This is a genomic window from Undibacterium sp. Di24W (genome assembly GCF_049340325.1).
GTDB lineage: Bacteria > Pseudomonadota > Gammaproteobacteria > Burkholderiales > Burkholderiaceae_D > Undibacterium.
This window is the reverse complement of the sequence record NZ_JBMPOP010000009.1, coordinates 1-57,671: the sequence shown is the minus strand read 5'-3', so window position 1 is coordinate 57,671 and position 57,671 is coordinate 1. Positions and strand designations below refer to the sequence as shown.

Below are 57,671 nucleotides of genomic sequence, written 5' to 3'. Positions count from 1 at the left end.
TGTATTCACCTTTACTCCAAGTCCAGCGGCTAGCTGCCCAGTTGGCACCCATCCAATAATTGCCCATGATAGGACCCCATTGGTAGGCTGCGATACCTTCAAAATATTCCCCCCCTGTACCGCCGTGATCATGGTTCATTCCCATTTGATGACCGACTTCATGGGCGGCCGTCATCCCGATGCCGTAGCCATAATCAAAACCACTGGAAGGGTTTCTGTATAAAGTGCCCGCAGAAGTTGTGCCGAAAGAACTCAAGGGTGCGTTGGAGCGCCCATCTTGATTGACGAAGTTAATCACACCCGTACGTAAAATATTCGCAGATTTGGCTGCGTTGTAGACCGCAGGATTGGTGGTGATATTGATGTTATACATGGAGTATTGATCCGCCACGATTTGCCATGCGCGGTACATATTCTCTTTAGTCACACCGTTCAAAGGCGTCGAGCCGCTCATGACTGCGGAGTGATTCAGGTAAAACACCCATGGGCTGCCGGGTTTGCTTTCTAGTTTAGTCACGTCCTCGTTATTATAGGGGCCGATATGTGGCGCCTGACGTAAAGCCATAGCGCTATACACAGGATGAATAGCGCCAGCCAGATTATTGACAGTTGTTGCTTTTAGCCACTGATCATCCAGATCGGGAATGATTTTGCTGATAGGGACTTCGACTACGCTGACTACACCTTTGGCATCGGTGCTGTATTCATAAGCTTTTTTGGTGTCATGTCTGACCAAATATCCTTTGATGCTTTGTGTATTTCCCTTAAGTATGAAACTTGAATTTGCAATGCCACGAGCTCTCCCAGACACAGACAGCTGACCATCTTTAAAGTGATAATCCGTGATGTCGGTGTCTAGTTCTTGACTAGTATCTTTAGCGCTAACCGTGGAACGCAGAAAGCTAGCATTCGGGTTGGCATGTTGTGCTGCCAGACCATTGATCACCGCGTTGACGCTACCTAATTCTTGTTTCGCTTTGACCAGTAAATTATCGGCTGCCAGCGCACTGCCGCCGCTAAAAAGAGCCGCCGCCAACAGCGCTGAATGCAGGCTTGAGCTGATGCGGGTGGGTGTCATAGTTATCTTTTTCATATTATCTCCCTGTTGTGTTTTGGGCCGTAGCCCCGTTTCGAATTGACGCTTCATAATAAAAAAAATGCTGCTTCAAATATTGGATTTGCATTACAAACAGCGGTGTGAAGATGAAGCGAAAGCAGAGTTAAACAGAAAAAACTGAGATTCAGTATGCCTGAGATATATTTAAAAATGCCTAATATGTATATACATATAGAAAGACTTTTGGATAAATTTAATGTGGCGGCTTAAAGAAGAAAGAATCGCCGTTGAGAATTGCTTTTCGGCGATGATTCAATGTTTTTACATCAATTATGTGCATTTAGTTTTTACTAAAAATTAATTATTGTTTTTATATGTATTTTGTTGCTTTTTTTTTGAATCTATTATGGTTGGCATAGGTACTTGGTATCCAAGCATGCTTCTATTCAGACAAAGTCGTTGGAATGGAATGATGTTTTAGTGGCTTTGGCACAGGCCTGCAATCAACGTTTTTTCAGAGGTCACATTAGCTAAAGAGAGTCAGGTTTGGCCAATGAAATTGTGCCGTTGGGGACGTGGAATCAAGCCGAGTCAGTTTGTAGAGGCGAATTTGAATTTCATCGCGCTGGTTCGGTGAAAGGAGGGCGGCAAGAAAAACTGGAAGCTGGCGTGAAATGGCGTTTTTAGTTTAAACCCCATTAGTTGGGCCGAATTCAAAGGTACAGTTGGTGAAGCTTAAATTTAGTTAAGCAGGCTAGGAGCTACCTTTATTGATTCGCTATTTAGATCGCTAATTTCGATCCCTCATTTCAAATTGTTAGTGGCGGCTATTTTGGCTAAGGACGCGTTGATTTTATTCATCACAATAGCAGGTACATCTTTACTGCAAATGATGTAGCGGTCTAAGCCAGGTGGCATATCTTGCATGTCTAGCTGAGTCAGCTAATTCAAATTGCTTTCTGTCGCCTGCAAATGATGCCAATCTTCACGGTCGATTAACATGAATGAGGCGCGATCAGCGTTGATCATACGCGCCATAATGGCGGGCGCGGCAGTGCTACGTATGACGCGATTTTTACTTTGTTTGAATAGATCATCAATCGTCTCTCCATAAGAGACGCCATCAACGATGGCCTAACTTAGTTGTGGATCTTGCAGCAAATTTATCAGGGTTTTGTGCGGCTGCACTTTACTTAATGCTTTCGCTCCGACAATAAGAGTATGAGGCGGGTCTTTGTGAAAACTTTGACTAAACTGAACTATGGCCTCACGTCCCGAAATTTTGTACCAACCAAAAGAACAGTAGCTGGTGGTGCCGTTAGAAAAATTATGCCAAATTCTTTTGGCTGGCGCCTCTACAAAGCGCGCATTAAGCTTGGCATCGGCAAACACTTGTTTAGCAAGATCGAGTAGTGCACCTTTTTCTTTGCCGTTTTCTATATATTGCTGAGGTGGTTTTTGGCGCCAAGCTACCGTTATGGTTTCTGCGTGAAGTCGCAATGTGGGTAGCGAAGTGAGGCAAATCAAGATAAGCAATGATCTATTTAGGGATAACATATAAATCCTAACACAGAGTGATCGGACAGCCTTCCATATTGTACTAGCGAAAGAAAAGCGCGCGCACTTTTCTTTCCTCTACTGCTTACCAGATTAGCTTACCTGATTGAGGCTTAAGTCAGATCACGTGCAGGCAACAAGCGACCTTCAACTTCACCAAATCCGATACGGGGGGCACCATCTTTTTGCGCCCAACCGCGCATGATGATACTGTCACCATCTTCGATAAAAATACGTTGTTCGCCGTTGCTCAAGATGATCGCTTTCTTCCCACCTTCTGTCAGCTCTAATAAGGAGCCCGCTTCTTCTGCTAAAGGACCAGACTGTGTACCTGAACCTAAGAAATCGCCTGCGCGCAAATTACAGCCGTTGACGGTGTGGTGCGTAACCATTTGCGATACCGTCCAATACGAATGGCTGAAATTCGACAGCGACAGGCGTTGAGCTGGTGTGCCGTCTTGGCGCATTTTTTCTGTCTGTACCAAGACTTCCAGTTGTATGTCAAACGCACCAGTGCTGCGCAGATCGGCATTATCCAGATACGGCAAGGGTTGCGGGTCGGCCGCATCGCGTGCCCAGCCTTTGCGATACGGTGCTAAGGCTTCTAATGTGACAACCCACGGTGAAATCGTTGAGGCAAAATTCTTTGCGAGGAAAGGTCCCAAAGGTTGGTATTCCCATGCTTGTAAATCACGTGCCGACCAATCATTTAGCAAGCACATACCGAACACATGTTCTTCTGCCTGGCTGATGTCAATCGCGTCACCTAAAGCATTGCCTTGACCGATGAAAACACCGACTTCGCATTCATAATCCATGCGCTTGGCTGCAGCGAAGATAGGTGTTGTTGCTGTCGGTGGCATAGTTTGCCCGATAGGGCGGTGGAACTGTTGGCCCGATACACCAATTGAAGAAGAACGACCGTGGTAGCCAATCGGCACCCATTTGTAGTTAGGTAATAATGGATTATCTGGACGGAACAATTTACCGACAGCAGTGGCGTGATGCACTGAGGTGTAAAAATCGGTGTAGTCACCAATTTGTGCAGGCAATGCATACTCAGCATCTGTTTGCGCCACCAAGGTTGCGTGTAAGCCAGCCTGAGCCGAGGCACCTTCGCGTAAGGCATGCGATAAGACAGCGCGCACCGCTGAGGAAACGCCATTGCCTAAATCCATCAGGGCATTTAAGGAGTTCGCTGATAGAGCATGCGCCAAACGTGCATCCATGATCGTGGAAAATACACCCGCCTGTTGTGCTAAAGTCAGATCCAGAATCTGGTCACCGATGGCGACACCAATGCGAAAGTGTTCGTTACTATCTGTGCGGCGAAACACGCCAAAGGGCAAATTCTGAATCGGAAAATCCGTGTTGCCATCATTGGCGGATGCGACCCAGCTACGTAATGCTGGATTGTGGGTATCGTTAAGTTGTACTGACATAGTGACTTTCTTAGCAAGATAAAATACTCAACCGCAGAGGCTCAGAATGTGCAGAGCTTTACCTATAGCTTACTCTGGATTTTCTGTGACGCTGCGGCTAAATTGTCATAAAAAATATTTTACTTTTGTGACGGATCAAAATTCTTTTTTATCCCTTGCCAGCATTGGAAATAATCTGCCTGTAGTAACGGCGATTCCATAGCGGCGCGAGTTGGTTTCAGAATGGTATTGGTTTCTATCATGAACGCCATCGTATTATCGACTTTTTGCGGCGTACTGGTGTCGATATTACTTGCCTTTTCAAAGGTCGGCGCGTCAGGTCCGTGTCCGGTCATACAATTGTGCAAGCTGGCACCACCCGGACGGAACCCACCTGATTTGGCATCGTATTGACCATGAATTAAACCCATAAATTCGCTGGCAATATTGCGATGAAACCAAGGTGGGCGGAAGGTGTTTTCCGCTGCTAACCAACGCGGCGGGAAAATCACGAAATCGATAGTATCAACACCCGGCGTATTGCTCGGTGATTGTAAGACCAAAAATATCGAGGGATCAGGATGGTCGTAACTGATAGAGCCTATCGTATTGAAATGACGCAGATCATATTTGTACGGCGCCATATTGCCATGCCAGGCGACGACATCGAGGGGAGAGTGGCCGATTTTCGCACTCCACAAATTGCCGCTAAACTTTGCGACTAATTCAAAGTCACCTTCGCGGTCTTCGTACCAAGCGGTAGGCGTCAAGAAATCACGTGGGTTTGCCAAGCCATTGGAACCGATCACACCTAAGTCGGGTAGCTTTAACATCACACCGAAATTTTCACATACATAGCCGCGTGCTTCGCCATCCGGCAGTGTGACCTGAAAGCGCACGCCACGTGGAATCACAGCGATTTCTTGCGGCTCGATATCAATTAAGCCGAGTTCCGTCTTAATGTGCAAACGACCTTGTTGCGGAATGATCAGTAATTCCGCGTCGGCGTTGTAAAAGAATCTGTCCGTCATGTCGCGGTTTGCCGCGTACAGATGGATGGCACAACCGGTTTGTGCATCGGCAGAGCCATTGCCCGCCATAGTCAACCAGCCTTGAATAAAATCGCTAGTCGTGGTTGGCATCGGCTGTGGATCCCAACGCAATTGGTTGGGTGTACTTGGAACCTGGGCGAAATCATTCGTCAATTTACCACTATCGATTTGTACGAAGGGCTGATGCATGGCCGCTGGGCGGATACGATAAGTCCAGGAGCGGCGATTAGCGTGGCGTGGCGCAGTGAATGCGGTACCCGAAATCTGTTCGGCATACAGGCCATAGGCGCATTTCTGAGGTGAATTTTGATTCAGCGGTAATGCGCCTGGTAGCGCTTCGGTAGCATATTCATTGGCGAAACCGCTCATATAATTAGTAGTCATGATCTTATCCAAAGTAAAGAAAACACGAGAATGCGCTAATGTAGTGCAATCTCTTCATTTTTACGATATAAATACTAAAATGTAGATCATTCACGAAATCAATTATGGGCGGTTGTTAGGAGCGACTATGATAGAAGCCAAAGACGTAGACTTAAACCTGCTCGTGGTTTTTCAAGAAGTGTTTCAAGAGCGACAGATCTCCAGTGTGGCGCGCAAGCTTAATTTGTCGCAACCAGCGGTGAGTAATGCCTTGGCGCGTTTGCGCAAAACCTTTAATGACGAGTTATTTGTGCGCACCTCGCAGGGCATGCAACCGACGCCATTCGCTCAGCAATTGGCCGATCCAGTTGCCGCAGCGCTTGCCAATATTACGAAAGCACTTAATCAGCAGGATGTCTTTAATCTATCAAACAGTCAGCGGCATTTCACGATAGCGATGACGGATGTTGGCGAAATGCATTTCATGCCGATACTGATCAAGCAATGTCGTATTCACGCACCGCAAATACAAATCTCGACCATACGTGCCAATAGCGTCGACTTAATGGCAGAAATGGAAACCGGCAGAATAGATCTGGCGATCGGTGCCTTTGAAGCTATGTCTGGCGCACTGTATCATCGACGACTGTTTCAGCAAGACTATGTGTGCCTGTATAGGCAACGGCATCCGATTTTGAAAGAAGATATCTCAGCAAAAGAATTCTTAAGTGCCGAACATTTGATCGTATCGACCAAAGAAAGTCCTTACGACAAAATTAATCAAAGCCTAGAAAAAGTTGGTATATCAGCCAGCGCCAATTTTACAGTGCCACATTTCGCTTCAGTACCCTATATCGTCAGCACCACTGATCTGGTGGCGACGGTGCCACAAAAACTAGCAGCCAGTGCCGCTGCGGCTTTCGACTTGGCGTACACGAAACCGCCGATCAAATTGCCAAGGCTACAAACGAATATATTTTGGCACCGACGTTTTGCACAGGACGATGGCAACCTCTGGTTACGCAAGCTTTTGGTCGAGCTTTTTTCAGATTGAGTTTTAGCTTAAGTTTCCGCATAAGCACTAATCTCTATTTGTCCACCTGCCTACCCGTATACTCAACTCAGGATTTTGTCGTTCTTTCTATAGGTTCCTCAAGGCTCTCAAACCAATTTTTGAAATCTAGTTTTAAGTCGGGCTGATTTCCGATTTCGAGGGCGACCTCAGCTTGTCTGTTTGCTTTCTTCTTGGGGGGAACGAGGGCGACGTTAGCTACCTCTAACTTTAAACTCAAAACAGTATATGAAAAAAAGCGTGACTGTTGCCAGCCACGCGAGGAGGGGAACCAAAAAAAGGAGTAATTAAGTGAGATTCACTCAGCGAGGAAGCTGAAAAATTATGCAGCCTGTAATTGATCAACAGGTGCGACAGAGCGTAAGGCTTCGCCATCAATCAAAATGCGGCGTGGCTTGTGCGCTTCCGGAATTTCGCGCTGCAACTCAATACTCAATAGACCATTGTCTAAACGTGCACCGATCACTTTGACATGATCCGCTAGCCGGAAATTATGTTCAAAATCGCGTGTCGCAATACCACGGTGTAAATAGGTGCCCTGAGTCTCAGGTTTGGCTTTGCGACCAACTACTTTCAATACATCACGCTCGGTTTCAATTTCAATCTCACTGCGGTCAAATCCAGCGACCGCCATGCTAATGCGGTATTGGTCTTCGGTGACCAATTCAATATTGTAGGGCGGGTAACTCGGTGTCGCTTCTGCGCGTTGCGCTTCATTAAATAAATGAGCTAAACGATCAAAACCAATGGCAGAACGATAGAGTGGAGAAAAGTCAAAATTACGCATGATATATATCCTTATAAAGTGAAGCGATATGTGGTTTAAGAAAATTCACAGACCTCACTTGAGCATCTGCTGATACCGATATGCAGATGGTAAAAGTGCTTTTCAAGAGAAAATAATTTAAATTTTTTAGGGGCTTGAAAGGTGTAGATACGTCCCCATTTCGGCGCGCTTCTCTTCCGTTTAGGTCTATCTAATAGTTCTAATCAAAGCGAAGAGAAGCGAAGTGTTAAATAGTTTTTTAACGTTTGTAGTTCTCGCTAATTGAGTGTGTATGTTGAATGTGTTTAAGTAACTCACCTTAAATCATATTTATCTTTTTGTTCAAATTGTGTTGGTACCGCATCTCAATTTGCGTTGCTAGCTTCCCAAAAAAATTTAGAAAATATTTGAAATTCGTGTCAACAGATAAAAGTTCGACCCCGTTATTGGAGTACGCAGCAAGCACTGCGAATCAGCAAGAAAAAATGTAGCACCGGATTAGTACTCACTCTTAAGTAGCTTAACTTTGCAGTTCAATATACAGGGAAATTATCATGAAAAAAATCGCTTTGACATTCGTTGCAACAGCAATCTCTTTTGGCGCAGCTTTGGCACACGCTAATCAAACACCAACAGCGCCAGCAAAACCAGCTGTAACTCCAGCAACGAGCGTAGCGCCAGCACCAGCGGCAGCGTCCGCCGCATCAAGTGCAGCGTCCACACATAAAGCTGCGGCGAAAGCTGAAGCAACAAAAGCGGCAAGTGCAGTAGCATCACCAGCGACCCCAGCAGCCGCGACAGTTGCTTCTTCCGCAGCGAGTGTTCCCGCTGCAGCAAAAGTTGCTGCTAGTGCCGATGTAAAAGCAATGACAGCGCCAGCAAAACATGCTGAAAAAGCGGTAAAAAAACACACTGAAAAAGCGGTAGAAAAAACTGTGGAAAAGGCAGCTGCATCAACACCTGCAGCACCAGCAAAGTAATCTAGTTACTTGCAAGATGAAACGGCGCGTTATGCGCCGTTTTTTTTTCGTTCTATTTTCGCTCGCGGGTAAGCGTTTTGCATTCTGAACCCATAAAATGACATTTCATCGCGTTTGTCACACAAAATACAAAAAGATAGGCAAACTAGTTACATTGCAGTTTTGTTGTGAATAAATTGTCCGATCAATTACTAACCCATTCGTCTTTGGAGCTCATCATGCGCAAAATTTGGATTTCATGTTTCACCCTAGGCCTCGCTCTCGCGAGTACCTTAGCCAGTGCCGCTGAACAAGTACGTAAGGTGACACCATTTAGTACGATACGTACCCAAGGGGCGCTATCGGTAGAAGTTGTGGTGGGTAGTGCACATTCAATTACGATTAAAGGTGATGACAAATACATGGAAAAAATTATCACCGATATTTCTGGCGATGAGCTTTTAATCAGCTACAAAGAAAAAAAGAATATTCGTATCTCCGATGATTTAAAAGTGATAGTGACTATGCCAGCATTAACGAAATTTAAAATGGAAGGTGCAGGCTTAACGACTGTGAGTAAGATTGCAGGTGAGCGGTTTGAGTTGAACTATGAAGGCGTTGGTTTGTTGAAAATGAGCGGTAAAGTGCGTGACTTTAAATTGCGCGCGCAAGGTGTGGGCTTTGTTGACGCCAAAGCTTTAGTCGCAGAAAACGTTGATGCGACGGTGGAAGGCATAGGTTCGGTGGAAGTGACCGCAACAGAAAAACTAAAAGCCAATGTTCAAGGTATTGGTTCTTTAAATTATTTTGGGAATCCAAAATCGATTAGTAAAACTGTCGATGGTATTGGTGGCGTTAGTGCTGGCAAGTAAGTATTTTTGTTGCGAATAAAAAAATGCCGACCTATATGAGTTGAAATAAGGTCGGCATTTTTTATAGAGTATCGGTGATCATCGCGGTATCTTGTTTGCTCTGATCCCGTCTCGCGCAGCCACTGTATTAACTCAATACACCATCAGCAGCGACATAGTCATAACCCAAATCACGTGCTACAGCTTCATAGGTCACTTTGCCTTCGCATACATTCAAACCATTGCGCAAATGAACATCGTCACGCAATGCTTGTTTCCATCCCTTAGTCGCCAATGCCACTGCATGGCCAACCGTTGCATTATTTAAGGCGAAAGTTGAAGTACGCGCCACTGCACCCGGCATGTTTGCTACGCAATAGTGAATTACGCCATCAACGACATAAGTCGGTTCGGCATGCGTGGTGGCATGAGAAGTCTCAAAACAACCGCCTTGGTCAATCGCGACGTCAACTACAACGGCACCTTTTTTCATGCGAGAGATCAGATCACGGCTAACCAATTTTGGTGCAGCCGCGCCTGGTACCAAGACGCCACCGATGACTAAATCGGCCGAGAGTACCGCTTCCTCGATCGCTTGTGCATTGGAATACAGCGTGGAAATGCGATTGCCATACACCAGATCTAGTTGGCGTAAACGATCCACATTCTTGTCTAAAACCGTGACACGTGCGCCAGTACCAACCGCCATTTGTAAGGCATTGGTACCTACCACACCAGCACCGATAATCACGATGTGCCCCGGCGCGACGCCCGGTACGCCGCCTAGTAACAAACCCATGCCGCCTTTGGATTTTTCCAGATGGGCTGCGCCCGCTTGGATAGCCATACGACCCGCAACTTCACTCATCGGTGCCAATAAGGGCAAGCCGCCATTTGCACCCGTGATGGTTTCGTAAGCGATACAAATCGCGCCGGATTTCACCAGGGCAGCAGTTTGTTCAGGATCGGGAGCGAGGTGCAGGTAGGTGTATAAAATTTGACCAGGACGCAACATCGCGCATTCAACTGGTTGTGGTTCTTTGACTTTAACAATCATCTCCGCACGTTCAAAGATTTCCTTGGCGGTTTCGACTATTTCTGCGCCTACAGCCTTGTATTGCTCATCGCTTAAACCGATCTCGGTACCTGCATTTTTCTGCACCAGTACTTGATGTCCGCGTAAAGTTAATTCACGCACAGAGGAGGGAGTCATACCCACGCGGTATTCGTGGTTTTTAATCTCTTTAGGTACGCCTACGATCATGATGTCTCTTTCTTAGTTTGGAAATTTTTTGGAGAGTAAATTCAAAAAATAAAGGCGTCGGGAAGACTATTCCCGACGCCACTTTTTTTGTTGTTATATTTGACTAGATGGGTAATCAGTCGGGTTTTATTATGACACTGAGAGAATCAGAGATTTCATTCACACGAATGAAATGTTGATTTTACTGACGCACGGCAATTGTGCACTTGCACAATGTACGGATTTCATTACAAAATCATGGTTTGAGTACGGAAAACTGTACGAACCTCGACTGCAGTTCTATCTGTTGCGGTAAATCGGTACGTGAGCCTATTTGTTGAAGTTGGTGAATTTAGTCTAACTTGGATGCGAGACTTCAGGTCATCGACGCTTTCCAACTTTGACCGTAGATCAATTGCAGATAATCATTGTGTGAGTAAAATGATTCAGCAATTTGCGCGACGGCGTTTCTGGCTTGCGCCGAGTTGATACTCTGTATTGTCTGCGAATTTCGGTGAACAGATTTGGGAAATCGTCCCATACCCGCAAATAGGCAGTGCCACGATGGTCGCAAATACATAAGTGCATTGCCGTGCCGGCTCAATTCGGCTTCGAAGTCACCACCTTGATCCCAAACTTCTAGGAGGGAAGTTAGGCGATCTGAGAGGTGGCAATGGTTGCGGTTGGCGCGCCAATATTCACTGTCGTTGCGCGTGTTCAGATGGTAGTGTGCGACCACATAATCGCGCACGCCTTCGAACATCTGATTGACGCCTTGATTGTATTGGTTCTGTAGGTGGCGGCCAAATTGCGCTTGTTCTATCGTGCTCACGAAATTGACGACTGACATTTGAATCAACATCAGAGCGGTGGCCTCCAATGGTTCAATGAAACCTTGTGCCAATCCTATTGCTAAACAGTTGTTGCGCCAGTGACGTTCGACGCGACCAACACGCATTTTTAAACGTCGTGCCTCGGAATGTTCTGCCGCAGTGCCGAGATGCTGACGTAACTCGGTCTCGGCTTGTTCATCGCTGATAAAGTCGGAAGCGTATACATAGCCATTACCAACCCGACTGCTTAAGGGAATTTTCCACGCCCAGCCATTCGATAGTGCACTCGATGTCGTCTCGGAAGCAATCGGCAGTCGACTATCTAATGTCGTGGGAATAGCGATCGCACGGTCGTTAAATAGATTGTCTTTGTAGCTGATAAAAGGTTCGCCCAGAGCCTGATTGATCAGCAAGCCTCGGAACCCACTACAGTCGATAAAGAAATCAGCGTGCAGCGCTGTACCGCTATGCAGGTGCAGGTGCGAGATGTCGCCGTTCTCATGCAGTTTGACGTCGGCAATGGTATCAATTTGATGATGTACGCCTAGTGATTGCGCGTGTGATTTTAGAAATTGTCCGAGTAACCCAGCGTCGAAGTGGTAGGCGTAATCGGTAGCTGGGGCATCTGCCTGTTCAGCGTATTGATAGTTTCTTGTTCGTTGAGGTGGCAAATAGACCGGCGCTTTGCATTGTCGGGCTAGTTCGGCGGCAAGAAAAAAATCCTGTGGATTGGCATCGACATCATGACCTCGCCGACGCAGACAGGCATTGCTAAAAAATTCGTTACCGAGTGCCAGATCGGCCTGATTAAAAAACGGATGTACATAGTCTGTGTAGCCAACCACACTCGACCAGCCAGGGAAACGTATGCCACATTTATACGTGGCATTACAAGCTGGCATCCATACCTGCTCAGGTATTTGTAATAGTTGGAGAAAATGTCGCAAAAAAGGCGTCGAACCCTCGCCAACACCAATGGTGCCGATGTCGGCTGATTCGATCAGACTGATTTTTGTTCCGTGTTTAGCCCACCGCTGCGCCAACAAATTGGCAGTCATCCAGCCAGCTGTGCCACCACCAACGATGACGATGTGTTGCAATCTTGATGAGCTCATGGGAACTGAAATTGTAAAGTGGGGTTGGTGTGCCCTTAATCACGGTGACCTTTCTTCTGTTGCAGAGAGCTTCATCTTAAGCAGTTCTCAGTTTTAATCTATTTTGGAAACTGTTATGACCAAGCCTTTTCAAGCCGCTGGATCAACCAAGCATGTTGTGATCGCGATGTTTTTCATCAGCCTTTTATTCTTTATTTTAGGATTCGTCAATTGGCTTAATGGATCATTAATTCCATTCTTAAAGATTGTTTGCGATCTCAATGATTTTCAGGCGCTGTGGGTGACTTTTGCGTTTTATATTGCGTACACCGTGATGGCATTGCCGTCTGCAGCCATCCTTAGTCGTATAGACTATAAAAACGGGATGACGCTTAGTCTTGGTGTAATGGCTGTCGGTTTGATCTTGTTTATGTCGCTCATTCATTTTTCGAAACTCCCTGAGCTGGATGTAGAAGACAGTGAAGACGACACCGCGGTGCAGCGCTTTGGGGTATTGCAATTTCCACAGTTGGTATTGGGTGCGATTGCCTTATTCGCGTACGTCGGTGTGGAGGTGATAGCAGGAGATACCATAGGTTTGTATGGTCACCATTTGGGCGTGAATAATTTTGCTGTTTTAACCTCCTACACCATGAGCTTTATGGCGCTCGGCTATTTGTTTGGTGCGACTTGTATCCCGCGCTTGGTATCGCAAAAAGCTACCTTGCTATTGTCGGCGCTGAGTGGCATTGGGTTTACGATCGGCGTAATTTTTAGCTCAGCAACTGATACTACGATGTCACAGTATCTGATTGCCTGGGCAGGCGTACCAGAGGTGCCAAATACGGTGATGTTCCTGGCCTTGCTAGGTCTGGCCAATGCATTGGTCTGGCCTTCAATTTGGCCATTAGCTTTAGAAGGATTGGGCAAGTATACCGCGAGTGGTTCAGCGCTCTTAATTATGGGAATCGCGGGCGGTGCTTTACTGCCAATGATCTACGGTCATTTTTCCGATACGGGCAATGCCCAAGGTGCCTATTGGATCATGTTGCCATGCTATGTGTTTATTCTTCTGTATGCAGTCAAGGGGCATGCTATTCGTAGTTGGAGAGGTGGTTCTGCATCGGCTCAGGAGGTGTCAAAACAAGCAGAAGTATTGCTATAATCGGTGCTAAAAGTGCATAAAATAAAATCGCAGCAATGCTGCTCCCGTGCATAATGTGCGGGTGCAGATCTACGGTGAAGCTTTTTTAAGAATAGAACACAAAAATTGATGGCATGAGTTTGCATTGTTTGTCGTCGTAAGTATTGATGGCAAAGAACGTTTAATAATTTACTTAGATCATGCCCATTACCCCATTCCATTTCGGCCCGGGCGCTGCAGTTCAAGCGCTGTTTCCCCAGAGAGTAAGTTTCATTGCATTTGCATTGAGTAATGTTCTATTGGATTTTGAGCCAGCTTATTACATGCTGAATGGACAGTTTCCATTGCATCGTTTTTTTCATAGCTTTTTCGGGTCTACTTTTATTATCCCTGTTGTCGTCCTCATTTTTGCAGTGATGCGAAAGCTTCAACAGCGTGTGGCATGGTTTCCGGATCTTTACAATTGGTCGGGATTGTCAATAACGCAGGTCTCTCTTGGCGCGACCATTGGCGTGTATTCACATATTGTGCTCGATGGCATTATGCATAGTGATATTCAACCCTTTGCTCCTTTTGGTTCGATGAATCCGTTTTTGCATTTACTGCCACTCAACATCTTGCATTGGCTTTGTATCGTGGCGGCGTTACTAGCATTTTGCGTTACGATGTATCGTTCTCGCCAACCAGTTCATTCATCGAACGAAGATGATGATGCGAAATAAAATTATCAGTGCTGGAATTTTTTTCATCGGCATGTTATTTATACTCGTTGCAATATCGATTTTGTTAGCCGACCATTCTTATTTGTCGGCACTCAAGCGTCACGCTTGGATTGCTACGATGTTGAAAGCATTCTATGGGCAATTCGGGGTTTTTATGGAAGCATGGCTCATGTTGTGTGTTGGCTCGGTCGTTGCGTATTTGGGTATTCGTGGTATAAAAGTAAGGCCTGAAGATACTTCGGCTTCTCTGAAGCAGGGTTTTATTTTGTCAAGATTGCGTAATCGGAGATCGCGAAGAAATTGATTAACAAAATCCACTGACCGATTGACGCTCAATCACCGCGAAAAAGTATTGCCATTGTCTGATTTTGTTTATTCTTTCATTTGAAAGTTACTCGATGCATGCTATTCGATGTCAATGTGGAACTGTCCGTGCTCAAATCAACGGCAAGGGCATTCATAATCACATTGTTTGCTACTGTCGCGATTGTCGTGCATTTGCGCACTTTTTAGGAACGGGTGAGGGAACACTCGATGCACAAGGCGGCACCGAGGTCATACAAGTGAGCCAGGCGCGCTTGCAGTTTTCACAGGGAGTCGAACAGCTTGCCGCAATTCGTTTGACTGATAAGGGCATGGTTCGCTGGTACACGACCTGCTGTAAAACCCCATTAGGTAACATCATGTCGGATCCCAAAATGGCATTTATCGGCTTAATTCATACCGCCTTAGACAGAGACAACATCGATAAAGACTTCGGGCCTATCACAGCGCGTTTTGAAACCGCAGCGGCGCTAGGTGTAGCTAAACCTGCACAACACGGCATCTTTCCGGTGATATGCCGCTTTATAGGCATGAGCTTGGCGGCGCGTCTGAGTGGCAGCTATAAGCAATCTCCCTTGTTTGATGTTAAGGCGCAGTTGATTGTACAAGCGCGAGTTCTTGACGCAGCTACTGTTGCCGCTCTTAAAGCTGAGTAAGTCATAAGTCTGCCTTGTCGGTTCATGCTGTCGGCAAATAGATTTGATGCCAGCAGCATTCGCATTGATAGCCTCAGTTATCTTAAATTTGATTCACTTCTAGCCTGCATAGGAAACTGTGGGTTGGATTGCGGTTTCTATGTGGATGAAACTGCTTTTTCGGACGAGCAGGTACCCTTAAGCTGGAAGTCTCATGTTTATAGGATATTTTATGTTTGCTACGTCTCGCACTCACTTTCGAACTTCAACCGTGAAAGATGCTGTTTACCTGTTCCGGCTTGGATTCGCCTTCGTTCTACTCAGCTTCATATGTCTTTCTATACCTTCGACTGTGTACGCACAACAAGCGCGTGCAAACGATCCACTTGAGCAAGAAGTAGCGCAAGCAGTTCACGCCTTATACAAAGCGCTTAGCAATAAAGATGCGAAAACCTTCGCGACTTATTTGCCCGCAGAGGGATTCACAGAGTTCAATCCTGATTGGCGAGGCGTGCGGCGGCTCAATATGTCGATTTTCGAAGGCGTATTTAGTTCGGGCGCGATGATCGACTTAGGTGCGAGTGATCTACAAGTGCAGATCGCAGGTGAGACCGCCATTGTCATTGGCTATCGCGTGGGAACGATTGCCGCGCCAAGTTCTGTGCCAGTACAGAGTCGTCTTGCTCTGAGTATGGTGTGGCGTAAAGTATCAGGTAATTGGAAACTACAGCATGTGCATTTGTCTCCTGAGATTTAGAGCGTCGCGACATTTATTTCGGCATCCACCAATTTGAATGTCAAAAAAAAGCCTAATCTGCTGTCCGAATGAGCAAGCGGCAAATGGCTAGATATGTGCTTATATAAATGCCAAGCTCAGTGTGTGAGATTTGACCTGTCGTGAAATTCTTTTACACGTCTTAGAACATGGATTGACGACGCTTGCTTGGTTTTTCTTCGTAGTAGTAACAGAGCGATTTTTCTTTATTGATATTTTTTAGTGCACTCTCATTTCAAATCCATGATTAAGTATCTCTTAAAATTAGTACTCTTTCTGTGCTGTCAGATCGTGTTTGGTGTCTATGCTCAAACCAACGAGGAGGCGCTATTTGGAAACGCGAAATCAAGGTCGCTGATTCAAGAGGGAAACGTCTTGTGGTCACAATCAAAAATAAATGAAGCTTTGGAAAAATTTAACTTAGCTAGCAAGGCTGATCCAAAAGCTTCAGGACCATGGTCGCATACAGCAGCACTTTATTTGTTTGCGTCGACCAAAACTGATCCACAATATGTTGAAGAATACCGCGATAGAGCGCGAGCCGCAGCCACTCAGGCGCTTGAGCTATTTGTGGGCGACCCATTGGCGCAAGAAACATTGCGCTCATTGGTTGCACCCGCCGTGCCGCGACGTTCTTCTGCAAGTCGGGAGGCGATGGATTTTTTCAATGAGGCCGAGCGACTTTTTCAAAAGGCTGATTTTGTAGCAGCGATCAACAAATATGAAAATGCCTTTTCCTTGGATCCGTCATTTGCTGATGCGATCTTGTACGCGGGTGATTGCTATTTTCAATTAGCTAAATTTGATGAGGCAGAGATTCGTTACCGAAAGGCTATCGACATTAATCCACGCAATTTTCAGGCCTGGCGTTTTTTGGCGCATGCGCAGACAAAAATGGGACGTCCCATTGAAATGGTGAAATTGTCTTTGATGAAATCGATAGAAATTCAGCCTAACTACTTACCAGCATGGGATCAATATTCAGCATTGGCTCAAATGAGCGGTGGTCCATTGCAGATTTTGAATGCGAAGCGCCCTGTTCGTTTGAAAGTCACAAACAAAGACGGAGCACAACATTACACGATTGAGATTGATCCTAAGATCGATGCTAAAGGTGGCGATGTGGATAGCGCCGTTTGGTTGCAATATGGGATAAGCAAAGTCAATTTGCTTGCAGCTGGTGAATCTGGGAATGTAAATGTCAAGCATATGAGCAAGGCAATCAACCCATTTGACGCAGAGCGTCTTAGCTGGAAGAGTGTATTCCCAGAGGAACACAAAAACGCAACATTGCGAGATCCTTTATTGCAACAGCTACGTCAATTTGTGAAGGATGAGCAGATTGAGGCCGCAATCTTTGTATTCTTCTTTGATGAAGCGTATCGAACCGAATTCGAGAGCTGGAAAAAATTACATCCATTAGGCATACAACAATTCATCGATAAATACGCGCTACGTCCTAGTCCTTTACCTCAATAATAGCCAAGGCTTGCGTACTCAATTCAAACTCTAAATTGGGGTAGCTTTATTCAGGCCTATCCAACTTAGTCGACAATAAAATCGTCGAAAACGTGTCCACCACACCCTTAATCAAACGTATCTTGTCGATTACGGCATCAAGCTCGTGTGTTGATTCGGTTGATAACATGGCACACAAATCATAGCGGCCACTGACGGTATAGAGCTTAATGATTTCATGGCGCTTGGTGAGTGCGCGCATGATTTCAGGTTCATGTTGCGATTCGATGGAGATTAAGACCATCGCCCGAATGCTGGGACGGCTGCGGCTCACGGAAATATCGACTGTGTAGCCGCTGATGATGCCGCGATCTTCTAATGACTTTAAACGCAGCTGTGCTGTGCTGCGGGCGCAGCCTAAGGCTTTTGCCATCGAAACTATCGGCAGGCGCGCGTTAACTTTAAGTAGGTCAATGATTTGCTGGTCTAGTGGATCTAATTGTTGTGACATCGCTATTTTTCGCTGGATTTCAGGCACTTTGTTTGATTGTCATACATTATGACTGATTTTTGACTTGTGTTTAAGTCATTTTGTGCGTTTGTGGCGGCACAACTCCTCTTTACACTATCTCCCTGTCGCCCACATGGGTATCTATCACATTCTGCTGGCATTCCTTATATAAAGAGAGAGACATCATGGACCAAAAAGTCGAGTTTAATCCTATCAAGAAATTACTGACACGCGCGGAATTAGACGCTTATGATCCAGAGTCTGAATCTTGGCAAAAGCAGTTCACACGTCGTTATTCTCACCATTCTGAATTGATGGGTGTTTTGAATAATGTGGAAGATGTGGATAACACCGTCTACAAAAAGTTCGCAGTGGCAATTACGCCATATATGGCGAAATTGATGGATAAAGATGATCCAAATTGCCCTATCCGTTTGCAATACATGCCTTCACATCACGAACAAACCATTCCTGGTTTCGCGACCTCTTTGGATCAATTAGGTGAAGAAGGCGACACCATTCCTGGTACTAGCGTGGTGCATCGCTATCCACGTCGCGTGTTGTTTTTGGTCTCGAATACTTGTGCGACATTGTGCCGTTTCTGCACACGTAAGCGTATGGTTTCTCAGCCTGATGGTTCTGTCGCCAAAGACGAAATCGAAGCATCCATCGATTACATCGCGAGCAATCCAGAGATCGAAGACGTGCTCTTGTCTGGTGGTGATCCGCTGACATTTACCGATGAGCGTTTGGATTACATCCTCGGCGAATTGCGCCGTCGTGCACCGCACGTTCGCTTCTTGCGTATGGGTTCACGTATGGTCGTGCAATTGCCAACACGTGTGACACCAGAGTTGTGCGCAGTCTTGGAAAAACATCGCGTACAGATGATCAATATCCATATCGGTCATCCAAAAGAAATCACACCGTTGCTGCGTCAACGCGTCAAGATGATACAAAAAGCCGGCATCATGATGGGCTTGCAAACGGTCTGTTTGAAAGGCGTTAATGATGATGTGATGGTCATGCGTGATTTGTTCATGCAGACGATTGAAATGGGTGTACGTCCTTACTACGTTTATTCCACAGATATGGTTGAAGGTGCAGCGCACTTTATCGTGCCACATCACCGCATGATTGAATTGTATGAAGGTTTGCGTGGTTGGATCAGTGGTCCAGCGGTACCAACCTTCGTGGTTGACGGCTTGGGTGGCTTGGGTAAATTGCCTATCATCCCAACTTATGTACGTGAAGAAGAGTTGCCAGACGGTAGCGGTACGACAGTCAAGTGCCGTAACTACAAAGGCATGACGATCGACATGCCAGGCTTGGGTCATGACTTCAGCTTGCCTACGCGTAGCAACTAAGAATCTGGCATTTGAAGCCCTTCTCCCGTGAGCGGGAGAAGGGTTGGGATGAGGGATTTGCAGGAATGAATGTCGTTATTTATCTGCGTGATTAGAATTTGTAATCTGTAGATAGATTGAAGCTTTCCCAAAGCTGAATCACCCTCACCCTAACCCTCGCCCGCTTGCGGGAGAGGGGATATTCGCGGCACTCACCCAACAATTACTCCACTCAAGCCATCATGAAATTCACTACCCCAAGCTCCCCATACGGCATCCACCGCGTTATCGAACCACAAGGCGTCTTGCCACAAGGCGCATGGAAAATCGACAACACGATGGAGATCACTGATAATGAAATCCTGATCGATGTTTCTGCATTGAATATCGACGCTGCCAGTTTCACGCAAATTAAACAAGAAGCCAATGGCGATGAAGCTAAGGTTGCGGAAATTGTGAAAGGCATCGTTGAGAAACGCGGTAAGCATCACAATCCAGTGACTGGTTCTGGAGGTATGTTGATTGGTACGATCTTAGAAATCGGTTCCGCACTTGCCGACAAAATCGATTTGAAAGTGGGCGACAAGATTGCGACCTTGGTGTCTTTGTCTTTGACACCGTTGCGTATCGATGAAATCGTCAAGATTCACATGCAAAAAGATCAGGTCGATATCAAAGGCAAAGCGATCTTGTTCGAAACTGGCCTGTACGCCAAATTGCCAGAAGACATCGATGAAAAGATGGCGCTCGCGATTCTGGATGTGGCTGGCGCACCTGCACAGACAGCACGTTTGGTGAAAGAAGGTGACACCGTCGTCGTTATCGGTGGCGGCGGAAAATCAGGAACTTTATGTGTGTACGAAGCGAAAAAACGCGCTGGTAAAAACGGTTGCGTGATCGGTGTTTCTCCTTTCGAAAAAGACTGCCAACGCATGAAGGATTTAGGTTGGGCTGATCATACTTTACAAGTCGATGCGACCAATGCTTTAGCTTTGATGGAAGCTGTGTCCAATGTGACGAATGGCGCGATGGCGGATTTGGTCATTAACTGCGTTAATATTCAGAACACCGAAATGGGCAGTATTCTGTCCACCAAACAGCACGGCAAAATTTATTTCTTCTCGATGGCAACTAGCTTCACCGCTGCGGCCTTGGGGGCGGAAGGCGTTGGCAAAGACGTAGAAATGATCGTCGGTAATGGCTATGCGACTGGTCACGCTGAACATTCATTAGCCTTATTGCGCGAGAGTGAAACACTGCGCAAGTTGTTTACTGAACTCTACGTTTAATCACATTGAAGGTTGCTGACGATGGAGTTCAAACATCCTAATTTAAGTAACATCAAAACCAGCCCGCTATGGCAGCGCATCCATGATAGTGGCATGCAGACCTTAGCGGTCATGGGCATGACCAAAAATACCGGTAAGACAGTTGCGATGAATCACGTGCTGGCGCAAGCTGCTGCGGGGCAAGTGGATATCGGTTTAACCTCAATAGGTCGTGATGGTGAAGACCGCGATCAAGTATTTTTTAACCCAAAACCACCGATCATGGTGTGGCCTGGCAATTTAGTTGCCACCGCGCGTGAGACTTTGCAGCGCGCTAAGGTGCGTTGGAAGTTGATTGACTCGACGCAGATCGACAGCCCTATGGGTGAGATTTTGGTCGTCAAAGTTTTGGAATACGGTGAGATGGAAGTCGCTGGTGCGTCGCGTGGCAGTGATCAATTAAAAGTGATCGCACGCTTGCGTCAGTGCGGTGCCAGTTTGGTGATTTTAGATGGCGCTTTAGGTCGCAGTCACCATGCGTCTCCAGCCATTGCTGACGGCGTGATTCTGGCAACCGGTGCCGCAATCGGCGGTGGCATCCAAGACGTGATTCGTAAGACGCGTGATCGCCTCGGCATCCTCGGCATTAAACAAGCTGATGATAGCGTAAAGGCGCAATGTGAAGCAGTGTTCACGCAAGGTGGTGTTGGTATTTGGGATCAAGACGGTAAGACACTTTTCTTGGAAGAAATTGCTACTTTGAATGCGGGCGCGAAGTTGATGGAATTTATCGATGCGAATGTCGGCACGATTGCGGTTAGCGGTGCTGTAGGGCGTCAATTGTGGCGCGCCTTAAGTAGTTTGGCGGAACGTCATCCGGCATTGACCGTAGTTGTTGCAGATGGCACAAAATTATTCATAGAAAACACCGATTTATTGATCTTTCAAAAGCTCGGTGCGAAATTAGTCGGGTATCGTGGTATTAATTTAACCGGGATTACTTTGAACCCATTTTCGCCCATGGGTGGCAGTTTTGAAGCTGCTGAGTTTTTGGACGTGGCAAAGAATGCCTTCATCGGTTACGACGTATGTGACGTTGTACTAGAGGCGACATCGGACGAAAAAATTAAAGAAACAGGAGAAGTAGCATGAGCCATTTACAACTAGATCAGGCACAAATCGATCGTGCACGCGATTCAGCGCGCCGCATCGCACGTCAAGTGTTCGATGAAATGTCACAGTACACAACCACAACGGTAGAACGCGCGACTTTGCGTTTGCTGGGCATCGACGGCATTGATGAAAATTATGTGCCATTGCCAAACGTGGTCGTGGATCATTTGCAAGCGCAAAATTTATTGCAACATGGCGCAGCACCGATCGTGGTCGCCGCTATGCAAGAAAATAACATGACAGCACAAGAAGTGGCTGAAGCAGTTTCTAAAGGCACCTTGACATTGGCTTTGCCAAAAGACGCAGATGCTGCGCGCAAGGCAACCGAGGCACAAGCAGCGATCATGTGCGAACGTATCGCCAATCAACGCGCTTACCGTTCCAAACAAATCGAGACGATGGGCGAAGCACCAACGCCTTGGCTGTATCTGATCGTTGCGACAGGCAATATTTACGAAGACGTAGTGCAAGCGCGTGCTGCTGCCGAGCAAGGCGCAGACATCATCGCGGTGATTCGTTCTACTGGTCAAAGTTTGCTCGACTATGTGCCTTACGGCGCAACCACCGAAGGTTTTGGCGGTACTTACGCGACGCAAGAAAACTTCAAATTGATGCGCGCCGCTTTGGACGAAGTTGGTGAAAAACTTGGTCGCTATATCCGTTTGACCAACTATTGCTCAGGTTTGTGTATGCCGGAGATCGCGGCGATGGGCGCGATTGAACGTCTCGATATGATGCTCAATGATTCTATGTACGGCATCATCTTCCGCGACATCAATATGAAACGTACCTTCATTGATCAATTCTTCTCACGTATGGTCAACGCCTATGCAGGTATTATCATCAATACGGGTGAAGATAATTACCTGACGACGGCCGATGCCTATGAAGCCGCGCACACCGTTTTGGCTTCGCAATTGATTAACGAACAGTTCGCTTATCTGTCAGGCTTGCAGCCAGATCAAATGGGCCTCGGTCACGCTTTCGAAATTCATCCAGAATTAGAAAACGGCTTCTTGTGGGAAATGGCACATGCACAATTAGTGCGTCAGGTATTTCCTGATGCCTCTTTGAAATACATGCCACCAACCAAACACATGACAGGCAATATTTTCAAAGGTCAGGTACAGGACACTTTGTTCAATATCGTTAGTACGGTCACCAATCAAAATATTCACTTGCTCGGCATGATGACCGAAGCGATTCATACGCCATTTATTCAAGATCGTTTCTTGGCGATTCAAAATGCGAAATATGTGTTCGGCACCATGAAGGATCTGAATTCTGAAATCGAATTCAAATCAGGCGGTAAGATAGAAACACGTGCGCAAGAAGTGTTAGCAGAGACAGAAAGCATCTTGGCAGAGATAGAAAAGATGGGCTTGTCAGCAGCGATTGGTAAGGGCACCTTTGCAGAGATCTCACGCACACCAACTGGCGGTAAAGGTTTGGCTGGTGTGATCAGCAAAGCAGCGGATTACTACAATCCTTTCCCACAATTGATGTTACCAACGATGTTGCTAACTAAAGCAGCGTAAGGAGAAAAACATGACAACAATGGCTGATATCAAGAAACCAGAACAATGGGTCAAACCTTACGGCGACACCATGAACGATGGTCGTGTACAGGTCTCATTTACCTTGCCGGTGGCACTCGATGAAACGTCCAAAGAAGGCGCGAAGCGTCTAGCTCTGTTGATGGGCTTGGAAGAACCCTCCGTTGTTCATTGCGAGGACATGGGTAAAGGCTTTAGCTTTTACGTCGTGTATGGTCAGTGCAAACATCAAGTCGATTTGTCTAGCTTCCAAGTCGTGAAGCCAGAATACGAGACTCTCGATAAATACGCGATCGATGCTTTGATCGCCGAGAAGATGGGGCGTCGTATGGTCGTGATCGGTGCTTGTATTGAAACTGATGCGCATACCGTGGGTATTGACGCCATCATGAACATGAAGGGCTATAACGGCCACAAAGGATTAGAGAGCTATCACGAAGTGCGCGCCATCAATATGGGTGCGCAGGTCGATTCTGAGGAATTGATTGCGCGTGCCATCGAAGAAAAAGCCGATGTGATTTTGGTGTCGCAAGTTGTGACGCAGAAAAATATTCACCTCGATAATTTGACTAAGTTGTCCGACTTGTTAGAAGCGGAAGGCTTGCGTGATAAGGTGATCTTGGTTGTTGGTGGTCCGCGTATTAGTCACGAATTGGCGAAGGAGCTTGGTTATGATGCTGGCTTCGGTACCAAGTCGTATGCAGAAGATGTGGCATCGTTTGCGATTCATGAATGGATTAAGCGTCACGCTGCGTAAGCACACAAAGAAGAGGATGTTATGGAAGATTTATCCAAATACACGAGTTTGATTCGCCTGCGCATGGGTTCGCACGACGCGCACTATGCAGGTGATCTGGTCGATGGCGCGAAGATGTTGAATTTGTTTGGCGATGTGGCGACAGAATTGTTGATCCGTAGCGATGGCGATGAAGGTTTGTTTGTGGCCTACGATAATGTGCAATTTATGGCACCGGTGTTTGCTGGTGATTATATTGAAGCGACGGGTCGTATTGTTTCTATGGGCAAGACTTCACGTAAGATGGAGTTTGAAGCGCGTAAGGTGATCTCTCCTGCGAAGATTGCTGGACAAGTTTCTGCTGCTGATGTGTTGGCTGAGCCTGTGGTGGTTTGTAAGGCTTCTGGGACTTGTGTTGTGCCAGCGGATTTTCAGCGGATTAAACGCTGATCTGTTTTTGCTTGGTTTGAGGTTGTTGTGATGTAGTTTCTGTAGGGCGGGTGAAACCCGCGCTGCTTTGGTTTTTGAGTCTTGATTTGATGTTTTTTGTTGTTTATCGGTTAGTAGGTCGGGTGTGGCCCGACAGCCACTTACCTTTTTTGCTTCGCCAAAAAAGGTAAGCCAAAAAAGGCGACCACGCTGCCACTGGCCTTCGGCTTCCCAATTGTGCGGGACAAAAAATGGGAAAGTGTCGAAACTCGCTTCGCTCAGACAACGACACTTTCTTTATCCATTTTCTGTCCCGCACAATTGGCAGTGTCAGAAGTGGATGAAAGTCAAAGTCAAAAACAACTTCAAAAGCAACACCAAAACAATCAGCATCGACGGCTAATTATTTTACCTCTAGCAGTTGTAGGTCGTTGCTTTTGACCTACCCCCGTTTGAGACGATGTAATTTGTGCTTCACAGAAAATGGATAAGAAAGTGTTGTTGTCTGAGCGTAGCGAGTTTTAACACTTTCCCATTTTTTGTGATGCACAAATTATGCTGGAGCGAAGCGTAAGCACCCCGTAGGGGCGAGTCTACGGTCGCCTTTTTTGGATTACCTTTTTTGGCGAAGCAAAAAAGGTAATTGGCTGTCGGGCCACACCCGACCTGTGAACGACGAGTAAGCTAGAACGTCGAAACAAGATAGATAAATGCAGAACAACGCGGGTTGCACCCGCCCTACAAATAAGTTAAAAAGTCTGTGCAAGAATGCGCAAAGAATGTACTGAATAAAGAGACCAAGATCATGGAAAAACTCATCATCACAGCCGCCCTAACAGGCGCAGAAGTCACCCGCGAACAACAACCCAATCTCCCCATCACCCCAGACGAAATTGCCGATGCGGCTTTCGAATGCGCCAAAGCTGGCGCCTCCATCGTCCACGTACACGGACGTTACGACGACGGCACACCAACGCAAGACAAAGAAGTCTATCGCCAAATCATCACCAAAGTCCGCGAGCGTTGCGATGTGATCGTGCAAGTTTCGACTGGTGGTGCAGTCGGCATGACGGCGCAAGAACGCCTCGCACCAGTCACGCTCAAACCAGAAATGGCAACCCTGTCGATGGGCTCGGTTAATTTCGGTAACGACGTGTTCATGAATCACCCCGACGACATGGATATCTTCGCGACGACCATGAAAGACTTGGGCGTCAAAATTGAGTATGAAGTCTTCGATACCGGCATGATCACGACCGTGAATCGCTGGTTGAAAAAAGGCTTAATCACCGCGCCATTGCACGTTGATTTCGTACTCGGTATTCCTGGTGCGATGGCTGGTACGCCAGAGGCATTGATGTATATGCGTTCGCAATTGCCAGCAGATGCAAGTTGGACAGTCGCTGGCATCGGTGCAGCACAATTGCCATTGGCAACGATGGCGATTATTCTTGGTGGGCATGTGCGCGTTGGATTTGAAGACAATGTGTACTACCGCAAAGGCGAACTCGCCAGCAGCAATGCACAATTAGTAGAACGTGTGGCACGCATAAGCCGTGAACATGATAGGGCTGTTGCGACTCCTGATGAAGCACGTAAAATTTTGGGTATGCCTGCACGCTCTTAATAGGTCAATTTGACTCTCGTTTAAGAAAAATCACTGATTTACGTTTTTGCGTAAATCAGTGATTTTTTCCTATTGAAGGACAGATTCGTAACTCAAATCAATCATCCCCCAAACTAGCCAACAACTCAGCCTGATGTTCAGCCACCAGCGCATTGGTCAGTTCAGTCAAATCCCCATCCATAATGAAATCCAGTTTGTACAGAGTCAGATTGATACGATGATCCGTCATGCGGCCCTGTGGGTAGTTGTAAGTGCGTATGCGTTCGCTGCGATCACCAGAACCGATCAAGCTCTTACGGGTGGCGGCTTCTTCCGCTTGTTTTTTGCGCAATTGACCGTCCATGATGCGGGTCGCTAACACGCGCATGGCTTGGGCTTTATTCTGATGTTGGCTACGACCATCTTGGCATTCAACCACGATGCCAGTTGGGATGTGCGTCAAACGGACAGCGGAATCGGTCTTATTAATATGTTGACCACCAGCACCAGATGCGCGGAAGGTATCGATGCGGAGATCGGCATTATTGATGACTACGTCAGTTAGCTCATCCGCTTCTGGCATGACCGCGACCGTGCATGCTGAGGTGTGAATACGTCCTTGCGTTTCTGTCGCTGGTACACGTTGCACACGATGTCCACCGGATTCAAATTTGAGTTTGGAATAGGCACCAAAACCAGCGATACGAATGATGACCTCTTTATAGCCGCCAAGCTCGGAAGGTGATTCGGACATCACTTCGACTTGCCAGCGATTGCGTTCAGCAAAGCGGGTGTACATGCGTAACAAATCACCTGCAAACAAACCTGCTTCGTCACCGCCTGTTCCCGCGCGAATCTCCAACAAAATATTGCGTTCATCGTTAGGATCTTTCGGTAACAACATGGTTTGCAGTTCGCGTTGTAAGGCTTCGATGCGATCTTTGCCTGCTAGAATTTCTTCTTGTGCAAAGTCCTTCATGTCAGGATCGTTCAACATCTCTTGCGCTTCAACGATGTCACTCTGCGCTTGTTGATAGTTGTGATACAGCGCGACCAAAGGTTCTAATTCCGCATGTTCGCGATTGAGTTTGCGATAGGTGTCCATGTCATTGGTGACACCTTCTTGTACTAGTAATTGACCAACCTCGACCAGGCGTTCAGAGAGTTGATCGAGTTTATGTAGCATGGATGGTTTCATGATTTTGTTTCGCTTTATGCTGTAGGGGCTCTCGATATTCTTGAATGTCGTTGAGCCAGGAATAATTAAATCGGGGAAGTCGTCGTGACGACGTGACAGGCGTAGTGCATGCATACAGCATGCTCAGGTAGCTGGTAGCAGCTAACGCTTAGTGCGGAACAATTGTGGCAGCAGGCGCACCAGATGCGCGCGCTCTTCGCCTTGTGCTTGATGCAAAGCTTGTTGTGGACCATGCAGGAATTTGGCCGTGATGCCTTTAGACAATGCTTCCAACACCGCTTCAATATCATCGCCGCGTGCCAGCATTTTTCGGGCGCGTTCCAATTCGTGTTGACGTACTTGTTCACTGCTTTCGTGCAAATCTTGGATGACTGGAACGACGTGACGGCCATCGACCCAATGCATAAACGACTGCACGCGAGTTTCGATAATCGCTTCGGCTTGTGCTACCGCCGCGTGACGATTTTCTAAACCGCTTTGTACGACGCTGGCGAGATCATCGACGGTGTACAAAAACACGTCGTCAAGTTGTGCGACTTCGGATTCGATATCGCGTGGAACCGCTAAGTCGACCATGAAAATTGGGCGATGTTTGCGGGTCTTAATTGCGCGTTCGACTAAACCGAGACCGATGATGGGTAGTGAAGATGCTGTGCAAGAAATGATGATGTCGAATTCATGCAAGCAATTCGGTAACTCAGCCAGACGAATCGCTTTGCCGCCAAAACGATTGGCGAGTGTTTCACCACGTTCTAAAGTGCGATTGGCGATCGTGATGTTTTTAGGATTTTGTGCTGCAAAATGCGTTGCGCACAGTTCTATCATTTCACCTGCGCCGATGAACAGCACTTTTTGATCAGCAATTTTGTCGAAAATGCGTTGTGATAAACGTACTGCCGCTGCCGCCATAGAAACACTATGCGCACCGATCTCGGTCGTTGACCGGACTTCTTTCGCCACCGCAAAGGTACGTTGAAACAATTGATGCAAATAAGTGCCAAGTCCACCCGCTTCATCGGCTTGACGCACTGCTTCTTTCATCTGCCCGAGAATCTGCGGCTCGCCTAAGACCATAGAATCTAAACCCGATGCGACACGGAAGGCATGGCGCACGGCATTGTCTTGCGGCAGTGTGTAGAGATGGTGACGTAAATCCGCGTAAGGAAGTTTATGAAAATCTGCCAAAAAATGCGCGGTCATATCGATAGGATTATCCACGTCGGCGACGGCGTATAACTCAGTTCGATTGCAAGTTGACAATACGGCTGTCTCAGAAGCGAGATGCGAACCACTACGGGCAAACCAGGCGCGCGCGCCAACCACCGCCTGAGAAATCTGCTCAGGAGAAAAAGCCACCTTTTCTCGCAGTGAGACAGGGGCAGTCGTGTGATTAAGGCCGACGGCGAGTAGTTGCATAGGATTTCGAGGTTTTAAGCTGTCATTATAGCGCGACTCGCCTCATCCTTCATGATCGCTTAGAGCTTCTTGCTCCAAATCAATTGTAATTTAAATATTGTTTGCTGGAATTTCGACTGTAAAGCAGGTTCCTTCTCCAGGTACACTGGTAAAACTAATATGGGCGAAATGGCGATCTATAACGGTTTTAACGAAAACCATACCTAGTCCTATGCCATCATTTTTAATCTGTTCGGCAGCTTTTCCATGTCCTAAGCGTTGAAAGCGTTGAAATAAGCGACTCTGATCAGAGCGGGCGATGCCATATCCTTGATCTTGTATGTGGCAGACGATGGTGTCGTTCAAATTTTTGGTTTTGAAATCGAGTGTACAAGTGATGGTTGTGTCACTTGGACTATATTTGATGGCATTGGAAAGTAAGTTAGTCAAAGCACGCGTCATTAGACTGCGATCAACGCGCACTGGATAGTCGCCCTCGGGAATGTTGGTCACAATTTGTATGCGCTTGCTTCTAGCTAACGTCCACATTTCTTCGGTGGCATCAATTAGTAGATCTTGAAAATCGAGATCAGCAAAACGGTATTCATTCGATTCGGCATGCGCCAGTTGTACGAAACTATCCGCCAGACCCAGTGTCGTGTTGGCTGCTTTTTCTATACGTCCTAGAAAGTCTTCATGCGCTATGGCGGTCTTGGCATTTTTTTGCAACTCGATCAATGCCAGTATTGAGGATTGAGGTCCACGCATATCGTGGGAAATGAAATGCAGCGTTTCGTCACGGCGGCGCTCTGCCTGACGGATTTCAGAGATATCGAGGATGCTGATAATCCAACCGATTAGAACTTTTTGTCCTGAATAGCAGGGCGCACTTTTAATGATTAAGTCGCGATTTTTGGGATCGACGACTTCGACACCTTTACTCAGAACTTGGGTTTGTTGTAGATCTAAAATGTGCCACCAGCTAAATGTATTGCTGTGATGCGCGTCATTGTGGACTGCACTTGAATACTCTGTGTACGGATGGCTCATATTAGAAAATAAATATGGCACCAAAGTGTCAATCACATGCGGCATTCCTATACTTTTAAAGTACGTAACAGCAGCTGGATTGGTTAGTACCACATTGCCATCGGTGGTTGTCACCATCGTGGCATCAGGCAGGCTATATAGACTGTCTGTGACAAACTGGCGTAAATCGCGTACTCGTCGTGCTGCTTTGCGCATGGCGCTGATATGGCGCTCTAGTTTGTCTTGAATTTCCTTCTTCGTGGCACTTGCGTGCGTATCTTTGAGGGTCAGGTCAGGATTGAACTCAGGCAGCAAATGTGGCTCTTGATCCAGCAGAATAAACTCTTCGCCTAAGAAACCAATTGCCGCTTCCAAACGGCGCCAGCTCCATAGTGGGTAGGCAATCAATAGCACGATAACGGCACTTGCAGGCGTCATCCAAAATCCTGCCATCAATAGAAGAAAACTACCCGTGAGTAGGCCGATACAGAGTGTCGCGACCGTAATTAATGCAATACGTGGAGAAAATAAGAAACAGCTGAGCAGAGCCAGTAACACGGCGCTGCTGCTAATCAATGCCGTTTGCCACAGGCTCAATGGTGTAATGCTACGGCCATCTAACAAACTGGCGAGAATGTTCGCGTTAATTTCGACACCAGCGAGTGCCCCTTCATTGGACGTTACTGGTGTTGGAAACGCATCCGCCATGCCGGTCGCAGTTGGTCCGACTAATATATATTTTCCCCGAAAAAATTCGGCAGGCACTTCGCCGCGCAGCACGGCGACATAAGGTACCGAACTAAAGTGACCACTGCTGCCGTAAAACGGAATGTGCATCTGCCAGTCACGTCGCCACACTTTCTGATCATTAGAAAACTGCTTGAAGAACGAAGTCGCGCCGGCAAAATTTTCGGAAGTGTTGAGATCGCGTTTGGTGCTTAATCCTAGATCATGCATTGCTAGTGCAAAGTGCGGCCACCATTGTCCCTGCATTCCTTCGCGTAAGAATACGCTGCGGGCAACACCATCCGAATCGAGCTCTACATGGATATGCCCGAGTGCCGAAGCCGCGTTGCGCAACACCTCTAATGGTGGTGCTGCGCGCAAACCCTTGCCTGCCTGCTCTGAGATCAATGGCAATACCACATTAGCCTTTGCGGCGATCGCTTTAGCTAATTGCGCATCGCCTGCGTTAGGGGTTGTGCTAGTGCTAGTAGTTTTTTCTGGCACCATTCCATTCGATTCTGTTTCAGAGAATAAAATATCGATACCGATGGCTAATGCATCTGATTGATTGAGTTGATTAATTAGTGCCGCATGACGTTCACGTGGCCATGGCCATTTGCCCAATTCGGCCAGGCTGTAGTCGTCAATCGCGACGATGATGATGTCGTCCCGTGCTGGCCGGTTCTGGGTCTGTAAAAGGCGATCATAGATAGTTTGATCAAGTCTCGCAGTCGTGCCGGTGATGACCATTACTATGGTAAGTAGTAGTAAACCAGAAGTCAAAATCAACCATTCTCGCAACGCGATGCTGTGATTTTTGACGGGTCTTGGTTGCTTCTTCACGATAGTTTTACTGACGGTGCTCTAGTTAACAGGGCGTACTGTACCAGCCGAAGAATTCAGTGGCTCACCATTGCCTGTAGTCCAACGTAGGCGAATTTCAAATTTTTGGGCGGGTGAAAAATTGCCAATAAAGCGGTCGGCGTCAGTGGCGCGTACGCGGATGTAGTAGACGCCAACTTCGGGGCGTGGAATGCTGACATTGGCGACCTCTAAATCTTTACTAAAGTAGATTTTTTTAAATTGTGGATCTTCAGCAATCTGTACTAAGAAGCTCTGTCCCGGTTCTGCAGGCCAGCTGAAATTCATCATATTCTCACCTGTGTCGCTCACTGGGCTCATGCTTTGGGGAGCCAAAATGTTGAATGCTTGCGCTGGCGAGAACGGTCCTTGGTCAGGCTGAGCATTTTTCTCGATGACCGTCGCTACACGCCAGAAAAATTGCCCAAGCCCTAACTGCGAGGTGCTCAGTTCTACTTCGGTGATTTTGTTTTGATCCAGTACGATGTTTTTGAATTGCTTGTCAGTCGCAACTTGCAGTCGATAATTCTTCGCAATGTTAGTTTCAGTCCATTTAAATGTGACAGATTCGGAGCGAACTTTATGTTTTGGTTGTAGCAAAAAAGGCGGTTCCGGACGTGCTTTTAAAACAAATGCTTGCGTTGATGGTATGCCTTCTAAATTGTTCGCGTCGATTGCTGTGATTCGGATGAAATAGGCGCTGTCACTTAGATTCTCGAATTTGAAACGCGTGTCCTTGCTGACTAATTCACTCACCACATTTTGTGCTTGCGCATCGGTGCTGATCTGTGCGCGATAGACGATGGCATTGTTGATCGGTGTTACAGCAAATTGCAGGGTAGGGCTTTCTTGTAATTGGAAGCCATCAAGCAAGCTTGGTGCAGGTAGTAATTCTATTGCTTTGCCAACACTGGTCGCACTCACTACATTGCCTTGTCCCGCAGGCAGCAACATCGCATTCGGTGTTTCTGTTTTGCCGACGGCAACTCCACCTTCCAGTACTTCATTGCCTATGCCGTTATCGTTGATGCCTACCCGAAAGTGGGTGCCACGCACGCCAGCGATAGCCAATGGCGAGGTCACCTCATAACGACCTTTGTTCTGGCTTAATGGCGTCACTTTTGACTCCACTTTTCCCTGTACTAGCTTGATTTCAGTGCGTGGACTTTTGGTGAATTTGCTCACTCTTAATTTTGCGAAATTAATTTGACTGTTTGATGGCACAGAAACACGTGAGTCATCCACTAATACTAAGGTCGCGAAGCTGTTCTTACCGGTAATGATCTGGCTACCTTCGTTGACGATGGCGCCGATTTCTAATTCGGCTTCAACACCATTTTTCTTAATTTCTATCACTTTCCCAGCAAGGGCGAATACTTTTGCTGTGCTCGCTTCTTCAGCTAATAATTCCGCGGGAATGATAATCCCTGAGCCGACGGGTATGGTTCTGTCATTGCTGATTTTATTACGCTTACCTATCAAATCCCAGTTGTTGGCTTTATCAGTAAACTGTTTCGCGATGGTGGTTAGGGTGTCGTGTTCTAAGGCGTAATAGGTCACCTCTGCTGGTGTGACGCTATAGCTGCCAGGTGTGCCCTTTAATTTTTGCGTTTGCCCCAAGCTTGGCAAGATGACGGTGCAGCTTATGACGCAGGATACCAAGAGGCACATCAATGCTGATCGAGTCTTCGTCGAAGCCGAGAAGGGAACAGTGAAAGTATTGAGATAAGACGGCTTCATGCATTTCTCCAGCACAGGCAGGATCTGAAGAACTATGACTCTTCAGATCGTAAGGGAATAAAATTAACTTTACATGAGTTCACGCATTGACATTGGTAGCGCAAGTCATGCAGTTACATTCGCGGTACGTGAGGCAATGCTATTTATACGAATGTAAATTATTCTTTGGTGATTTGTTCTAAGCGATAGCCGTAGCTATAAACGGGCGCTAATCGATAGCCATTCTCAGGGCGCAAATCCAGTTTGCTACGTACCCGTGAGATGTGAGTATCCATCGTCCGCGAAGGAATTTCTATATCACGTGACCATACCGCTTCTAAAATGTAGGCGCGAGACAGAGGGCGACCCAGGTTTTGGAATAACAATAAAGCGAGATCGAATTCTTTTTGGGTGAGCTCTATCGCTTCGCCATTAAGTTTGGCGCGGCTGCTACGTACATCAAATTCGTAAGGACCAAATTGGATAATTTCGGCGGCAGTTTGGGTCGGATATGCACGCCGCAGCAAGGCATTGACCCGAGCGATGAGTTCAGCCCTACGTATAGGTTTGATCATGTAATCATCTGCGCCTGCAGCCAAACCTGTCACGATATCATCTTCGCTGGAGCGACTGGTCATAAATAAAACCGGTAAGGTCGCTGATAACTTTTCTCTTACCCAATGCAAAATCTCGGTGCCACTTAAATCGGGCACTTGCCAATCCAGAATCAAAAGATCAAAACTTTCACGATGTAGCTGGTGCATCATCGCCTTGCCACTGGTAAAAGGGTGGCAAGAATGACCTGCATCGACTAGGGTCGCGACGGTCAGATCTAACAAATTTTGGTCATCGTCTAGTATGGCAATTCTCATAGGGTCTTGGGTAAAAGCTCGGTGAGGAATATGACAAGGGAAGCGAGAAAACGGGATCTAGTTTTCTCACCGTGGTTAACTATTTGCTCATTTAGTGCAATCAATCAGTGCTAACAATCAATTGCGCAACTCAGCGTCGGGCAAAATCACGTTGACATCTAAAACCTCTAAATTGCCTTGCTTATCTAAAGACACTTTAATATCTTCAGGGTTTACTTTGGTGTACTTAGAAATCACAGCGATTAATTCTTCTCTCAACGCGGGTAAAAAGTCATAGCCTTCACGACCGCCATTGCGTTCACGAGCAATGATGATTTGCAGGCGCTCTTTCGCTGCGTTGGCACTTTTCGGCTTACTGTTAAACAAAAAAGAAAGCAAAGCCATCTTACTTACCTCCGAAAATACGTTGCAGCAAACCTGGTTTTTCATATTCGACAAAACGCAATGGAGGCTGCTCGCCTAAGAAGCGTGACACGACATCACCATAAGCTTCTGAGACATCGCTGCCTTTCATGTGGATTGCTGGGTTACCATGATTTGACGCGTGCAATACGGTTTCTGATTCTGGAATGACGCCGATCAGAGGAATCCGTAGAATTTCCTGAACATCGGTATACGACAACATCTCACCAGCCTCCACTCTTTTTGGAGAGTAGCGAGTGATTAATAAATGCTCTTTAACAGGCTCGCCACCCGCTTGCGCACGTTTAGATTTGGCTTGAATAATACCGAGAATACGATCCGAGTCGCGCACGGAAGAAACTTCTGGATTGGTGACGACGATTGCTTCGTCGGCAAATGTCAATGCCATTACTGCACCACGTTCGATGCCCGCTGGTGAATCACAAACGATGTATTCAAAATCCATTTTGATCAAATCGTTTAACACGCGTTCTACACCTTCTTCGGTTAAGGCATCTTTGTCACGCGTTTGGGATGCGGGCAAGATGAAGAGATTATCGCAATGCTTGTCCTTGATCAGTGCTTGGTTCAAAGTCGCCTCACCACTGATCACATTGACCAGGTCGTACACCACGCGGCGTTCACAACCCATGATCAAATCCAGATTACGTAAGCCGACGTCAAAATCGAGTACGGCTGTTTTATGTCCACGCAGAGCTAAACCAGAAGCGAAACTCGCGCTTGAAGTGGTTTTGCCTACACCGCCTTTGCCTGATGTCACAACGATGATTCTTGCCACAGGGTACTCCTTCGATGAACTTGTATAAAAACGAAACTAAAATATGAAACTAAGGATAAAAATCAAAATAAATTCAGCTAAGCAGATTTAATTGATGATACTTCAATACTGTCGCCAACTAACTTGATTTGCACCGCTTGATTTGCTGCCAGCTTAGGAAAACCTGTATCAAACGTTTGATATATACCTGCGATTGACACCAATTCGGCTTCCATTGCCGTCGTAAAAATACGTGCGTTCGTATTGCCGCGTGCACCAGCTAAAGCGCGGCCACGTAATGGTGCATAAATATGAATACTGCCGTCGGCGATGACTTCTGCTCCATTATTGACCGAGGCTGTGATTATCAGATCGCAGCCACGCGCATAGACGCGTTGGCCCGCGCGGATTGGCGTATCAATCACCATGGCGGGTATGTGCTCGATAGCTGCAGGCATCGGTGCTGGCGTCGCTTCTACAGGTGCTGCGACGATTTCAGATGCCATCTCAATAGTTGCGACCGGTGCTTCTTTAGGTAATTCAGGCTTCGCTTTACTTACTACGTCTATGCTCAAATCATGGGCGCGAATTGCGGCATGTTGATCTTCTGCTGCATTGCGTACCGCGACTGCGTGCAGGCCGCAGGACTTGAATAATGCAATCAGACTTGCCCAATCTAAGGTTTCATGAGCAATGTTTTCTACATCAATGATGGCAAATTCGTCGTCAAAGAAATCGGGCGTACCGCCGGTCATTTCTCTCAATGCGACTTCTAAGGTAGGCAATGCAGCTTCATTTAAAATGACGGACACTGCTACAACCGTGGATATTTTTATTTCTATGGGTTTGCGGGTCAGACTATTTTGCATATTGCCGGTTCAAATCAAAGAATAAGTGAGTGAATATTGTGCGAAGCTTAAAAGCAAGAAATTCTGTTAAAACTATGCAATTTTGCGTTGTAATGCATGAAATGCAGTAAAAACAGCTTAAAAATGCTATAAATTCCGCGCAGCCTCCATCCTACCAATTGATTGACCACTTAGCAAAAAAACTGCATAAAAAAGTCTCATAATTAGTGAACGCATCGTGCAAACTGCGTACTGCTTGATTGGATGTCGTATTTTTAGACAGAAAAGTAAATAACAAACAATTACTTGCTTTTAAGTATTACCCAATGAAGGCGCTTCCCCGCATTCGAAATGCGAGTTGTTTCAGATTTGAGTGGGAGCGGCGGGTGAAAAAATAAATTCTATTAAATTCGATACTAGAAAGGTGTTTCCATATCTTGATCGCGGAGACGCCTGCCGAAACTGCGACGTCTGCCGTTATTTTTGCGCGTGTCTAAATAGGGATGACTCACTACCTTACGACGTTCGTGTTGACGTCGGTCGGTGCTTGCGCGGCGCTCAATTTGTGTACTTCCGTCTTTCGCGATATACGTACGTTGTGCCGTAGAAGGTCGTGGACTATTCGGGATGCTAGCGGCAACATCGCTTTTTATTGGATGTGGTGGATCAGACTTAAACAAGTCCCACACTTGTAAAATCCGCTGGATAGACATGATATTTCCTTGCTAATTTTTATTGCCTAATTGGTGACTGTCATGGTGAAAGTAGTCGTACCGTTCACTCTGTTTATACCTACGCTTTGCTTGCGATTTGAGACAATGACACGCGGCGAAATTTATATTAAGAATCTTGCTCAAAGTTATCGTCGCAACAGGCAGCTACTTAGCACGATTCGTGCCCGTCTTAATTTGACGCGTCATCTTATAAGATTCTCGACGGTTTTCAGGGACAAATGCTTGGAATTAACGAAAGTTTACATGTGAATTTTGTTATGCTTTACACGTAAAATACCGCTGAGATTTATTTGCTACAAACTTTACCGTTAGCCTTTGAAATAAATCGGGCGATAGGGCATCTCATGGTTTAGATCGCTTGCGCGTCTTCCCGTTGAATGTCGCCTTCCTTGGGTTTTGCGTGTATTGAGAAAGATAGCTTGCTGCATCAGGCGGCGGTCAGTGTTGCGCCTGCTTTCTTGCTTACGTCTTTCTTCAGGGATCCTTTTTAGCGTGGATCCGGTAGGTAGATTTGACGCTTCGTTGACACCAGTGCGTGTCGGAGTCATATGCTGTGCATCTGTACCAGGCTGTTGATAATCAAAAATGCGGGTCAGTTGCAGCGGTAACATAATCTGTGTTGCAAGAAAGTTAGAGATCATGTGGTAACGGCAATTACTTGAATAAACTTTAGGAATATCCTTAAAAAACAATAACTTGCAATGTGGCAATGTTTATAAAATTGGATTTCTTAAAACAAAAACGGCATAAGGTTTCGCACCTTACGCCGTTTTTTTGGGGTAGTCGTACTTGGTTATTTGGCGTCTGTCCCAACACCATGTGCTTGTTGATCCGCGTGGTACGAAGACCTCACCATCGCGCCAACTGCCGCATGGGCAAAGCCCATTTTGTAAGCTTCTTCTTCAAACATCTTGAACACGTCAGGATGTACATAGCGACGCACTGGTAAGTGGTGACCACTTGGTGCTAAGTATTGGCCTATGGTGAGCATGTCGACATTGTGAGCACGCATGTCGCGCATCACTTGCAGAATTTCTTCGTCGGTTTCACCTAAGCCGACCATAATGCCTGATTTGGTCGGTACGTTCGGATGCTGTTCTTTAAAGCGTTTGAGCAAGTTAAGAGAATATTCGTAGTCAGAGCCAGGGCGTGCTTCTTTGTAGAGACGTGGTGCGGTTTCCAGATTGTGATTCATCACGTCCGGTGGTGCCATATTCAGAATTTCTAAGGCGCGATCCATGCGACCACGGAAATCTGGTGTCAGAATTTCGATGCGAGTTATCGGCGATAGCTCGCGGATTTTGGCGATACATTCGGCAAAATGCGCTGCGCCACCGTCGCGTAAATCATCGCGATCAACGGAAGTAATGACGACATAACTTAAACGCAATTCAGCAATCGTCTTCGCTAAATTTAAAGGCTCATTAATATCTAGTGGGTCTGGGCGACCGTGACCAACGTCGCAGAATGGGCAGCGGCGTGTGCACTTGTCACCCATGATCATGAAAGTCGCAGTACCTTTGCCAAAGCATTCGCCGATATTCGGGCAAGTGGCTTCTTCGCAGACCGTGACCAACTTGTTGGCACGTAAAATGTCTTTGATTTCATAGAAACGCGTGGTTGGTGAACCAGCTTTGACGCGTATCCAATCGGGTTTAGGCAGACGCTCAGCCGGCACGATTTTGATGGGAATACGGGAAGTCTTGCTCGCACCCTTTTGTTTTTCTGTTGGGTCGTAGTGGGTATTATCAGTGGCGAGTGGGGTATTTTCGATAGTCATGGCTCAGGTCATTGCTCAGTTAGTCGCTTAATTAGTTGCTTAGTTATTAGCTCAATTAGGCAACGGTCAATAAATGTTGTAAACGATTTGCTAAGGCGGTTTGTACTTGTTCCAGTGGAACTTGTACTTGCAGCGTTCGCATGTCAATCGTGGCAAGCCCTTCGTAGCCACAAGGATTAATCCAGGAAAACGGCTGCAAATCCATCGCCACATTTAGCGACACGCCGTGATAAGTACAGCCATTGGCGCGTACTTTTAATCCTAGTGCGGCTATTTTCGCGCCTTGCCATTCACCGTCTTTCAGGTAAATTCCGGGCGCTCCGGCAATCCGTTCACCTGCAATATTATACGCTGCCAAGGTGTCAATCACCGCTTGTTCAATTTGATGGACGAATTCGCGAGCGAATAAACGCCCTTTAGTGTGACGACGTTTGAGATCGATCAAAAGATAAATCACGACTTGGCCGGGACCATGAAATGTCACTTCGCCACCGCGATCGGTTTGAATCACGGGAATATCGTGTGGAGCCAGCACGTGTGATTGATCTGCGCCTAGCCCTAATGTAAAAACTGGTAGGTGTTCGACTATCCACAATTCATCGGGCGTATCGGCAGTGCGCGCATCGGTAAAAGCGCGCATGGCGGCGAAGCTGCTTGAATATTCTTCTTGTCCGCGCTGCCGGATCATAATCTTTAGCGCGTCGGCACCTGTTTTCATTGCTACGTTGCTTGTCACCTCGGTCATAGCGTTTCTGCCAGACGTTTAACGGTGACTCTTTGAATGAAGAATTGGCCATCCACGACTTTGCGAAATGGAATGCCGTCCAATACAAAGCCAGGTCCACCAGTAGCGATCCATGACTGCGCAAGACGATCAAACGCCACGGGATCTAATCCCAGCATCGGTGCCGAGATAACAAAGCGGGCACCGATTTTTTGTTTGTCGACGATTAACTGTAATGCTTGCATGAAGGTGAAATGTTTCTAATTGGTGTGTTACAGGTGCTATCAACATATTCAAATAATGGTCAGGCTAATTGCGTGTGCCTATAGCACCATCTTCACCATAGGATGTGCCGATAGGTCGCGATACAGATTGTCGAGTTGCTCACGATGAATTGCACGAATGGTGACCGTCAAAGCTAGATAATTTCCTTTGCTGGACGGACGCATTTCTAATTTGCCAGCATGGAATGTTGGATCGTGAATCATCACCACTTCGACAATGGTTTGCGCAAATGAATCCTGCATAACACCCATCACTTTGATAGGGAAGTCACAAGGATATTCAATAAGGCTATCTTCGGGTTTGATTTCTTGCATCATAAAACTTCTTGAAAAAGTAAGGTGGCTGAGAACAACTTAGGTTTGTATAAGAAATGCGTTAAAAATTGCTATTTCTACCTGCTTCTGATGCCTAAATGGGGGCATTTCCACCAAAACCAATAGTTTGAACGCCTATCCTGTGGACTGCAAGCCTTGTTTGCACGGTCAGACGTAAAACACTTATGACTTTGATATAGAGAAGTCGCGCGAAGTGCCACCAAACGCCGAAGCTCTCGCGACTTTTCACGTAGTTCTGGACGTTTGCTGGCGTTGGGATGTTATTATTGTTGCATGGTTTGTTGCAGTACGTATCTGTGCATGGAGGTGAGATGGAGAAGCAAATCGAAGTATTAGATTGGATAGCGCAAGGTCGTGTTGTGCGAGGTAGAGAATCAGAAGCACTAACGCTGTCAGGTTTTTATCCAACAACAATTCAGTGGCGCCGTTTCATTGATCAGATGTTGTTGTGGTGCGGTGTAATCGCTTTGGGCGCTGCCTTGATTTTCTTCCTAGCCTATAACTGGCAGGCGATGGGGCGCTATGCCAAGTTTGCTATTGCGGAAGGGGTCGTCATCTTGAGTTTGCTGGCTTGTTGGCGTTTTAGTCTTACCAGCATGGCGGGGAAGGCTAGCTTACTACTCGCGAGTCTGTTTGTCGGTGCCTTGTTGGCGCTGGTTGGGCAAACTTATCAAACGGGCGCTGATACATTTGAGTTATTCAGTGCGTGGGCGATTGCCACGCTCGCTTGGGTTGTGTTGGCGCGGTTAGGTGCTCTGTACTTATTTTGGTTGGTATTGGTGAATATGGCAGTGATGCTGTATTTCCAAACCTTTGGTGGATTTTGGGGCATGCTTTTCAGTACCAATGCGCAGATATGGAGCTTGTTTGTTTTGAATACCCTGGCTTTATTCTTTTGGGAGTTTGCCGCATGGCGTGGCGTGCAGCATTTGCGCGAACGATGGTCGGTGCGGGTACTGGCAACTGCCAGTGGTGTATTGGTTACCGTGCTGGTGCTTAATGCCATATTCGAAGATAGTTATCGTTTGGAATCTGGTGGATACCTACGCCTGTTAGCGGCGTTTTTGGTCTATCTGGCTTGGTTGTTAGTGAGCTTTATTGTGTATCGAAAATTTATTAAAGATTTGTTTGTGCTGGCAGGTAGTGTGCTGAGTCTGATCGTCAGCGTCAATGCCTTAGTGGGTCGCACCGTGTTGCATCATAGTGACGCCGGTGGATTTCTATTGGTTGGCTTGCTAATCATAGGCTCTTCGGCTTGGGGTGGTATTTGGCTGAAAAAAATTGCGAAGGAGATGCAAGCATGAATACGCTTCTAAATTTTGGTGATGCGCCGGAACAGCGTGAGCATTTGTGGCGTCGCCTGTCGCAGCGGCAATTGGTGCAAGGTGATTTGCCTGTGCTTAGTGTTGATCAGAATAGTGTCAGTCAAGCTTGGTATATCCGTGTCATGTTGGGTTTTGCAGGCTGGTTGGGAGCGCTATTTTTGATGGCATTTATTGGTATCGGATTTTCCTTCGTGATGGATAGTGCTATCGCCAGTATTTGTATCGGTATTGCTTTATGCACTCTGTCTTACGTGTTGTTTCGCTCTGTAAAAAATCAAGATTTTTTGGAACAATTTTCTTTGGCAGTCAGCCTGGCAGGGCAAGGGTTTTTCTTCTTCGGCTTAATTAAAGAGTTTCGTGAAGATAGCATTACTCTGTATGCCGCCATCTTGGTGTTGGAGTTGTTGCTAACGATATGCGTGCCGAATTTCATTCATCGCTTTTTGACGAGTCTAGCTGCAATTTGTGCCGCTTACTTTTTGCTGCAGCGTGCCGGAATTTATGGACAAATGCAAGGCGTGTTAGCGATAGCAGTGTTGGCCTTGTGGTGGTCGCCGAGATTGTTACGACAAGCCGCTTTATGGCGACCAGTTTCATATGCTTTAGCGATTGCACTCGTGTGTTCTGAAGGCGGTCGTTTTGTGCAACCATTCTATTGGCGTGGAACGGATCTAACGTGGATGAAACACGGCTGGTTGATCGGTAGTAGCTTAGTGAGTATTGCGCTGATGATCGCTGTCATTTTAGTGTTGCGCCGTGAGCAGCTAGCATTCAGTTCTTCGCGTGCTATTGCTGCCTTGTCCGCGACTGTGCTCTTGTGTGGATTTAGCTACATTACCCCCGGTTTGAGTAGTGCTTTGCTCTTGATGTTGATTGCGTTTAGTTTTTCAAATCGTATTTTGTTAGGTTTGGGGCTATTGGCCTTATTAAGTTTTCTTTCTCATTATTACTATCAATTGCAGGTGACGCTGCTTTACAAATCTATGGTGTTGCTGGGGCTGGCATCCTCTCTATTTGCGATCCGCTGGCTACTGCTTCGTCTGTTTCCACAGGCAGAACTTGTGGTCGAGGAGGGAGTTTAAAATGTGGCAAAGAATAATGAATCTGAGTGTGAAGACACGAACCGTACTGGCGCTAGCGGCTGGACTTCTAGTACTGGCGGCAGTGAATTGGATCATTGTCCAGCGTGAGCAATTGCTGACGGATGGCAAATTGGTGTTGCTGGAGTTAGCGCCGGTCGACCCTCGGTCTTTAATGCAGGGTGATTACATGGCACTGCGCTTTAAGATTACGAACGATGCTTTTCCTAACTCACGTTGGGGATTGCGTTCGCCACTTAAGGGTGAGGCTGAGCCTAATTATCCACGTGATGGTCATCTGGTCGTAACTTTGGATGAGTATGGCGTCGGACATTTTCAGCGTATTGCGCGCGCTGGCGAGGTCCTTACAGCAGCTGAAGTTTTATTGCGTTATCGGATACGCAATGATCAGGTGAAATTTGCAACGAATGGCTTTTTTTTTGAAGAAGGTCAAGCGCAAGCGTATGAGAAAGCACGCTATGGCGCGTTTCGTGTGGCAGCGAACGGCGATATGATTTTGATAGCTATGTATGGACAGGATTATGCGCTGTTAAAAAACAAATCAACTGATGCGGCATCGGCTACTGAGTAGTATTTCCTAGTATCATGCACTGGAATGTACTGAACCATAATGGGTTGAATTATACGAAGGGAAAAATAATGCCTAAGAATTTACAGAAGCAGTGGTGGTTTATGTTCCCGGTGACTTTTATTTCCGGCTATGCTGCCTTTTTATTGGTGCAGGCTGCGGGTATCGGTGGTTTGGAAACCGTACCACAGATGCTGGTGTTTGCTTTGTGTTTTGCGGCTTTGCGCGCAGGTTTGCAGTTCGCTTCTTGGCTAGCGATTGTGGCCTTTCTACCTAAATTAGCGAAATCGGTTTTGGATCAAGAAGCTGCTAAATAGAGCTGCCATCGTTAGTGAAAAAATGCCCGCGCTGATCAATTCAGCGCGGGCATTTTTGTTTTGATTAGTTTTTTAAATCAGCCAAAAAGCCTATTTAAATAATAGACGTATCGAATCCCAAGCGCGGCCAAAGATGCTCGCTTGGCGTACTTCTTCTAGTGCCAGAACAGGAAATTCTGCCACAGGTTTTCCATCCAACATCATCTTCATAGTGCCGACTTTGCTATTCGCAGCAATCGGTGCTACCAGTGGATCTTTGCGCTCCAAAGCTGGTTTCATGCGGGCGGCGCTGCCTTTTGGCAAGGTCACATAAAGGTCTTGATTAAATCCGATTTTGATCTGTCCTTGATTGCCTTTCCAGACGTCTGGCGTGGCGATAGCGACGCCTTTGTCGTACAGTTTGACTGTATCAAAATTCAGGTAACCCCAATTCAGTAGTTTCAAACTTTCCTGCGCGCGGATCTGATCGCTCTTAGTGCCGGTCACGACAGAAATCAAACGACGTTGACCTGTGCCATTCGGACGAATCGCAGAAGAGATTAGGCAATAACCAGCGGCTTCAGTGTGGCCAGTTTTCATGCCATCCACGGTAGGGTCGAGCCATAACAGACGATTACGATTAGCTTGTGTGATTTTGTTGTAAGTGAAGCTTTTGGTTGAATAATACGTTTTGTAATATTCAGGATGATCGGCGATCAGGCGCGATGCCAAAATTGCTAAGTCGTAGGCGGTAGAAAAATTATCCGGACTAGGCAGGCCATGAGAGTTCGCATAACGCGTGGCTTTCATGCCAAGGCGTGCTGCCTCACGATTCATTTGCACGACAAAAGCGTCTTCGCTACCAGCAACCGCTTCTGCTAAGGCCACTGAGGCATCGTTACCAGATTGCACGATTAAGCCGTATAGCAAATCACCGATACTGACAGGTGTAGCTGGGTCAATAAACATTTTGGAACTGCTAGCATCGACTTTCCAGGCACGAGTGGAGACTGTGATTTGTTGATTTAAATCGAGGCGCTTTTCTTTGAGTGCATTAAACACCAGATAGGCCGTCATGATTTTCGTCAACGAAGCTGGTTCGATTTGCAAAGTTGCGTTATCTGAATTGATGACTTGATTGCTGGTCGCATCTAGAAGAATCCAAGATTTCGCTTCTATCAGTGGTTTAGGCAGATTTTGAGCATAGGCGACCGAAATTTGGGTTAAAGCCGCGGTAGCAAGTAGAACGGATGCTAACAGTGAAGTGAGTGATTTTTTCATTATGTGTAGTGCGTAAATACAAAAATTAAAAACGGAAAACGAGATGTTGCTAACTCAGTGTTATGAATTCAAGGCCATAGATCACTGATGATTTTTTTAATATGTGGCAGACGGCGATGAAAGAAATGATCTGCGCCTGGGATCACCATCACAGGAATGTCTTGTGGTCTGAGCCATTCAAATACCGCCTGTAGAGGAATGGTATCGTCCAGTTCACCATGAATCAAAATGGTGTCAGCGGGAATGTCCGGCATCTCCCATTTGCCTGCAGCGGCGCCAACCAAAACTAAACGTTGAACAGGAATGCCGGCCGCAGTTAAACGTTGATGTAAGCGTGATTGCACAAAGGTACCAAAGGAAAATCCACTTAGCACTAAAGGCAAATTGGGGTAGCGCTGGCGCATGTGTTGCAACAACGTTTCCATGTCGTCGGTTTCGCCTATGCCTGCATCGTGCACACCTTCGGATTTGCCAACACCGCGAAAATTCATACGCACGGTGACGTAGCCTAGTGAGACAAAAGTACGCGCTAAAGTTTGCGCCACTTTATTCTCCATCGTGCCGCCAAACAAAGGATGGGGATGAGCAACTAAAGCTAGGCCCACGGGAGTGTTAAACAGTTCTGGATCGGGATGATTGACGGCACATTCAAGTTGACCAGCATTACCTGGAATTAAAAACTGTTCGGTATGGATATTCATAAAGGCTTAGTTTCTTAAACGCTTGTTTTAAACTTTGAGACGTTCAACCACACCACCACCTATCAAATCGACGTCGATAATCTCGTCAATATCGCTTTGATCAATATAGGTGTACCAAGTACCTTGTGGGTAGACGACTAGAACAGGGCCTTGTTCGCAACGATCAAGGCAAGCAGCTTTATTGATACGAATTTTGCCTGCACCATTTTGATCTAGCTGCTTGATACGACGTTTTGCATGTTCTTGCGCAGCTTGCGCACCACGTGCGGCACAGCATGGGCGACCATCGTCGCGTTCATTCATACAGAAGAACACGTGTTTTTTAAAATAGAGATTGTCAGACATGAGAAGCTTCGAAAAAAACTAAAAGGGAGGAACTGAAGGCGCTATGATACAACGATTGGCGTGTTTTCTCTGACGACCGGAGAAATTCTTATAATGGATCACAATAGTCTGTCTGTTTAGAAATAATCTATCGCCCTAATGGTTTTAAATCGGAAAGGAAGTGTATAAATGTTGATACCAAAGTATTTGCTGTGCCTGAGCTGCGCACTGGTTTTAGGTGCTTGCGGCAAATCGAATCAGTCCGCTGCGCCCGACAGCACTGCTAGTGCTACTAGTATGGCCTCCAAACCGACCATACAAGTTATCGAAGACCAACGCCAGCAATTGGAAAAAGCCAAGCAAGTCGCAAAAGACGCAGAGGCAGCAGCTGCGGCACAAAAGCAAGCATTGGATACGGTTGCAGAAGGCAAGTAGTCCACTTATGTGGATTCTGTGGAAACTGGTTTAGCACCATACAGATATAAGAATCCAGCGATACCCGCCAATAATGAAGCTGCCAATATCGCCATTTTTGAAGCGTTGATCACTTCATGCTGCCCGTTGAAAGCAAGATTGGTGATGAAGATAGACATGGTAAAACCGATACCACCCAAAATACCGGCACCGCTGATATGACGCCAGCTCAGTTCTGCTGGCAGGCGGCAAATGCCCAAGGTAACAGCAGCAAGGCAGAATAAGCTCACGCCCAAGGGTTTGCCTAATGTTAGACCAACGATTATACCCAAGCTGTTGCTACTGCTAAAGCTATGCATCCAGTCTGCAGGAATCACAATCGCAGTATTCGCCAGCGCAAATATCGGCAAAATAAGGAAAGCCACCGGTTTATGCAGGCCATGTTCTAGCCTATGTGAGGGGGAAGTCTGATCTTCCGCTTTAGCCGAATAAGGAATTGCAAACGCCAACATGACGCCAGCGATCGTAGCGTGTACACCCGAAAGTAACATGCACAGCCACATTGCAGCGCCGCCTATCAAGTAGGGAAATAAAGCCATGACCCGAAAAAGGCGATTTAAAACGATTAAGCCCAGCCAGATTGCAATCGCACCTGCCAAATAGTGCAGTTTGACTTGCGCGGTATAAAACAACGCGATGATGATAATGGCGCACAGATCGTCAATCACCGCGAAGGCAACGACAAAAACTTTCAAGGCACTGGGAACGCGCGAGCCGAGTAACGCCAATGCGCCGAGCGCGAAAGCAATGTCGGTCGCCATCGGGATGCCGATGCCAGCTTGCGTCGTGGTACCGTGGTTCATCGCGTAATGAATTAGTGCCGGTATGATTGTGCCTCCTAAGGCGGCGGCAATAGGTAGCAAGGCATTCTTAAAGTTTGATAACTCGCCACTGTAAAGTTCACGCTCTAATTCAAGCCCGATCAGTAGAAAAAAGATCGCCATCAGAGCGTCGTTGATCCACAGCTCTATGCTTAGACCGGCGACTTGGGTTTGCCAGAATTGCAGATAGTCGTTACTGAACGCTGAGTTGCTGAGAGCTAGGGATAAGGCCGTGCACACTATCAGGAAGGCGCCGCTGGCTTTTTCTGAATGTACAAAGGCCAGAAAACTTTGGCTGAGTGTCAGGCGAGTATTTGTCATAGGAAAATTCTAATTAAATAGTTACTTGGTATTGACACTTGATTTTGATTGCAATAAATACCACAGCGCGACAAACGGCCAAACCACGGACAAAAACTGGGCTGCGCCATAAAAGTTCAGCATTTTTCCTTGTACCATGGTTTGCAGTGTGTGCAAAAAATAAGGATTGCTGGGGATCAAATTCACCATCAATAGACTAAGGCTCAGCAATAAAACCGCCAGACGGCGTTGCGCGTGATTGGGGGCGAATGAAAAGCCATATAGCATAATTGCGCTGATCAAAATGCCGCCTTGGGCACCTGGTGTCAGCCATAAGAAAGCATTTTCAGGTTCAAACATCAAGGCACTGGATAGTGCTCTGATCGCTAAGGCTGCCAACAATAATAAACACGCTAGTGCAAATTTGGGGGCACGGCGATTAAGTAGGGACAGACAAATTAAGATGGCACCACTGCAGCCACATGCGGTGATGATTGTTTCGGACAATAGGTACATCTCAGCGTTAAGCTCGATGTCGTTACGCAAAACCGCACTCAGATCGATACTGACATCTAAGTATTCTTCGCACCATAAAGAAATGATGGGCAGAATTTGACCATGACCAAAGAGGAACGCGTGGGGAAAAATTTGCGCCAACGGCCATAAGCCTAGGATCACTAACTCCCTCGCGGAGTCCATGTGCAACCAACGTGTTCTGAGTTGATGCAGCCTGCCATTTTCTAAAATAATAGGAAGCAGTAATCCACCTAGCACGGCGCCGAGCGCACAGCCGCTGGCATTCGTAATTAAATCTAAAAGTGAAGTGACGCGTGTCGGTAGAAAATACTGCACGCTTTCCATGAGTAAACTCAGTGCGCTTCCGCTCACACAAGCGATCATGACCGACCAGAGGCGCGATATTCTTGGGTAAAGCGAAAACACGATCAAGACACCCAATGGCATATAACCTATCACGTTGACTACTGCATCGAATTGCGACCAGTAACGCGGCCATTGAGAAATCTGTGCGCCAAATGCGGCGATGTTTTCAAACTGCCAGCCAGAAAACGGATACAGACTAGCGTAGACGATCAAGACGGCATAGGCTACTAGGCAGGCGCGAGATAAGGGCGAGGCAGTGAGGTCTTTAGCAGGCACTATGTGATTTATTCGAAGTAGTATCAGTCAGATAAATTGGCATTCCAAGAAATTAAAGTCTTCTTGGGAGCAGCTGGGCATGCCTGGATTGGCTATTTCAATTGAGTCTGTAACCAGACAATTAGTTCCGTAATTGCTTGATCACTTGCCTGAGGCATGGCGCGAGCGCCGCCAACTGCATCGGGACTGCCACTGTTTGATTGTGCGCTAAAAACCTTTTGTGCCAAAAGTTGTTTGTTGTTGATTAAACTGGCGCGCCAGCGTAATTGAACCTGACTACTTTCCAGTGTGGAAAAGTGTTGGGCAAACTCTTCTAAGTCGATTCTGAGTATGGGTAGACCCGAAGTCCCATCGGCACCAGTAGTGACAGTCCCGCCTTCCTGATTGATACGCGAGATAATTTTTTGTTTGAGCAATTGCGCGGGTGGCATGCTCCAGCGACTATTGGCATAAGACCGCAACTCTTGTGGATTGTCATATATCAGGCGGTACAACATGGCCGAACCTTCTAGGTTCATTGGCACTTGTATTTCGGCGAGACTAATTTTTAGCGTTGCAAGCTGGCCGCCGATGGGGGGCTTATTGTTGCTACCAAAGTCGTAACTACGTTGTACCTCTGTGCTAGCACATGCGCTAAACAACAGTACTAGTGGCACGCTGAAGAGGATAGTCAAGTAACGACTGAATGTGTATGTGTTGGATAAAGCGGATCGAATCATCATGGGATCATCCTGATTAATTATAGGGGGTGATGGTTGCTATGATTTCGTTTATTTATTTTTACCTGTGTTACTAAAGCCAGGCTCACCCGGCCCCGGCACAGGCGGTTTGGCGCCAAACAATAAGCTCTGTGGACGCTCGTTAAAATTGTCTGTGCTGCGATTGATGCCACGCAAAGTGCCGCGTGCATCTTGCACCAAGCCATTAATCGCTGGCAAAGTCTCATACTGCAAACTGGTACTTAAATTTTCTACGTTTTTGCTGAGCCGGTTGATGCTGCCATCTTCAGCTTGCATATTATTGATCAAATTGTTCAGATTAGTGCTGGTGGCTTTCGCATTGTCAGAGAATTGTTTGAATGCCAGCGCACTGTCCCGTGCTTGTTGTACGGTTTGCGGTAAGGCAATTAAAACCGGATCGAGTTTGGCAGGTAGAGTTTCCCATGCAGCGGCAGTGCGGCCGATTTGATTGACCGCATTGATTAGCGATTTTTGATTATTGGGATCTAACAAAGTATTTAAGCGCTTACTCAATTCTTCGGTTTGTCCTAAGATCGCCAGACCGTGTTTTTCGACTTCTTGCAATAGACCGGGACGCAGCGGTATCAATGCGCCGAGTCTGGCGTCTTTTACAATCGCAGCAGGCTTACTGCCATCATCGTCTAATTCAATGTAGGCGATACCGGTAACGCCTTGATAGCCTAAGGTGGCGTAAGTAGATTGCGTAATCGGTGTGTCTGACACGATGTCTAAGTTTAATAGCAATTGCCCCGGTACTTTAGTATCAAAGTCTATATCAGTGACTTTGCCGACCTTGATCCCCTTGTAACGTACTGCAGCCTGAATATTTAGACCCGATACTTTCAAAGGTGTAGCAATGGTGTAAGGCGTGCGTTGGATTTCATCTTTGCCTAACCATAGCGCCAGCAAGCCTGCCAGTGTGGCTAAAACTATCGCAAACACGCCAGCGATCAAGGCGTGAGATTTACTTTCCATAATGAACTCCGGTGTTTGAGTCAGCTGTATTCGATGTATTGTGCATATTTGATTGCAATACTTCCATCGCGCGTAACCCACGTCCGCCACGGAAATAGGTTTGTATGAACGGATGCGGTACTTGCACTACTTCCTGCGCGTTGCCCACGGCGATCATTCTTTTGTCTGCAATCACGCCTATACGGGATGACAGAGCGAACAGCGTATCGAGATCGTGAGTGACCATAACCACCGTTAATCGCAAGGATTGATGTAGGGATTGGATCAGGCTGACAAAACTGTCCGAACTATCGGGATCCAAGCCAGCCGTCGGCTCATCTAAAAATAATAGTTCAGGATCAAGCGCGATTGCACGTGCCAGAGCAATGCGTTTTATCATACCGCCAGATAAATCGGAGGGCATTTTTTTTGCATGTTCGAAACCTATGCCTGACATGTGTAGTTTTAGGTAGGCGACATCCATAATGAGTGATTCTGGTAAAACACCCAACTCGCGTAATGGTTGTGCAACGTTTTCAATCACGTTCAAAGCAGAATACAAAGCACCATGTTGAAATAACATGCCAGAACGACGTCGCAAATGTGGTAGATGCTGCTTTTCTGGACCGTGAATGTCTTCGCCGAATACTTTGATTGCACCACGTTTTGGTGTTTCTAAACCCAGCATTTGACGCATGAGCACGGTTTTACCCGAGCCTGAACCGCCAACGATGGAGAAGATTTCACCACGCTGTATTTGTAGGTTCAAATCTTGATGGATAACGGTGCGTCCGAATTGCGTACGTAAATGCGCAATGTCGATAATGATGTCGTTTGTATGGGGAGACGTAGGTGAGGTCATGATCTTGGCGCACTCTAATAAGCGACATTACTGAATATGACTGCAAAAATGGCATCGGCAATAATCACACTCGTGATTGAAACCACCACAGAGCTAGTCGTGCCTTGCCCTAAGCTTTCCGTGTTCGGTTTAATTCGCAATCCATAATGACAAGAAATCAGTGCGATCAGGATACCGAACACCAGGCCTTTGCCCAAGCCTATCCAATAATTTGCCAAGCTGACAGCATCAGGCAATTTGTGAAAGAAGAATCCCGGCGACATATCAAGTATGACTTGAGCCGAGATCGCACCGCCGATAAGCGCCATGATGTCAGTCCAGATCACAATCATCGGCATGGTGAAGGCAAGAGCGATGACTTTTGGCATGATGAGCCGAAAGCCAATTGGTATTCCCATCACGCGCATCGCGTCTAGTTCTTCCGTCACTTTCATCACGCCAAGTTGTGCCGTTATCGCCGAGCCGGATCTGCCCGCAATTAAGATGGCGGCCAGCATAGGGCCCAATTCGCGAATGATACTGATGCCGAGTAAGTTCACGATAAATAAATCGCCGCCATAACTGCGCAATTGTTGCCCCGATAAATAGGACAAAACCACACCGATCAATAAGCCGACTAAAGCGGTAATCGCCAATGCTTGAAAGCCCGTTCGATAGATATTTGCCGAGATTTCCTTCCACGGACCTTTACTGGGATGCCGGGCGAAGCGTCCCAGATCGATGATTAACTGTCCTATTAATTCTGTGATCGCGATTAGGTGTAGCGCGAAGTTGAGTGCCAGACCGCCCAGTCGTCCAAAAGGTGTACGCATTGCTTTTTGCGGCGTTGGTGCGGCGATTTTTTGTAATTCCGCTAGTCGCTCAAATAGGCCGCGGTGATTTTCCTGCAGTATGAGTTTTTCGGGAAAGCGTTTGCCCCAAGTTTGCCACAGTAGTTGAGCGCCGATATGATCAAGCGCGGTCAGTCCGTTTAAGTCCCAATCAAAAGCAGGCCTAAGTTGCAAGCTAGTAAGCTGGATGCTTAACTCTCGCATGATCGTCGGTTCGGCGAGCATGTCGGTCAGCCAAGCACCATGTACTTGGACAGTGGGCTCGTTGTTGATTGGGATAACTAAGGAGGGAATAGTGTCGCGGCGCATAATGCAAGTGTAAGGCACAAATTGCCCGTACGGCAATTTTAGTTGCGAGGTATGGCCTGCTTTCCATTAAGTTTTTTCCGATGGACAAAGTACGCTCTGTCGATAGGATCATTTGGAGGAATGAGTAATCGAGACCTTGGTGTTATTTCTCCTGTGTCAGGGGCGTCTTATTATCAATAACTTCTCTGCAATCGCCTTTTAAAGTTGCGTCATCGTAATTGCTCCATCCATAGCTATCTACATAGCGCGTGTAGTATTTCCAATGAGGACTAAAGACGCTGCGATCCAATTTTTCATCGGGATAGCGTATATCGACCATATCCAGCAGCGAATGAAATACATTTTCGGTCGACAGTTTGGCATGTTGATTTGCCTTCAATGTTCGAATCTTTTCTGGGTGCTGTTTCGCATATTGATCGGAATACCAGACGAAGGCAGGAATATGAAATTCAAACTGTGTATTGTGACCGTGGAAAGCTAAATTGCAGCTGCCATCATATAAAGTCTGCCCGTGATCCGAGACGTACCAGAGCGCGCTCATATGCGGCAACACTTTCAGTTGTTGAATCATGCGCGCTAAGATCCAATCGGTATAGAGGATCGAGTTGTCATAACTGTTGTTAATAGCTTCCTTGTTCTTGAGGTCAGTGTAAGCGGGATTGGCGACTCCAAAGAGTGAGGGCTTCCACTGGTCATACGTTTGAGGGTAGCGATGGCTGTAGTTCCAATGATTGCCCAGCGTGTGTAGGACTATCAGTTTATTCGGTGCCGAGTCGTCTAAGGCGTTTTGCAGTGGCGTTAACAAAATTTGATCGAAACTGGATTTGTTGGTGAAGCCGCCTAAATTCAGAAATTGTGTCACGTCGGCTTCTTTTGCGATGACCGAGGTAGGCGTATCAAATTGGCCGAAACTCATTTGATTGGAGAGCCAAAAGGTTTTAAAACCTGCTTCCTTATAGGCGCTCAAGAATGATTTTTCGGAAAATCCGGCCTTCAGGCTTTGTGCTGCGGGTTTGCGTGTGGTGATGATGGGAACTGATAGGCGAGTAGCAGCGACCGCCGTAATTATGTCGGTAAAATTGACTAAATTGCTTTCTTGGCTGAGGTAGGGATTAGTCTCACGCTGGTAGCCATTGAGGCTCCAGCGGTCATAGCGTGCAGATTCGCCGATTACGACGACGATCGTTTGTTGAAAGTCATTGCCAGGAGCTTGCCGCGCGTGAAACAGGAATTCTCGATTTTTGTTGCTGAGCGTGGACAAATAGTTACGTTCTTTATAAAAATCCACGCCACGTAACAAAATCCCTAACGGCCAACTACGAGAGAAGCTTTCTTCGTCATATATAGCTTCGGCCCAAGTGGGCAGTGGCGGTTGTTGTTGCACATAATTTGCAAATTCGACCCAGGAACGGAGTTGCCAAATTGGTTTGCTGCTGGCTTCTTTTTTGCTGGACGCGCTCTCTGAATCTGACGCGCTCGCCACACCAACTTGGGCACCGTAAGTCCAGCATAACAAGCAAGCCGAAAGGACGGCTAGCACGATCCAGCGTGAGCTGTGCTGCCAGGTTAGGCTAGTTTCATGTTTTGCGGCCAGCAATAGCGTCCACCACCAGAACAAGATTGCAGCTGCTATGAACAGCAATAACCAAATCTTGCCTCCAAGAAATTCCAGCGCTTCTTTTGGGCTGGTTTCCGTAATAATTCCTAAATGATGCGTGGAAATACCTTGACCGTAATATAAACGTAAGTAAATTTCTATGGGAATCGCTAAGAAAGCGGGTAGTAAGACGAAATGAAACCAGCGCGGTTTTTTGAAAAATGCCCATAACGCCAGCCACGATAAAGCTTGGTAGGCCAAAATTCGGCCACCATGCTCAATCGACTTGCCCAAGATGATACTAAAAAATGCTAAACAACTAACGAGGAAATAACTACCAAGCAAATAGGGTCTAGAGAAACGTAGCAGGTGGTGCATTAAAATAATGTGCCTTAAAGTAAGTGTAGGTTGCGTGTTGAGGTATTAAATGCATAGCCATAAAATTTACAGGGCTATCAAGGAGGGATATTTTAGCTTTGATAGCAACCTATCGTAGAAACTCAGCATAGTTAACGCATAAATCTGTGTTTGGCTTACCAAGGTCCCCAATCTTCCTCGTCATCACTTATTGCTAAGTTGTTGTTTCCATTGTTTTTCATTGACTTTGCTTGAAATAAAGGTGTACACTCGCGAGTTCTCGATTTTATATGGTTTATTCTTACGCACTGCCAATTTGTGAGTGAGCATGAATGTTCGGGGGCTAGCAAGCTAAGTTTGCAAGTGAATATATAGATTTTAAGTGCCCGGGCAACCGTTTCCGGGTGTGTGTTTAACGTTGTATTTTGTTGGATTAAAAACGATGCCAACCATCAATCAACTGATTCGCCAACCACGTGTTTCTGCAGTGGTTAAGAGCAAATCTCCGGCGCTGGAAAACAGCCCGCAAAAACGCGGCGTATGTACCCGTGTTTATACGACAACTCCAAAAAAGCCTAACTCGGCTTTGCGTAAAGTTGCTAAAGTACGCTTGACCAACGGTTTCGAAGTTATTTCGTATATCGGCGGTGAAGGTCATAACTTGCAAGAACATAGCGTAGTTTTGCTGCGCGGTGGTCGTGTAAAGGATTTGCCGGGTGTACGTTACCATATGGTTCGTGGTGCTTTGGATACTCAAGGTGTTAAAGACCGTAAGCAAGCTCGTTCCAAATATGGTTCTAAGCGCGCTAAGGCTGTTAAGAAGTAATTTTCTAATCAATTAGAATTTTGTTTTGTAATCAGCTTGTAAATTAACCTCTGTAAAATCTCCGTAATTCGGATAGGTGTCGGTCTCGAATGAGCCGAGTAAGTGGTGGCTATGATGGCTTACCGCGAGCGTTGATAAATTTGTTATCGACCGCTCAACTGAAGATTGAAAGGAATTGAAATGCCACGTCGTCGTGAAGTCCCGAAACGGGATATTTTGCCGGATCCAAAATTCGGTAATGTAGAAGTATCTAAGTTTGTTAACGTGTTGATGTTGTCTGGCAAGAAGTCTGTTGCTGAAGGCATTATCTATGGCGCGTTTGATCACATCCAATCTAAATCGGGTAAAGATCCATTGGAAGTGTTTGCAACTGCAATTAGCAATGCTAAGCCATTGGTGGAAGTTAAGTCCCGCCGCGTTGGTGGTGCTAACTATCAGGTTCCAGTTGAAGTTCGTCCAGTTCGTCGTTTGGCTTTGTCTATGCGTTGGTTGCGTGAAGCAGCGAACAAGCGTAGCGAAAAATCTATGCCGCAGCGTTTGGCTGGTGAATTGTTGGAAGCTGCTGAAGGTCGCGGCGGTGCAATGAAGAAACGTGATGAAGTGCATCGTATGGCTGAAGCCAACAAAGCCTTCTCCCACTTCCGCTTCTAATAGTAAGGTGAGAGACCGTTGTGTTGTAGTTGCAATGGTTTTGGTAAGAATATTGAATCAGGCCGGGCGTAATTTCTTCATGAAAATTGCGCTCGGTTTTGTCCATTAAAAGATTTAGGAATAGCTATGGCCCGTAAGACCCCCATTGAGCGCTACCGTAATATTGGTATTTCGGCTCACATTGATGCTGGTAAAACCACGACAACCGAACGTGTTTTGTTCTATACCGGTGTAAATCACAAAATCGGTGAAGTGCATGATGGCGCGGCTACCATGGACTGGATGGAGCAAGAGCAAGAGCGCGGTATTACTATTACTTCCGCTGCGACAACTTGCTTCTGGAGTGGTATGGCGAATAACTTCGCACCGCACCACATCAACATTATTGATACACCAGGCCACGTTGACTTCACTATTGAAGTTGAGCGTTCTATGCGTGTATTGGACGGCGCTTGCATGGTTTACTGTGCAGTCGGCGGCGTTCAGCCACAATCTGAAACAGTTTGGCGTCAAGCTAACAAGTACAAAGTCCCACGTTTGGCATTCGTCAATAAAATGGACCGTACTGGCGCGAACTTCTTCAAAGTGTACGATCAAATGCGTGCGCGTTTGAAGGCAAATCCAGTGCCTTTGCAAGTACCTATCGGCGCTGAAGATTTGTTCGAAGGCGTGATCGATTTGGTTAAGATGAAAGCGATCATCTGGGATGTGGCATCTCAAGGTATGAAATTTGAATACCAAGATATCCCTGCGCATTTGGTGGAAGAATCCAAAAAATGGCGTGAAAACATGGTTGAGGCAGCTGCTGAAGCCAGTGAAGAATTGATGAACAAGTACCTTGAAGAAGGTGACTTGTCTGAAGCTGAAATCAAAGCAGCTTTGCGTCAACGTACTATCGCTTCTGAAATCGTTCCTATGATGTGCGGTACAGCATTTAAGAACAAGGGCGTTCAGGCGATGTTGGATGCGGTTATTGAATACTTGCCATCCCCATTGGATATTCCACCAGTGCCTGGTCTGAATGAAGATGATGAGCCTGTAGTTCGTGAAGCTAAAGACAATGAGAAGTTTTCTGCGTTGGCATTTAAGATTGCTACGGATCCGTTCGTTGGTCAATTGTGCTTTATCCGTTGCTACTCAGGTACTTTGAATTCTGGCGATAGCGTTTACAACTCTGTAAAAGAGAAGAAAGAACGTATTGGCCGTTTGGTTCAAATGCATGCGAACCAACGTGAAGAAATTAAAGAGATGATGGCGGGTGATATCGCTGCTGTTGTGGGTCTGAAAGACACAACAACCGGTGACACATTGTGTGACGAAAAAGCAATCGTTGTGTTAGAGCGCATGATTTTCCCAGAGCCAGTTATCTCTCAAGCGGTTGAGCCAAAGACTAAGGCTGATCAAGAGAAGATGGGCTTGGCTTTGAACCGTTTGGCTGCTGAAGATCCATCTTTCCGCGTACGTACTGACGAAGAATCTGGTCAGACAATTATCGCTGGTATGGGTGAATTGCATTTGGATATTATCGTTGATCGTATGAAGCGTGAATTTAACGTGGAAGCGACAGTTGGTAAGCCACAAGTTGCGTACCGCGAAACAATTCGCAAAACATGCGAAGAAATCGAAGGCAAGTTCGTTAAGCAATCTGGTGGTCGTGGTCAATACGGTCACGTTGTATTGAAGATCGAGCCGCAAGAACCAGGTAAGGGTTTCGAATTCGTTGACGCGATCAAAGGCGGTACAGTTCCACGTGAATACATCCCTGCAGTTGAAAAAGGTGTTCGTGAAACATTGACATCTGGTGTGTTGGCTGGTTACCCAGTGGTTGACGTTAAAGTGACATTGTTCTTCGGTTCATACCATGACGTTGACTCTAACGAAAACGCGTTCCGTATGGCGGGTTCGATGGCATTCAAAGATGGCTGCCGTAAAGCAAGTCCAGTTATTCTGGAGCCAATGATGGCCGTCGAAGTGGAAACACCAGAAGACTACGCCGGTACAGTGATGGGTGATTTGTCTTCACGTCGCGGTATGGTACAAGGTATGGATGAGATTGCTGGTGGTGGCGGTAAGATCATTAAAGCTGAAGTGCCGTTGTCTGAGATGTTTGGTTACTCAACATCTTTGCGTTCGGCGACTCAAGGTCGTGCGACTTATTCTATGGAATTCAAGCACTACTCTGAAGCACCGAAGAATGTTATCGACGCAATCGTGACATCTAAAGCTAAGTAATTTAAATCGGAAATCCTGCTCTGCTTATCAAATGTGGGTGGAGTAGGTAATTAATCTAATCGTTCTTTTTGAAGGAAGAATAAAATGGCAAAAGGTAAGTTCGAACGCACCAAGCCGCACGTTAACGTCGGTACAATTGGTCACGTGGATCACGGCAAAACGACATTGACAGCAGCGATTGCGACAGTATTGTCTAAGAAGTTTGGCGGCGAAGCTAAAGCATACGATCAGATCGATGCAGCTCCAGAAGAAAAAGCACGCGGTATTACAATTAATACAGCGCACGTAGAATACGAAACAGCAGGTCGTCACTATGCTCACGTTGACT

The 57,671-nt window shown here is 46.6% G+C and carries 56 protein-coding genes (1 of these 56 running past the window's edge); 24 read left to right on the top strand and 32 right to left on the bottom strand.

The genetic code is table 11. The features are described 5' to 3' along the window. The 4 genes from ACO0KZ_RS17770 to hmgA all read right to left on the bottom strand — a co-directional run. On the bottom strand, window positions 1-1,093 hold the 5' portion of the coding sequence (locus tag ACO0KZ_RS17770) for a pre-peptidase C-terminal domain-containing protein (RefSeq protein WP_422997667.1). Its footprint begins 779 nt before the window's first position; only the first 1,093 of its 1,872 coding nucleotides appear in the window; it begins with the start codon at window positions 1,091-1,093; the stop codon falls past the left edge of the window. A 1,098-nt stretch (window positions 1,094-2,191) separates the two neighbouring features. Further along, window positions 2,192-2,614, bottom strand: a complete 423-nt coding sequence (locus tag ACO0KZ_RS17765; RefSeq protein WP_422997665.1) for a transporter substrate-binding domain-containing protein — start codon at window positions 2,612-2,614, stop codon at window positions 2,192-2,194. A 113-nt stretch (window positions 2,615-2,727) separates the two neighbouring features. Beyond that, window positions 2,728-4,056 carry a fumarylacetoacetase gene (gene fahA, locus ACO0KZ_RS17760; protein ID WP_422997663.1) on the bottom strand — a complete coding sequence of 443 codons (1,329 nt, stop codon included), beginning with the start codon at window positions 4,054-4,056 and terminating at the stop codon, window positions 2,728-2,730. A gap of 119 nt (window positions 4,057-4,175) precedes the next feature. Beyond that, window positions 4,176-5,471, bottom strand: a complete 1,296-nt coding sequence (hmgA, locus tag ACO0KZ_RS17755) for a homogentisate 1,2-dioxygenase (RefSeq protein WP_422997661.1) — start codon at window positions 5,469-5,471, stop codon at window positions 4,176-4,178. A gap of 127 nt (window positions 5,472-5,598) precedes the next feature. Here hmgA and ACO0KZ_RS17750 point away from each other — a divergent pair, with 127 nt between their 5' ends. Further along, window positions 5,599-6,504, top strand: a complete 906-nt coding sequence (locus ACO0KZ_RS17750) for a LysR family transcriptional regulator (RefSeq protein WP_422997659.1) — start codon at window positions 5,599-5,601, stop codon at window positions 6,502-6,504. A gap of 340 nt (window positions 6,505-6,844) precedes the next feature. Here the strand turns inward: ACO0KZ_RS17750 and ACO0KZ_RS17745 are convergent, their stop codons facing one another. Then, on the bottom strand, window positions 6,845-7,309 hold the full coding sequence (locus ACO0KZ_RS17745; protein WP_422997657.1) for an Hsp20 family protein: 465 nt from the start codon (window positions 7,307-7,309) through the stop codon (window positions 6,845-6,847). 533 nt (window positions 7,310-7,842) lie between these two features. Here ACO0KZ_RS17745 and ACO0KZ_RS17740 point away from each other — a divergent pair. Both ACO0KZ_RS17740 and ACO0KZ_RS17735 read left to right on the top strand, forming a co-directional pair. Beyond that, entirely contained in the window at window positions 7,843-8,268 is a 426-nt protein-coding gene (locus tag ACO0KZ_RS17740; RefSeq protein WP_422997655.1) for a hypothetical protein, read from the top strand. A 218-nt stretch (window positions 8,269-8,486) separates the two neighbouring features. After that, a complete protein-coding gene (locus ACO0KZ_RS17735; RefSeq protein WP_422997653.1) occupies window positions 8,487-9,119 on the top strand; it encodes a head GIN domain-containing protein in 633 nt (210 codons plus the stop codon). A gap of 127 nt (window positions 9,120-9,246) precedes the next feature. On the opposite strand, the gene ald is transcribed toward ACO0KZ_RS17735, so the two are convergent. Together ald and ACO0KZ_RS17725 are read right to left on the bottom strand one after the other, a co-directional pair. Continuing rightward, the gene (gene ald, locus ACO0KZ_RS17730) at window positions 9,247-10,362 is read right to left on the bottom strand and encodes an alanine dehydrogenase (protein WP_422997651.1); all 1,116 of its coding nucleotides are present in this window, start codon (window positions 10,360-10,362) and stop codon (window positions 9,247-9,249) included. A gap of 355 nt (window positions 10,363-10,717) precedes the next feature. After that, complete coding sequence (locus ACO0KZ_RS17725; RefSeq protein WP_422997649.1) at window positions 10,718-12,289, bottom strand: tryptophan halogenase family protein; 1,572 nt, start codon at window positions 12,287-12,289, stop codon at window positions 10,718-10,720. Window positions 12,290-12,404: 115 nt separating this feature from the next. Between ACO0KZ_RS17725 and ACO0KZ_RS17720 the strand changes: the two genes are divergently transcribed. The 5 genes from ACO0KZ_RS17720 (at window position 12,405) to ACO0KZ_RS17700 (ending at window position 17,347) form a co-directional block, all read left to right on the top strand. Then, on the top strand, window positions 12,405-13,433 hold the full coding sequence (locus ACO0KZ_RS17720; RefSeq protein WP_422997647.1) for a hypothetical protein: 1,029 nt from the start codon (window positions 12,405-12,407) through the stop codon (window positions 13,431-13,433). Between the two features lie 179 nt (window positions 13,434-13,612). Next, window positions 13,613-14,134, top strand: coding sequence for a metal-dependent hydrolase (locus tag ACO0KZ_RS17715; protein WP_422997645.1), 522 nt, complete (start codon window positions 13,613-13,615; stop codon window positions 14,132-14,134). Window positions 14,135-14,532: 398 nt separating this feature from the next. Next, complete coding sequence (locus ACO0KZ_RS17710) at window positions 14,533-15,114, top strand: DUF6151 family protein (RefSeq protein ID WP_422997643.1); 582 nt, start codon at window positions 14,533-14,535, stop codon at window positions 15,112-15,114. A gap of 211 nt (window positions 15,115-15,325) precedes the next feature. Further along, window positions 15,326-15,850, top strand: a complete 525-nt coding sequence (locus ACO0KZ_RS17705) for a YybH family protein (protein WP_422997641.1) — start codon at window positions 15,326-15,328, stop codon at window positions 15,848-15,850. Between the two features lie 393 nt (window positions 15,851-16,243). Continuing rightward, window positions 16,244-17,347, top strand: coding sequence for a tetratricopeptide repeat protein (locus ACO0KZ_RS17700; protein ID WP_422997639.1), 1,104 nt, complete (start codon window positions 16,244-16,246; stop codon window positions 17,345-17,347). Window positions 17,348-17,393: 46 nt separating this feature from the next. Here the strand turns inward: ACO0KZ_RS17700 and ACO0KZ_RS17695 are convergent, their stop codons facing one another. Further along, the gene (locus ACO0KZ_RS17695) at window positions 17,394-17,837 is read right to left on the bottom strand and encodes an Lrp/AsnC family transcriptional regulator (RefSeq protein ID WP_422997637.1); all 444 of its coding nucleotides are present in this window, start codon (window positions 17,835-17,837) and stop codon (window positions 17,394-17,396) included. A gap of 185 nt (window positions 17,838-18,022) precedes the next feature. Between ACO0KZ_RS17695 and ACO0KZ_RS17690 the strand changes: the two genes are divergently transcribed. The 7 genes from ACO0KZ_RS17690 to ACO0KZ_RS17660 all read left to right on the top strand — a co-directional run bounded on the left by ACO0KZ_RS17690 (window position 18,023) and on the right by ACO0KZ_RS17660 (window position 25,972). Further along, a complete protein-coding gene (locus ACO0KZ_RS17690; RefSeq protein ID WP_315484284.1) occupies window positions 18,023-19,204 on the top strand; it encodes a KamA family radical SAM protein in 1,182 nt (393 codons plus the stop codon). A 221-nt stretch (window positions 19,205-19,425) separates the two neighbouring features. After that, window positions 19,426-20,472 (top strand): L-erythro-3,5-diaminohexanoate dehydrogenase, encoded by a 1,047-nt coding sequence (locus ACO0KZ_RS17685; RefSeq protein ID WP_422997635.1) that lies wholly within the window; start codon window positions 19,426-19,428, stop codon window positions 20,470-20,472. A gap of 21 nt (window positions 20,473-20,493) precedes the next feature. Further along, the gene (locus tag ACO0KZ_RS17680; protein WP_422997634.1) at window positions 20,494-21,603 is read left to right on the top strand and encodes a hypothetical protein; all 1,110 of its coding nucleotides are present in this window, start codon (window positions 20,494-20,496) and stop codon (window positions 21,601-21,603) included. Further along, on the top strand, window positions 21,600-23,162 hold the full coding sequence (locus ACO0KZ_RS17675) for a lysine 5,6-aminomutase subunit alpha (protein ID WP_422997632.1): 1,563 nt from the start codon (window positions 21,600-21,602) through the stop codon (window positions 23,160-23,162). Before ACO0KZ_RS17680 ends, ACO0KZ_RS17675 begins: the two co-directional genes overlap by 4 nt. Before the next feature lie 10 nt (window positions 23,163-23,172). Then, on the top strand, window positions 23,173-23,937 hold the full coding sequence (locus tag ACO0KZ_RS17670; protein WP_314859232.1) for an OAM dimerization domain-containing protein: 765 nt from the start codon (window positions 23,173-23,175) through the stop codon (window positions 23,935-23,937). A 21-nt stretch (window positions 23,938-23,958) separates the two neighbouring features. Then, entirely contained in the window at window positions 23,959-24,366 is a 408-nt protein-coding gene (locus tag ACO0KZ_RS17665; protein WP_186892694.1) for a hotdog domain-containing protein, read from the top strand. A 784-nt stretch (window positions 24,367-25,150) separates the two neighbouring features. After that, window positions 25,151-25,972, top strand: coding sequence for a 3-keto-5-aminohexanoate cleavage protein (locus ACO0KZ_RS17660; protein WP_422997629.1), 822 nt, complete (start codon window positions 25,151-25,153; stop codon window positions 25,970-25,972). Between the two features lie 97 nt (window positions 25,973-26,069). On the opposite strand, the gene prfA is transcribed toward ACO0KZ_RS17660, so the two are convergent. From prfA to ACO0KZ_RS17590, 14 genes are all read right to left on the bottom strand, one after another. Further along, entirely contained in the window at window positions 26,070-27,149 is a 1,080-nt protein-coding gene (gene prfA, locus ACO0KZ_RS17655; protein ID WP_422997865.1) for a peptide chain release factor 1, read from the bottom strand. A gap of 141 nt (window positions 27,150-27,290) precedes the next feature. Next, window positions 27,291-28,565 carry a glutamyl-tRNA reductase gene (hemA, locus tag ACO0KZ_RS17650; protein WP_422997627.1) on the bottom strand — a complete coding sequence of 425 codons (1,275 nt, stop codon included), beginning with the start codon at window positions 28,563-28,565 and terminating at the stop codon, window positions 27,291-27,293. Between the two features lie 90 nt (window positions 28,566-28,655). After that, a complete protein-coding gene (locus ACO0KZ_RS17645; RefSeq protein ID WP_422997625.1) occupies window positions 28,656-31,142 on the bottom strand; it encodes a CHASE2 domain-containing protein in 2,487 nt (828 codons plus the stop codon). Window positions 31,143-31,163: 21 nt separating this feature from the next. Continuing rightward, the gene (locus tag ACO0KZ_RS17640) at window positions 31,164-32,900 is read right to left on the bottom strand and encodes a FecR family protein (RefSeq protein ID WP_422997623.1); all 1,737 of its coding nucleotides are present in this window, start codon (window positions 32,898-32,900) and stop codon (window positions 31,164-31,166) included. A 158-nt stretch (window positions 32,901-33,058) separates the two neighbouring features. Then, on the bottom strand, window positions 33,059-33,751 hold the full coding sequence (locus ACO0KZ_RS17635) for a response regulator transcription factor (RefSeq protein ID WP_422997621.1): 693 nt from the start codon (window positions 33,749-33,751) through the stop codon (window positions 33,059-33,061). Window positions 33,752-33,868: 117 nt separating this feature from the next. Beyond that, a complete protein-coding gene (minE, locus tag ACO0KZ_RS17630; RefSeq protein ID WP_314859246.1) occupies window positions 33,869-34,135 on the bottom strand; it encodes a cell division topological specificity factor MinE in 267 nt (88 codons plus the stop codon). A 1-nt stretch (window position 34,136) separates the two neighbouring features. Further along, window positions 34,137-34,952: a septum site-determining protein MinD gene (gene minD / locus ACO0KZ_RS17625; RefSeq protein WP_314859248.1), complete on the bottom strand. Its 816-nt coding sequence runs from the start codon at window positions 34,950-34,952 to the stop codon at window positions 34,137-34,139. A gap of 77 nt (window positions 34,953-35,029) precedes the next feature. Next, on the bottom strand, window positions 35,030-35,800 hold the full coding sequence (minC, locus tag ACO0KZ_RS17620) for a septum site-determining protein MinC (RefSeq protein ID WP_422997618.1): 771 nt from the start codon (window positions 35,798-35,800) through the stop codon (window positions 35,030-35,032). A 395-nt stretch (window positions 35,801-36,195) separates the two neighbouring features. Then, window positions 36,196-36,492: a hypothetical protein gene (locus ACO0KZ_RS17615; protein ID WP_422997616.1), complete on the bottom strand. Its 297-nt coding sequence runs from the start codon at window positions 36,490-36,492 to the stop codon at window positions 36,196-36,198. 329 nt (window positions 36,493-36,821) lie between these two features. After that, a complete protein-coding gene (locus ACO0KZ_RS17610; RefSeq protein WP_422997614.1) occupies window positions 36,822-37,154 on the bottom strand; it encodes a hypothetical protein in 333 nt (110 codons plus the stop codon). A gap of 152 nt (window positions 37,155-37,306) precedes the next feature. After that, window positions 37,307-38,293 carry a lipoyl synthase gene (gene lipA, locus ACO0KZ_RS17605; RefSeq protein WP_422997612.1) on the bottom strand — a complete coding sequence of 329 codons (987 nt, stop codon included), beginning with the start codon at window positions 38,291-38,293 and terminating at the stop codon, window positions 37,307-37,309. Window positions 38,294-38,348: 55 nt separating this feature from the next. Next, window positions 38,349-39,038 carry a lipoyl(octanoyl) transferase LipB gene (lipB, locus tag ACO0KZ_RS17600; RefSeq protein ID WP_422997610.1) on the bottom strand — a complete coding sequence of 230 codons (690 nt, stop codon included), beginning with the start codon at window positions 39,036-39,038 and terminating at the stop codon, window positions 38,349-38,351. Continuing rightward, a complete protein-coding gene (locus ACO0KZ_RS17595; protein WP_422997608.1) occupies window positions 39,035-39,262 on the bottom strand; it encodes a hypothetical protein in 228 nt (75 codons plus the stop codon). Before ACO0KZ_RS17595 ends, lipB begins: the two co-directional genes overlap by 4 nt. A gap of 78 nt (window positions 39,263-39,340) precedes the next feature. Then, window positions 39,341-39,616, bottom strand: a complete 276-nt coding sequence (locus ACO0KZ_RS17590) for an HP0495 family protein (protein ID WP_315485607.1) — start codon at window positions 39,614-39,616, stop codon at window positions 39,341-39,343. Between the two features lie 278 nt (window positions 39,617-39,894). Between ACO0KZ_RS17590 and ACO0KZ_RS17585 the strand changes: the two genes are divergently transcribed. From ACO0KZ_RS17585 to ACO0KZ_RS17570, 4 genes are all read left to right on the top strand, one after another. After that, the gene (locus ACO0KZ_RS17585; protein ID WP_422997606.1) at window positions 39,895-40,941 is read left to right on the top strand and encodes a DUF2157 domain-containing protein; all 1,047 of its coding nucleotides are present in this window, start codon (window positions 39,895-39,897) and stop codon (window positions 40,939-40,941) included. Beyond that, entirely contained in the window at window positions 40,938-42,044 is a 1,107-nt protein-coding gene (locus ACO0KZ_RS17580; protein WP_422997604.1) for a DUF4401 domain-containing protein, read from the top strand. The genes ACO0KZ_RS17585 and ACO0KZ_RS17580 overlap by 4 nt, the downstream gene beginning before the upstream one ends. A 1-nt stretch (window position 42,045) precedes the next feature. Further along, window positions 42,046-42,633: a GDYXXLXY domain-containing protein gene (locus ACO0KZ_RS17575; RefSeq protein WP_422997602.1), complete on the top strand. Its 588-nt coding sequence runs from the start codon at window positions 42,046-42,048 to the stop codon at window positions 42,631-42,633. A gap of 68 nt (window positions 42,634-42,701) precedes the next feature. Further along, the gene (locus tag ACO0KZ_RS17570) at window positions 42,702-42,947 is read left to right on the top strand and encodes a hypothetical protein (RefSeq protein ID WP_422997600.1); all 246 of its coding nucleotides are present in this window, start codon (window positions 42,702-42,704) and stop codon (window positions 42,945-42,947) included. 90 nt (window positions 42,948-43,037) lie between these two features. Here ACO0KZ_RS17570 and ACO0KZ_RS17565 read toward each other — a convergent pair whose 3' ends face one another. The 3 genes from ACO0KZ_RS17565 to ACO0KZ_RS17555 all read right to left on the bottom strand — a co-directional run bounded on the left by ACO0KZ_RS17565 (window position 43,038) and on the right by ACO0KZ_RS17555 (window position 45,253). Next, on the bottom strand, window positions 43,038-44,207 hold the full coding sequence (locus ACO0KZ_RS17565; protein ID WP_422997598.1) for a D-alanyl-D-alanine carboxypeptidase family protein: 1,170 nt from the start codon (window positions 44,205-44,207) through the stop codon (window positions 43,038-43,040). Between the two features lie 68 nt (window positions 44,208-44,275). Next, window positions 44,276-44,908, bottom strand: coding sequence for an alpha/beta hydrolase (locus ACO0KZ_RS17560; RefSeq protein WP_422997596.1), 633 nt, complete (start codon window positions 44,906-44,908; stop codon window positions 44,276-44,278). A gap of 27 nt (window positions 44,909-44,935) precedes the next feature. Next, window positions 44,936-45,253, bottom strand: coding sequence for a (2Fe-2S) ferredoxin domain-containing protein (locus tag ACO0KZ_RS17555; protein WP_422997594.1), 318 nt, complete (start codon window positions 45,251-45,253; stop codon window positions 44,936-44,938). A gap of 168 nt (window positions 45,254-45,421) precedes the next feature. Here ACO0KZ_RS17555 and ACO0KZ_RS17550 point away from each other — a divergent pair, with 168 nt between their 5' ends. Beyond that, entirely contained in the window at window positions 45,422-45,667 is a 246-nt protein-coding gene (locus ACO0KZ_RS17550) for a hypothetical protein (protein ID WP_422997592.1), read from the top strand. Between the two features lie 5 nt (window positions 45,668-45,672). Here ACO0KZ_RS17550 and nhaA read toward each other — a convergent pair whose 3' ends face one another. The 7 genes from nhaA to ACO0KZ_RS17515 all read right to left on the bottom strand — a co-directional run bounded on the left by nhaA (window position 45,673) and on the right by ACO0KZ_RS17515 (window position 53,655). After that, window positions 45,673-46,848: a Na+/H+ antiporter NhaA gene (gene nhaA / locus ACO0KZ_RS17545; RefSeq protein ID WP_422997590.1), complete on the bottom strand. Its 1,176-nt coding sequence runs from the start codon at window positions 46,846-46,848 to the stop codon at window positions 45,673-45,675. Window positions 46,849-46,869: 21 nt separating this feature from the next. Beyond that, complete coding sequence (locus ACO0KZ_RS17540) at window positions 46,870-47,985, bottom strand: VanZ family protein (protein WP_422997588.1); 1,116 nt, start codon at window positions 47,983-47,985, stop codon at window positions 46,870-46,872. 92 nt (window positions 47,986-48,077) lie between these two features. Beyond that, a complete protein-coding gene (locus ACO0KZ_RS17535) occupies window positions 48,078-48,707 on the bottom strand; it encodes an ABC-type transport auxiliary lipoprotein family protein (protein ID WP_422997586.1) in 630 nt (209 codons plus the stop codon). Window positions 48,708-48,755: 48 nt separating this feature from the next. Further along, window positions 48,756-49,700 (bottom strand): MlaD family protein, encoded by a 945-nt coding sequence (locus ACO0KZ_RS17530; RefSeq protein WP_422997584.1) that lies wholly within the window; start codon window positions 49,698-49,700, stop codon window positions 48,756-48,758. Beyond that, entirely contained in the window at window positions 49,690-50,541 is an 852-nt protein-coding gene (locus ACO0KZ_RS17525) for an ABC transporter ATP-binding protein (protein WP_422997582.1), read from the bottom strand. The genes ACO0KZ_RS17530 and ACO0KZ_RS17525 overlap by 11 nt, the downstream gene beginning before the upstream one ends. Window positions 50,542-50,555: 14 nt before the next feature. Beyond that, window positions 50,556-51,680 (bottom strand): MlaE family ABC transporter permease, encoded by a 1,125-nt coding sequence (locus ACO0KZ_RS17520; RefSeq protein ID WP_422997863.1) that lies wholly within the window; start codon window positions 51,678-51,680, stop codon window positions 50,556-50,558. 142 nt (window positions 51,681-51,822) lie between these two features. After that, window positions 51,823-53,655 carry a phosphoethanolamine transferase gene (locus ACO0KZ_RS17515; protein WP_422997580.1) on the bottom strand — a complete coding sequence of 611 codons (1,833 nt, stop codon included), beginning with the start codon at window positions 53,653-53,655 and terminating at the stop codon, window positions 51,823-51,825. A 421-nt stretch (window positions 53,656-54,076) separates the two neighbouring features. Here ACO0KZ_RS17515 and rpsL point away from each other — a divergent pair, with 421 nt between their 5' ends. From rpsL to ACO0KZ_RS17495, 4 genes are all read left to right on the top strand, one after another. Further along, window positions 54,077-54,460 carry a 30S ribosomal protein S12 gene (gene rpsL, locus ACO0KZ_RS17510; protein ID WP_186886132.1) on the top strand — a complete coding sequence of 128 codons (384 nt, stop codon included), beginning with the start codon at window positions 54,077-54,079 and terminating at the stop codon, window positions 54,458-54,460. 180 nt (window positions 54,461-54,640) lie between these two features. Further along, entirely contained in the window at window positions 54,641-55,111 is a 471-nt protein-coding gene (gene rpsG / locus ACO0KZ_RS17505; RefSeq protein ID WP_422997577.1) for a 30S ribosomal protein S7, read from the top strand. Window positions 55,112-55,237: 126 nt separating this feature from the next. After that, window positions 55,238-57,343 carry an elongation factor G gene (gene fusA / locus ACO0KZ_RS17500; RefSeq protein ID WP_422997575.1) on the top strand — a complete coding sequence of 702 codons (2,106 nt, stop codon included), beginning with the start codon at window positions 55,238-55,240 and terminating at the stop codon, window positions 57,341-57,343. Between the two features lie 84 nt (window positions 57,344-57,427). Then, window positions 57,428-57,671: GTP-binding protein (locus tag ACO0KZ_RS17495; protein ID WP_422996622.1), on the top strand; the 244-nt coding region annotated here is incomplete at its 3' end.

Coding starts and splice junctions, on each gene's coding strand:
- ACO0KZ_RS17765 (WP_422997665.1), bottom strand. CDS start 2,614: ATGTTATCCCTAAATAGATCATTGCTTATCTTGATTTGCCTCACTTCG.
- fahA (WP_422997663.1), bottom strand. CDS start 4,056: ATGTCAGTACAACTTAACGATACCCACAATCCAGCATTACGTAGCTGG.
- hmgA (WP_422997661.1), bottom strand. CDS start 5,471: ATGACTACTAATTATATGAGCGGTTTCGCCAATGAATATGCTACCGAA.
- ACO0KZ_RS17750 (WP_422997659.1), top strand. CDS start 5,599: ATGATAGAAGCCAAAGACGTAGACTTAAACCTGCTCGTGGTTTTTCAA.
- ACO0KZ_RS17745 (WP_422997657.1), bottom strand. CDS start 7,309: ATGCGTAATTTTGACTTTTCTCCACTCTATCGTTCTGCCATTGGTTTT.
- ACO0KZ_RS17740 (WP_422997655.1), top strand. CDS start 7,843: ATGAAAAAAATCGCTTTGACATTCGTTGCAACAGCAATCTCTTTTGGC.
- ACO0KZ_RS17735 (WP_422997653.1), top strand. CDS start 8,487: ATGCGCAAAATTTGGATTTCATGTTTCACCCTAGGCCTCGCTCTCGCG.
- ald (WP_422997651.1), bottom strand. CDS start 10,362: ATGATCGTAGGCGTACCTAAAGAGATTAAAAACCACGAATACCGCGTG.
- ACO0KZ_RS17725 (WP_422997649.1), bottom strand. CDS start 12,289: ATGAGCTCATCAAGATTGCAACACATCGTCATCGTTGGTGGTGGCACA.
- ACO0KZ_RS17720 (WP_422997647.1), top strand. CDS start 12,405: ATGACCAAGCCTTTTCAAGCCGCTGGATCAACCAAGCATGTTGTGATC.
- ACO0KZ_RS17715 (WP_422997645.1), top strand. CDS start 13,613: ATGCCCATTACCCCATTCCATTTCGGCCCGGGCGCTGCAGTTCAAGCG.
- ACO0KZ_RS17710 (WP_422997643.1), top strand. CDS start 14,533: ATGCATGCTATTCGATGTCAATGTGGAACTGTCCGTGCTCAAATCAAC.
- ACO0KZ_RS17705 (WP_422997641.1), top strand. CDS start 15,326: ATGTTTGCTACGTCTCGCACTCACTTTCGAACTTCAACCGTGAAAGAT.
- ACO0KZ_RS17695 (WP_422997637.1), bottom strand. CDS start 17,837: ATGTCACAACAATTAGATCCACTAGACCAGCAAATCATTGACCTACTT.
- ACO0KZ_RS17690 (WP_315484284.1), top strand. CDS start 18,023: ATGGACCAAAAAGTCGAGTTTAATCCTATCAAGAAATTACTGACACGC.
- ACO0KZ_RS17685 (WP_422997635.1), top strand. CDS start 19,426: ATGAAATTCACTACCCCAAGCTCCCCATACGGCATCCACCGCGTTATC.
- ACO0KZ_RS17680 (WP_422997634.1), top strand. CDS start 20,494: ATGGAGTTCAAACATCCTAATTTAAGTAACATCAAAACCAGCCCGCTA.
- ACO0KZ_RS17675 (WP_422997632.1), top strand. CDS start 21,600: ATGAGCCATTTACAACTAGATCAGGCACAAATCGATCGTGCACGCGAT.
- ACO0KZ_RS17670 (WP_314859232.1), top strand. CDS start 23,173: ATGACAACAATGGCTGATATCAAGAAACCAGAACAATGGGTCAAACCT.
- ACO0KZ_RS17665 (WP_186892694.1), top strand. CDS start 23,959: ATGGAAGATTTATCCAAATACACGAGTTTGATTCGCCTGCGCATGGGT.
- ACO0KZ_RS17660 (WP_422997629.1), top strand. CDS start 25,151: ATGGAAAAACTCATCATCACAGCCGCCCTAACAGGCGCAGAAGTCACC.
- prfA (WP_422997865.1), bottom strand. CDS start 27,149: ATGAAACCATCCATGCTACATAAACTCGATCAACTCTCTGAACGCCTG.
- hemA (WP_422997627.1), bottom strand. CDS start 28,565: ATGCAACTACTCGCCGTCGGCCTTAATCACACGACTGCCCCTGTCTCA.
- ACO0KZ_RS17640 (WP_422997623.1), bottom strand. CDS start 32,900: ATGAAGCCGTCTTATCTCAATACTTTCACTGTTCCCTTCTCGGCTTCG.
- ACO0KZ_RS17635 (WP_422997621.1), bottom strand. CDS start 33,751: ATGAGAATTGCCATACTAGACGATGACCAAAATTTGTTAGATCTGACC.
- minE (WP_314859246.1), bottom strand. CDS start 34,135: ATGGCTTTGCTTTCTTTTTTGTTTAACAGTAAGCCGAAAAGTGCCAAC.
- minC (WP_422997618.1), bottom strand. CDS start 35,800: ATGCAAAATAGTCTGACCCGCAAACCCATAGAAATAAAAATATCCACG.
- ACO0KZ_RS17615 (WP_422997616.1), bottom strand. CDS start 36,492: ATGTCTATCCAGCGGATTTTACAAGTGTGGGACTTGTTTAAGTCTGAT.
- ACO0KZ_RS17610 (WP_422997614.1), bottom strand. CDS start 37,154: ATGATCTCTAACTTTCTTGCAACACAGATTATGTTACCGCTGCAACTG.
- lipA (WP_422997612.1), bottom strand. CDS start 38,293: ATGACTATCGAAAATACCCCACTCGCCACTGATAATACCCACTACGAC.
- lipB (WP_422997610.1), bottom strand. CDS start 39,038: ATGACCGAGGTGACAAGCAACGTAGCAATGAAAACAGGTGCCGACGCG.
- ACO0KZ_RS17595 (WP_422997608.1), bottom strand. CDS start 39,262: ATGCAAGCATTACAGTTAATCGTCGACAAACAAAAAATCGGTGCCCGC.
- ACO0KZ_RS17590 (WP_315485607.1), bottom strand. CDS start 39,616: ATGCAAGAAATCAAACCCGAAGATAGCCTTATTGAATATCCTTGTGAC.
- ACO0KZ_RS17585 (WP_422997606.1), top strand. CDS start 39,895: ATGTTATTATTGTTGCATGGTTTGTTGCAGTACGTATCTGTGCATGGA.
- ACO0KZ_RS17580 (WP_422997604.1), top strand. CDS start 40,938: ATGAATACGCTTCTAAATTTTGGTGATGCGCCGGAACAGCGTGAGCAT.
- ACO0KZ_RS17575 (WP_422997602.1), top strand. CDS start 42,046: ATGTGGCAAAGAATAATGAATCTGAGTGTGAAGACACGAACCGTACTG.
- ACO0KZ_RS17570 (WP_422997600.1), top strand. CDS start 42,702: ATGCCTAAGAATTTACAGAAGCAGTGGTGGTTTATGTTCCCGGTGACT.
- ACO0KZ_RS17565 (WP_422997598.1), bottom strand. CDS start 44,207: ATGAAAAAATCACTCACTTCACTGTTAGCATCCGTTCTACTTGCTACC.
- ACO0KZ_RS17560 (WP_422997596.1), bottom strand. CDS start 44,908: ATGAATATCCATACCGAACAGTTTTTAATTCCAGGTAATGCTGGTCAA.
- ACO0KZ_RS17555 (WP_422997594.1), bottom strand. CDS start 45,253: ATGTCTGACAATCTCTATTTTAAAAAACACGTGTTCTTCTGTATGAAT.
- ACO0KZ_RS17550 (WP_422997592.1), top strand. CDS start 45,422: ATGTTGATACCAAAGTATTTGCTGTGCCTGAGCTGCGCACTGGTTTTA.
- nhaA (WP_422997590.1), bottom strand. CDS start 46,848: ATGACAAATACTCGCCTGACACTCAGCCAAAGTTTTCTGGCCTTTGTA.
- ACO0KZ_RS17535 (WP_422997586.1), bottom strand. CDS start 48,707: ATGATGATTCGATCCGCTTTATCCAACACATACACATTCAGTCGTTAC.
- ACO0KZ_RS17530 (WP_422997584.1), bottom strand. CDS start 49,700: ATGGAAAGTAAATCTCACGCCTTGATCGCTGGCGTGTTTGCGATAGTT.
- ACO0KZ_RS17525 (WP_422997582.1), bottom strand. CDS start 50,541: ATGACCTCACCTACGTCTCCCCATACAAACGACATCATTATCGACATT.
- ACO0KZ_RS17520 (WP_422997863.1), bottom strand. CDS start 51,680: ATGCGCCGCGACACTATTCCCTCCTTAGTTATCCCAATCAACAACGAG.
- ACO0KZ_RS17515 (WP_422997580.1), bottom strand. CDS start 53,655: ATGCACCACCTGCTACGTTTCTCTAGACCCTATTTGCTTGGTAGTTAT.
- rpsL (WP_186886132.1), top strand. CDS start 54,077: ATGCCAACCATCAATCAACTGATTCGCCAACCACGTGTTTCTGCAGTG.
- rpsG (WP_422997577.1), top strand. CDS start 54,641: ATGCCACGTCGTCGTGAAGTCCCGAAACGGGATATTTTGCCGGATCCA.
- fusA (WP_422997575.1), top strand. CDS start 55,238: ATGGCCCGTAAGACCCCCATTGAGCGCTACCGTAATATTGGTATTTCG.